At 67.4% G+C, this 56536-nt stretch carries 61 protein-coding genes and 1 pseudogene (1 of these 62 cut by a window edge); 9 read left to right on the top strand and 53 right to left on the bottom strand.

Annotated features, from left to right (window positions below; genetic code table 11):
- From EV652_RS41510 to EV652_RS41300, 43 genes and pseudogenes are all read right to left on the bottom strand, one after another.
- Positions 1 to 331: the 5' portion of an adenylate kinase gene (locus tag EV652_RS41510; RefSeq protein WP_132216230.1), read on the bottom strand. Its footprint begins 242 nt before the window's first position; only the first 331 of its 573 coding nucleotides appear in the window; the start codon lies at positions 329 to 331; its stop codon lies off the left edge, out of view.
- Positions 331 to 1632: a preprotein translocase subunit SecY gene (gene secY / locus EV652_RS41505; RefSeq protein ID WP_132216303.1), complete on the bottom strand. Its 1302-nt coding sequence runs from the start codon at positions 1630 to 1632 to the stop codon at positions 331 to 333. Before secY ends, EV652_RS41510 begins: the two co-directional genes overlap by 1 nt.
- Positions 1633 to 1764: 132 nt before the next feature.
- A complete protein-coding gene (rplO, locus tag EV652_RS41500; RefSeq protein WP_132216227.1) occupies positions 1765 to 2205 on the bottom strand; it encodes a 50S ribosomal protein L15 in 441 nt (146 codons plus the stop codon).
- 1 nt (position 2206) lies between these two features.
- The gene (gene rpmD, locus EV652_RS41495; protein WP_012923669.1) at positions 2207 to 2389 is read right to left on the bottom strand and encodes a 50S ribosomal protein L30; all 183 of its coding nucleotides are present in this window, start codon (positions 2387 to 2389) and stop codon (positions 2207 to 2209) included.
- Entirely contained in the window at positions 2389 to 2988 is a 600-nt protein-coding gene (gene rpsE, locus EV652_RS41490) for a 30S ribosomal protein S5 (protein WP_132216224.1), read from the bottom strand. Before rpsE ends, rpmD begins: the two co-directional genes overlap by 1 nt.
- Positions 2989 to 3024: 36 nt before the next feature.
- Positions 3025 to 3408 (bottom strand): 50S ribosomal protein L18, encoded by a 384-nt coding sequence (gene rplR, locus EV652_RS41485; RefSeq protein WP_132147629.1) that lies wholly within the window; start codon positions 3406 to 3408, stop codon positions 3025 to 3027.
- Between the two features lie 2 nt (positions 3409 to 3410).
- Positions 3411 to 3953 carry a 50S ribosomal protein L6 gene (gene rplF / locus EV652_RS41480; RefSeq protein ID WP_132216221.1) on the bottom strand — a complete coding sequence of 181 codons (543 nt, stop codon included), beginning with the start codon at positions 3951 to 3953 and terminating at the stop codon, positions 3411 to 3413.
- A gap of 25 nt (positions 3954 to 3978) precedes the next feature.
- Entirely contained in the window at positions 3979 to 4386 is a 408-nt protein-coding gene (rpsH, locus tag EV652_RS41475) for a 30S ribosomal protein S8 (RefSeq protein WP_132216218.1), read from the bottom strand.
- A gap of 91 nt (positions 4387 to 4477) precedes the next feature.
- On the bottom strand, positions 4478 to 4663 hold the full coding sequence (locus tag EV652_RS41470; protein ID WP_012923674.1) for a type Z 30S ribosomal protein S14: 186 nt from the start codon (positions 4661 to 4663) through the stop codon (positions 4478 to 4480).
- Between the two features lies 1 nt (position 4664).
- Positions 4665 to 5240 carry a 50S ribosomal protein L5 gene (gene rplE, locus EV652_RS41465; RefSeq protein ID WP_132216215.1) on the bottom strand — a complete coding sequence of 192 codons (576 nt, stop codon included), beginning with the start codon at positions 5238 to 5240 and terminating at the stop codon, positions 4665 to 4667.
- Positions 5240 to 5626 (bottom strand): 50S ribosomal protein L24, encoded by a 387-nt coding sequence (rplX, locus tag EV652_RS41460; RefSeq protein WP_132216212.1) that lies wholly within the window; start codon positions 5624 to 5626, stop codon positions 5240 to 5242. Before rplX ends, rplE begins: the two co-directional genes overlap by 1 nt.
- Position 5627: 1 nt before the next feature.
- Entirely contained in the window at positions 5628 to 5996 is a 369-nt protein-coding gene (gene rplN / locus EV652_RS41455) for a 50S ribosomal protein L14 (protein ID WP_012923677.1), read from the bottom strand.
- A gap of 103 nt (positions 5997 to 6099) precedes the next feature.
- On the bottom strand, positions 6100 to 6399 hold the full coding sequence (gene rpsQ, locus EV652_RS41450) for a 30S ribosomal protein S17 (protein WP_132216209.1): 300 nt from the start codon (positions 6397 to 6399) through the stop codon (positions 6100 to 6102).
- Positions 6396 to 6701 carry a 50S ribosomal protein L29 gene (gene rpmC, locus EV652_RS41445; protein ID WP_132216206.1) on the bottom strand — a complete coding sequence of 102 codons (306 nt, stop codon included), beginning with the start codon at positions 6699 to 6701 and terminating at the stop codon, positions 6396 to 6398. The genes rpsQ and rpmC overlap by 4 nt, the downstream gene beginning before the upstream one ends.
- The gene (gene rplP / locus EV652_RS41440; RefSeq protein ID WP_132216203.1) at positions 6701 to 7120 is read right to left on the bottom strand and encodes a 50S ribosomal protein L16; all 420 of its coding nucleotides are present in this window, start codon (positions 7118 to 7120) and stop codon (positions 6701 to 6703) included. Before rplP ends, rpmC begins: the two co-directional genes overlap by 1 nt.
- A 3-nt stretch (positions 7121 to 7123) precedes the next feature.
- Positions 7124 to 7969, bottom strand: coding sequence for a 30S ribosomal protein S3 (gene rpsC / locus EV652_RS41435; protein WP_132216200.1), 846 nt, complete (start codon positions 7967 to 7969; stop codon positions 7124 to 7126).
- A 101-nt stretch (positions 7970 to 8070) separates the two neighbouring features.
- Positions 8071 to 8538, bottom strand: a pseudogene (gene rplV / locus EV652_RS41430) (50S ribosomal protein L22); the annotation flags it as partial.
- Between the two features lie 50 nt (positions 8539 to 8588).
- Positions 8589 to 8870 (bottom strand): 30S ribosomal protein S19, encoded by a 282-nt coding sequence (gene rpsS, locus EV652_RS41425; protein WP_131361012.1) that lies wholly within the window; start codon positions 8868 to 8870, stop codon positions 8589 to 8591.
- Positions 8871 to 8884: 14 nt separating this feature from the next.
- Positions 8885 to 9718: a 50S ribosomal protein L2 gene (gene rplB, locus EV652_RS41420; protein ID WP_132216194.1), complete on the bottom strand. Its 834-nt coding sequence runs from the start codon at positions 9716 to 9718 to the stop codon at positions 8885 to 8887.
- Entirely contained in the window at positions 9718 to 10023 is a 306-nt protein-coding gene (gene rplW / locus EV652_RS41415) for a 50S ribosomal protein L23 (RefSeq protein ID WP_132216191.1), read from the bottom strand. The genes rplB and rplW overlap by 1 nt, the downstream gene beginning before the upstream one ends.
- Positions 10020 to 10712, bottom strand: a complete 693-nt coding sequence (gene rplD, locus EV652_RS41410) for a 50S ribosomal protein L4 (protein ID WP_132216188.1) — start codon at positions 10710 to 10712, stop codon at positions 10020 to 10022. The genes rplW and rplD overlap by 4 nt, the downstream gene beginning before the upstream one ends.
- On the bottom strand, positions 10709 to 11365 hold the full coding sequence (gene rplC, locus EV652_RS41405) for a 50S ribosomal protein L3 (protein WP_132216185.1): 657 nt from the start codon (positions 11363 to 11365) through the stop codon (positions 10709 to 10711). The genes rplD and rplC overlap by 4 nt, the downstream gene beginning before the upstream one ends.
- 16 nt (positions 11366 to 11381) lie before the next feature.
- A complete protein-coding gene (rpsJ, locus tag EV652_RS41400) occupies positions 11382 to 11690 on the bottom strand; it encodes a 30S ribosomal protein S10 (RefSeq protein WP_012923688.1) in 309 nt (102 codons plus the stop codon).
- Between the two features lie 359 nt (positions 11691 to 12049).
- Positions 12050 to 13243, bottom strand: coding sequence for an elongation factor Tu (tuf, locus tag EV652_RS41395; protein ID WP_132216182.1), 1194 nt, complete (start codon positions 13241 to 13243; stop codon positions 12050 to 12052).
- A 74-nt stretch (positions 13244 to 13317) separates the two neighbouring features.
- Positions 13318 to 15378 (bottom strand): elongation factor G, encoded by a 2061-nt coding sequence (gene fusA, locus EV652_RS41390; RefSeq protein ID WP_242002323.1) that lies wholly within the window; start codon positions 15376 to 15378, stop codon positions 13318 to 13320.
- Positions 15379 to 15500: 122 nt separating this feature from the next.
- Positions 15501 to 15971 (bottom strand): 30S ribosomal protein S7, encoded by a 471-nt coding sequence (gene rpsG, locus EV652_RS41385; protein ID WP_131361025.1) that lies wholly within the window; start codon positions 15969 to 15971, stop codon positions 15501 to 15503.
- Positions 15971 to 16345 (bottom strand): 30S ribosomal protein S12, encoded by a 375-nt coding sequence (rpsL, locus tag EV652_RS41380; RefSeq protein WP_012923692.1) that lies wholly within the window; start codon positions 16343 to 16345, stop codon positions 15971 to 15973. The genes rpsG and rpsL overlap by 1 nt, the downstream gene beginning before the upstream one ends.
- A 281-nt stretch (positions 16346 to 16626) precedes the next feature.
- Positions 16627 to 17391, bottom strand: coding sequence for a maleylpyruvate isomerase N-terminal domain-containing protein (locus tag EV652_RS41375; protein WP_132216176.1), 765 nt, complete (start codon positions 17389 to 17391; stop codon positions 16627 to 16629).
- Positions 17384 to 18709: a nuclear transport factor 2 family protein gene (locus EV652_RS41370; RefSeq protein ID WP_132216173.1), complete on the bottom strand. Its 1326-nt coding sequence runs from the start codon at positions 18707 to 18709 to the stop codon at positions 17384 to 17386. The genes EV652_RS41375 and EV652_RS41370 overlap by 8 nt, the downstream gene beginning before the upstream one ends.
- Positions 18710 to 18740: 31 nt before the next feature.
- Positions 18741 to 19151 carry a DUF1801 domain-containing protein gene (locus tag EV652_RS41365; RefSeq protein ID WP_132216170.1) on the bottom strand — a complete coding sequence of 137 codons (411 nt, stop codon included), beginning with the start codon at positions 19149 to 19151 and terminating at the stop codon, positions 18741 to 18743.
- Between the two features lie 93 nt (positions 19152 to 19244).
- A complete protein-coding gene (locus EV652_RS41360; RefSeq protein WP_132216167.1) occupies positions 19245 to 23105 on the bottom strand; it encodes a DNA-directed RNA polymerase subunit beta' in 3861 nt (1286 codons plus the stop codon).
- 68 nt (positions 23106 to 23173) lie between these two features.
- Positions 23174 to 26656 (bottom strand): DNA-directed RNA polymerase subunit beta, encoded by a 3483-nt coding sequence (gene rpoB, locus EV652_RS41355; RefSeq protein WP_132216164.1) that lies wholly within the window; start codon positions 26654 to 26656, stop codon positions 23174 to 23176.
- A gap of 262 nt (positions 26657 to 26918) precedes the next feature.
- On the bottom strand, positions 26919 to 27701 hold the full coding sequence (locus EV652_RS45640; protein WP_242002319.1) for a hypothetical protein: 783 nt from the start codon (positions 27699 to 27701) through the stop codon (positions 26919 to 26921).
- Entirely contained in the window at positions 27701 to 28201 is a 501-nt protein-coding gene (locus tag EV652_RS41345) for an Rv1363c family protein (RefSeq protein WP_132216161.1), read from the bottom strand. Before EV652_RS41345 ends, EV652_RS45640 begins: the two co-directional genes overlap by 1 nt.
- Positions 28198 to 29490 (bottom strand): MCE family protein, encoded by a 1293-nt coding sequence (locus tag EV652_RS41340; RefSeq protein WP_132216158.1) that lies wholly within the window; start codon positions 29488 to 29490, stop codon positions 28198 to 28200. Before EV652_RS41340 ends, EV652_RS41345 begins: the two co-directional genes overlap by 4 nt.
- Positions 29487 to 30698, bottom strand: coding sequence for an MCE family protein (locus tag EV652_RS41335; protein WP_132216156.1), 1212 nt, complete (start codon positions 30696 to 30698; stop codon positions 29487 to 29489). The genes EV652_RS41340 and EV652_RS41335 overlap by 4 nt, the downstream gene beginning before the upstream one ends.
- On the bottom strand, positions 30695 to 31882 hold the full coding sequence (locus EV652_RS41330; RefSeq protein WP_132216153.1) for an MCE family protein: 1188 nt from the start codon (positions 31880 to 31882) through the stop codon (positions 30695 to 30697). Before EV652_RS41330 ends, EV652_RS41335 begins: the two co-directional genes overlap by 4 nt.
- Complete coding sequence (locus EV652_RS41325; protein WP_132216150.1) at positions 31882 to 32895, bottom strand: MCE family protein; 1014 nt, start codon at positions 32893 to 32895, stop codon at positions 31882 to 31884. Before EV652_RS41325 ends, EV652_RS41330 begins: the two co-directional genes overlap by 1 nt.
- A gap of 160 nt (positions 32896 to 33055) precedes the next feature.
- The gene (locus EV652_RS41320) at positions 33056 to 34102 is read right to left on the bottom strand and encodes an MCE family protein (protein WP_132216147.1); all 1047 of its coding nucleotides are present in this window, start codon (positions 34100 to 34102) and stop codon (positions 33056 to 33058) included.
- 160 nt (positions 34103 to 34262) lie between these two features.
- Positions 34263 to 35591: an MCE family protein gene (locus tag EV652_RS41315; protein WP_132216144.1), complete on the bottom strand. Its 1329-nt coding sequence runs from the start codon at positions 35589 to 35591 to the stop codon at positions 34263 to 34265.
- A gap of 3 nt (positions 35592 to 35594) precedes the next feature.
- Positions 35595 to 36422, bottom strand: a complete 828-nt coding sequence (locus EV652_RS41310) for an MlaE family ABC transporter permease (RefSeq protein ID WP_132216141.1) — start codon at positions 36420 to 36422, stop codon at positions 35595 to 35597.
- Position 36423: 1 nt separating this feature from the next.
- The gene (locus tag EV652_RS41305; RefSeq protein WP_132216138.1) at positions 36424 to 37197 is read right to left on the bottom strand and encodes an MlaE family ABC transporter permease; all 774 of its coding nucleotides are present in this window, start codon (positions 37195 to 37197) and stop codon (positions 36424 to 36426) included.
- The gene (locus EV652_RS41300) at positions 37194 to 38141 is read right to left on the bottom strand and encodes an ABC transporter ATP-binding protein (RefSeq protein WP_132216136.1); all 948 of its coding nucleotides are present in this window, start codon (positions 38139 to 38141) and stop codon (positions 37194 to 37196) included. The genes EV652_RS41305 and EV652_RS41300 overlap by 4 nt, the downstream gene beginning before the upstream one ends.
- A 397-nt stretch (positions 38142 to 38538) precedes the next feature.
- Between EV652_RS41300 and EV652_RS41295 the strand changes: the two genes are divergently transcribed.
- Positions 38539 to 40002, top strand: coding sequence for a PhoX family protein (locus tag EV652_RS41295; RefSeq protein WP_132216133.1), 1464 nt, complete (start codon positions 38539 to 38541; stop codon positions 40000 to 40002).
- The gene (locus EV652_RS41290) at positions 39981 to 40496 is read left to right on the top strand and encodes a phosphatase PAP2 family protein (RefSeq protein WP_158441532.1); all 516 of its coding nucleotides are present in this window, start codon (positions 39981 to 39983) and stop codon (positions 40494 to 40496) included. The genes EV652_RS41295 and EV652_RS41290 overlap by 22 nt, the downstream gene beginning before the upstream one ends.
- A gap of 46 nt (positions 40497 to 40542) precedes the next feature.
- Here the strand turns inward: EV652_RS41290 and rplL are convergent, their stop codons facing one another.
- From rplL to EV652_RS41270, 4 genes are all read right to left on the bottom strand, one after another.
- Positions 40543 to 40929, bottom strand: a complete 387-nt coding sequence (rplL, locus tag EV652_RS41285) for a 50S ribosomal protein L7/L12 (RefSeq protein ID WP_132216127.1) — start codon at positions 40927 to 40929, stop codon at positions 40543 to 40545.
- A gap of 66 nt (positions 40930 to 40995) precedes the next feature.
- On the bottom strand, positions 40996 to 41619 hold the full coding sequence (gene rplJ, locus EV652_RS41280) for a 50S ribosomal protein L10 (RefSeq protein ID WP_132216124.1): 624 nt from the start codon (positions 41617 to 41619) through the stop codon (positions 40996 to 40998).
- A gap of 250 nt (positions 41620 to 41869) precedes the next feature.
- The gene (locus EV652_RS41275; RefSeq protein ID WP_132216121.1) at positions 41870 to 43051 is read right to left on the bottom strand and encodes an MFS transporter; all 1182 of its coding nucleotides are present in this window, start codon (positions 43049 to 43051) and stop codon (positions 41870 to 41872) included.
- Entirely contained in the window at positions 43048 to 43896 is an 849-nt protein-coding gene (locus EV652_RS41270) for an IclR family transcriptional regulator (protein ID WP_132216118.1), read from the bottom strand. The genes EV652_RS41275 and EV652_RS41270 overlap by 4 nt, the downstream gene beginning before the upstream one ends.
- A gap of 106 nt (positions 43897 to 44002) precedes the next feature.
- Between EV652_RS41270 and EV652_RS41265 the strand changes: the two genes are divergently transcribed.
- A complete protein-coding gene (locus tag EV652_RS41265) occupies positions 44003 to 44869 on the top strand; it encodes a fumarylacetoacetate hydrolase family protein (protein WP_132216115.1) in 867 nt (288 codons plus the stop codon).
- Positions 44870 to 45095: 226 nt separating this feature from the next.
- On the opposite strand, the gene EV652_RS41260 is transcribed toward EV652_RS41265, so the two are convergent.
- The 5 genes from EV652_RS41260 to EV652_RS41240 form a co-directional block, all read right to left on the bottom strand.
- Positions 45096 to 45536, bottom strand: coding sequence for a type II toxin-antitoxin system VapC family toxin (locus tag EV652_RS41260; RefSeq protein ID WP_132216112.1), 441 nt, complete (start codon positions 45534 to 45536; stop codon positions 45096 to 45098).
- Entirely contained in the window at positions 45526 to 45795 is a 270-nt protein-coding gene (locus EV652_RS41255; protein WP_132216109.1) for a prevent-host-death protein, read from the bottom strand. Before EV652_RS41255 ends, EV652_RS41260 begins: the two co-directional genes overlap by 11 nt.
- Before the next feature lie 62 nt (positions 45796 to 45857).
- Positions 45858 to 46262 carry a RidA family protein gene (locus tag EV652_RS41250; RefSeq protein WP_132216106.1) on the bottom strand — a complete coding sequence of 135 codons (405 nt, stop codon included), beginning with the start codon at positions 46260 to 46262 and terminating at the stop codon, positions 45858 to 45860.
- Positions 46263 to 46276: 14 nt separating this feature from the next.
- Positions 46277 to 47011: an IclR family transcriptional regulator gene (locus EV652_RS41245; protein WP_132216103.1), complete on the bottom strand. Its 735-nt coding sequence runs from the start codon at positions 47009 to 47011 to the stop codon at positions 46277 to 46279.
- Positions 47008 to 48018, bottom strand: coding sequence for a sugar kinase (locus EV652_RS41240; protein ID WP_132216100.1), 1011 nt, complete (start codon positions 48016 to 48018; stop codon positions 47008 to 47010). The genes EV652_RS41245 and EV652_RS41240 overlap by 4 nt, the downstream gene beginning before the upstream one ends.
- A gap of 144 nt (positions 48019 to 48162) precedes the next feature.
- On the opposite strand from EV652_RS41240, the gene EV652_RS41235 reads away from it, so the two are divergent.
- The 4 genes from EV652_RS41235 to EV652_RS41220 are packed head-to-tail and all read left to right on the top strand — an operon-like array spanning position 48163 to position 52976.
- The gene (locus EV652_RS41235; protein WP_132216097.1) at positions 48163 to 49473 is read left to right on the top strand and encodes a type III PLP-dependent enzyme domain-containing protein; all 1311 of its coding nucleotides are present in this window, start codon (positions 48163 to 48165) and stop codon (positions 49471 to 49473) included.
- Between the two features lies 1 nt (position 49474).
- Entirely contained in the window at positions 49475 to 51130 is a 1656-nt protein-coding gene (locus EV652_RS41230; RefSeq protein ID WP_132216094.1) for an N-acyl-D-amino-acid deacylase family protein, read from the top strand.
- Positions 51131 to 51141: 11 nt separating this feature from the next.
- Positions 51142 to 51780 (top strand): bifunctional 4-hydroxy-2-oxoglutarate aldolase/2-dehydro-3-deoxy-phosphogluconate aldolase, encoded by a 639-nt coding sequence (locus EV652_RS41225; RefSeq protein WP_132216091.1) that lies wholly within the window; start codon positions 51142 to 51144, stop codon positions 51778 to 51780.
- Positions 51777 to 52976 (top strand): mandelate racemase/muconate lactonizing enzyme family protein, encoded by a 1200-nt coding sequence (locus EV652_RS41220; protein WP_132216089.1) that lies wholly within the window; start codon positions 51777 to 51779, stop codon positions 52974 to 52976. The genes EV652_RS41225 and EV652_RS41220 overlap by 4 nt, the downstream gene beginning before the upstream one ends.
- Here EV652_RS41220 and srmL read toward each other — a convergent pair.
- The gene (srmL, locus tag EV652_RS41215; protein WP_132216086.1) at positions 52959 to 54077 is read right to left on the bottom strand and encodes a PheS-related mystery ligase SrmL; all 1119 of its coding nucleotides are present in this window, start codon (positions 54075 to 54077) and stop codon (positions 52959 to 52961) included. The two genes, EV652_RS41220 and srmL, sit on opposite strands and share 18 nt — an antisense overlap.
- 271 nt (positions 54078 to 54348) lie before the next feature.
- Here srmL and EV652_RS41210 point away from each other — a divergent pair, with 271 nt between their 5' ends.
- Entirely contained in the window at positions 54349 to 55392 is a 1044-nt protein-coding gene (locus EV652_RS41210; protein ID WP_132216083.1) for an alpha-hydroxy acid oxidase, read from the top strand.
- A gap of 287 nt (positions 55393 to 55679) precedes the next feature.
- On the top strand, positions 55680 to 56387 hold the full coding sequence (locus EV652_RS41205) for a methionyl-tRNA formyltransferase (RefSeq protein WP_132216080.1): 708 nt from the start codon (positions 55680 to 55682) through the stop codon (positions 56385 to 56387).
- Positions 56388 to 56536: the final 149 nt, after the last annotated feature.

Below are 56536 nucleotides of genomic sequence, written 5' to 3'. Positions count from 1 at the left end.
CCACCGCGTCCAGCCTGTGTCCGTGCTCGGCCAGGATGTCGTCCAGCGTGCCGACCTGGGCCAGCGTGCGCGGGTACCCGTCCAGCAGGAAGCCGTCGCCGGCGTCCGCCTCGGACAGCCGGTCACGCACCATCGCGTTGGTGACCTCGTCCGGCACGTAGTCACCGGCGTCCATGTAACGCTTCGCCTCGAGGCCGAGCGGCGTCTCGTCCTTGACGTTCGCACGGAAGATGTCGCCGGTGGACACGGCCGGGATATTCAGGCGTTCCGCAAGCACCTTTGCCTGCGTGCCCTTGCCCGCCCCGGGCGGACCCATCAGCAACATTCTCATCAGCGCAAGAACCCTTCGTAGTTACGCTGCTGCAACTGAGACTCGATCTGCTTCACCGTGTCGAGACCGACGCCGACCATGATCAGGATCGACGTACCACCGAACGGGAAGTTCTGGTTCGCGTTCAGGAGCACCAGCGCGATCAGCGGGATCATCGAGATCACCGCCAGATAGAGCGCGCCGGGCAGCGTGATGCGGGACAGCACGTAGCCCAGGTACTCCTCGGTCGGCCGTCCAGCCCGGATTCCGGGGATGAAGCCGCCGTACTTCTTCATGTTGTCCGCGACTTCCTTCGGGTTGAAGGTGATCGAGACGTAGAAGTACGTGAAGAAGATGATCAGGGCGACGTAGGAGATCATGTAGATCGGGTGGTCGCCTTTGACCAGATTGCCCTGGATCCACTGCGCCCAGGGCTTGTCCTGCTGGAACTGGCTGACCAGCACCGGCAGGTAGATCAGGCTGGAGGCGAAGATGACCGGGATGACGCCGGCCTGGTTCACCTTCAGCGGGATGTACGTCGAGGTGCCGCCGAACATCTTGCGGCCGACCATGCGCTTGGCGTACTGGACCGGGATCCGGCGCTGCGCCTGCTCGATGAAGATGACCGCGGCCATGATCACGAGACCGATCGCCAGCACCACCACGAAGGTGGGCAGGCCCTTCTCCTTGCGGATGCTCCACAGCTGGGAGGGGAAGGTGGCGACGATCTGGGTGAAGATCAGGATCGACATACCGTTACCGACACCGCGGTCGGTGATCAGCTCGCCGAGCCACATCACGACGCCCGTACCGGCCGTCATGGTCAGCACCATCACGACCACCGGGAACCAGCTGTCGTTGTGCAGCAGCGGCTCCTGGCAGCCCTGGAACAGCCGGCCCGGGGTCCGCGCCAGCGCGACGAACGCGGTGGCCTGCAGGACCGCCAGCCCGACGGTCAGGAACCGGGTGTACTGGGTGATCTTGGCCTGTCCTGCCTGGCCCTCCTTCTTCAGCGACTCCAACCGCGGGATGACCACGGTGAGCAGCTGCAGAATGATGCTGGCGGTGATGTAGGGCATGATGCCGAGCGCGAAGATCGCGAGCTGCAGCAGCGCACCGCCGGAGAACAGGTTGATCAGGTTGTAGAGGTTCGCGTTGGCGCCGCCCTGTGCGAGCTTGAGACAGGTGTCCAGCGACTTGACGTTGACACCTGGCGCCGGAACGACCGAACCGATCCGGAAGATCACGACGATGAAGAGCACGAACAAGATCTTCCGGCGCAGGTCCGGAGTCTTGAACGCGTTGGCAAAGGCGCCTAACACCCTGTCCTCCCACATGTTTCCTCTGCCCGGTCAGGGCAGGGGCCTAGCAAAGCAGCTTGGCAAGAGACGAACCAGGGCTCGTCCGAACTCCAGCGCACGATATCAAGCGCCGGCTCGCACGAGCCCTGGACATCACACCTCGGTGGTGGTCCCCCCGGCCGCCTGGATCTTCTCCTGGGCGGACTTGGAGAACTTGTGCACCGAAACCTGCAGTGCCACGGTCAGCTCGCCGTCACCCAGCACCTTCACCGGCTGACCGCTGCGTACCGCGCCCTTGGCGACCAGGTCGGTCACGCCGACCTCGCCACCTTCGGGGAACAGTTGTCCGAGCTTGTCCAGGTTAACGACCTGGAACTCCACCCGGTTCCTGCTCTTGAAGCCCTTCAGCTTCGGAAGCCGCATGTGCAGCGGCATCTGGCCACCCTCGAACCACTCGGGGATGTTGTTGCGGGCCTTGCTGCCCTTGGTACCGCGACCGGCGGTCTTGCCCTTGCTGCCCTCACCACGACCCACGCGGGTCTTGGCGGTCTTGGCGCCGGGCGCCGGACGCAGGTGGTGAACCTTGAGCGCCATGTCAGTCAACCTCTTCGACGGTGATGAGGTGGCGAACCGTGCGCACCATCCCGCGGATCTCCGGACGGTCGTCGTGAACGGCGACATCGCCGATCCGCTTCACGCCGAGGGTCCGCAGGGTGTCGCGCTGGTTCTGCTTGCCACCGATGCCGGAACGGGTCTGCGTCACCTTCAGGCGAGCCATCAGGACGACACCTCCGCCCGCGCCTTCAGCAGCGCCGCCGGGGCGACGTGCTCCACCGGCAGACCACGGCGCGCGGCCACGGCCTCCGGGGTCTCCAGGCTGCGCAGCGCCTCGACGGTGGCGTGAACCACGTTGATGGCGTTGGACGAACCCAGCGACTTGCTGAGGATGTCGTGGATCCCCGCGCACTCCAGTACGGCGCGCGCCGAGCCACCCGCGATCACACCGGTACCAGGAGCAGCCGGACGCAGCATCACAACGCCTGCGGCCTTCTCACCCTGGACCGGGTGCGGGATGGTGCCCTGGATCCTCGGCACCTTGAAGAATGCCTTCTTGGCCTCCTCGACACCCTTGGCGATCGCCGCGGGCACCTCCTTGGCCTTGCCGTAACCCACACCGACGGTGCCTTCACCGTCGCCGACGACCACGAGGGCGGTGAAGCTGAAGCGACGACCACCCTTCACGACCTTGGCGACACGGTTGATGGCTACCACGCGCTCGATGTAGGCGGTCTTGTCAGCTGCCTGACCGCGACCACCGTCGCGACCACGGCGCTCACCACCGGCGCCGCCTCCGCGACGCTGCTGGCCTCCGCTCATTTCGAACTACCTCTTCCTGTGTTTTGTGTCGCCATGTCAGAACCCGAGGCCGCCCTCGCGGGCGGCGTCGGCCAGGGCCGCGATACGGCCGTGGTACTTGTTCCCGGCCCGGTCGAAGACGACCGAGTCGATGCCGGCAGCCTTCGCGCGGTCGGCGATCAGGCCGCCGACCGTCTTGGCCTTGTCCGTCTTGTTCGCCTCCGCGCCACGCAGGTCGGCCTCCATGGTGGAGGCGGACGCCAGCGTCTTGCCGGCCACGTCGTCGATGACCTGTACGAACAGGTGCTTCGACGACTTGGTGACCACCAGCCGCGGCCGGTCGGCCGTGCCGTTGATCTTCTTCCGGACCCGGATCTGGCGACGCAGTCGCGACGCCGTCTTCTTGGCGGAGTGCTTGTGCGGACGCAGTCCGATCGCCATGGTTACTTACCAGCCTTTCCGACCTTGCGGCGCACCTGCTCGCCGGCGTACCGCACACCCTTGCCCTTGTACGGCTCGGGCTTGCGCAGCTTGCGGATGTTGGCGGCAACCTCGCCGACGGACTGCTTGTCGATTCCCTGCACCGAGAACTTGGTCGGCGTCTCCACCGCGAAGGTGATGCCGTCCGGCGCCTCCACCGTGATGGTGTGGCTGTAGCCGAGCGAGAACTCCAGCGTGCCCGGGCCCTTGGACAGGACGCGGTAGCCGACGCCGACGATCTCGAGCTTCTTCTCGTAGCCGTCCGTCACGCCGGTCACCAGGTTGGCGATCAGGGTGCGGGACAGGCCGTGCAGTTCCTTGCTCTTGCGCTGGTCGTCCGGGCGGACGACGGCGATCGTGCCGTCCTCGTCCCGGTTGACCACGATGGGCTCAGCCACGACGTGGGAGAGCTGACCCTTGGGACCCTTCACGGTGACCGTCTGGCCGTCGATCGTGACGTCGACGCCGGACGGGACCGTGATCGGGAGCTTACCGATGCGAGACATTAGTGGTCCTCCTTCCGGTTCTTCGTCACCAGACGTAGGCGAGGACTTCCCCGCCGACGCCCTTGTTCTTGGCCTGCCGGTCGGTCAGGAGCCCCTGGGACGTCGAGATGATCGCGACGCCCAGGCCACCGAGAACCTTGGGCAGATTGGTCGACTTCGCGTAGACCCGCAGGCCCGGCTTGCTGATCCGCCGGACGCCCGCGATGGAGCGCTCCCGGCTGGGGCCGAACTTGAGGTCGACGATCAGGGTCTTGCCGACGGCCCCCTCCTTGGGGTCCTCCACCTTGTAGGAGGAGATGTAGCCCTCCTGCTGGAGGATGTCGGCGATGCCCTGCTTGATCTTGCTGTACGGCATCGAGGTCGACTCGTGGTACGCCTGGTTGGCGTTGCGCAGACGCGTCAGCATGTCTGCGATCGGGTCGGTCATCGTCATGGCCTGGGGCCTCTTTCCCGCCGTGGTTTCGCCGGCCGGCGACCTACGGTGACTAGATGGTGAGTGGAGAAAAGATCGGAGGTGGAGACGGTCACCAGCTGGACTTGGTCACACCGGGCAGCTCGCCCCGGTGCGCCATCTCCCGCAGGCAGATCCGGCACAGGCCGAACTTGCGGAAGACCGCCTTCGGCCGGCCGCAACGCTGGCAGCGGGTGTAACCGCGCACCGCGAACTTCGGCTTCCGGGCCTGCTTGACCTTGAGTGCTGTCTTCGCCACGTCAGTTCTCCTTGAACGGGAAACCGAGCTGCCGCAGCAGGGCCCGGCCCTCGTCGTCGTTCTTCGCGGTGGTCACCACGGTGATGTCCATGCCCCGGACGCGATCGATCCGGTCCTGGTTGATCTCGTGGAACATGACCTGCTCGGTCAGACCGAAGGTGTAGTTCCCGGTGCCGTCGAACTGCTTCGGCGACAGACCGCGGAAGTCGCGGATCCGGGGCAGCGCGAGCGCCAGCAGCCGGTCCAGGAACTCCCACATCCGGTCGCCGCGCAGCGTCACGTGCGCGCCGATCGGCATACCCTCGCGCAGCTTGAACTGCGCGATCGACTTACGGGCCTTGGTCACCTGCGGCTTCTGGCCGGTGATCGCGGCCAGGTCCTTCACCGCGCCGTCGATCAGCTTCGAGTCGCGAGCCGCCTCGCCGACACCCATGTTCACCACGATCTTGGTGAGGCCGGGCACCTGCATGACGTTCTCGAACTGGAACTGCTCCTGCAGCTTGCCGACGATCTCCTCGCGGTACTTCGTCTTCAGCCGCGGCTGGACCTTGGTGGTCTCGGTCGCTGTCGCACTCATCAGATCTCCTCGCCGGTACGCCGCGCGATCCGGACGCTCCGGAAACCGGTGTACGTCGAGCCGTCGGGGCGCCGCTTCTGCACCTCGACGCGGTTGTAGCCGACGCGGGTGGTCACCTTCTGCTTCTTGCCGTCCTGCTCGACCTCGACCAGAAGCATCACGTTGGAGACGTGGATCGGGGCTTCCTGGGTGACGATGCCACCGGTGGTGCCGCCGCGCTGGGCCTGCTGCACCTTGGTGTGCTTCTTCACCCGGTTGACGCCCTCGACGATGATCTTCTCGTCGTCGGGGAAGACCTGGATGATCTTGCCCTCGAGGCCCTTGGACTTGCCGGCGACCACGCGGACGAGGTCACCCTTCTTCACGTGCAGCTTGTTCTGTGCCATCTCAGAGCACCTCCGGGGCGAGCGAGATGATCTTCATGAAGCGCTTCTCGCGCAGCTCCCGGCCGACCGGCCCGAAGATGCGGGTACCACGCGGCTCGCCGTCGGCCTTCAGGATCACCGCGGCGTTCTCGTCGAACCGGATGTAGGAGCCGTCCGGACGCCGGCGCTCCTTCACGGTCCGCACGACGACCGCCTTGACGACGTCACCCTTCTTCACACCACCGCCGGGGATCGCGTCCTTGACGGTGGCGACGATCGTGTCACCGACACCGGCGTAGCGCCGACCGGAGCCACCGAGCACGCGGATGCAAAGGATCTCCTTCGCACCCGTGTTGTCGGCGACCTTCAGTCGCGACTCCTGCTGGATCATCTGTTGATCTCCTGGTTGTCTCGCTGGTTCTCACTCACGTGAGCCTTGCGGAACGAATAATTTCGATTGGTTGCCGGTCAGTGCCGAAGCCCTGGGCCCGGAACTACTTGGCCTTCTCGAGGATCTCGACGACGCGCCAGCGCTTGGTCGCCGACAGCGGCCGGGTCTCCATCAGGAGGACGCGGTCGCCGATACCGGCGGCGTTCTGCTCGTCGTGCGCCTTGAGCTTGCTGGTGCGCCGGATGACCTTGCCGTACAGAGCGTGCTTGACCCTGTCCTCGACCTCGACGGTGACGGTCTTGTCCATCTTGTCGCTCAGCACCAGGCCCTCACGGGTCTTCCGGCGGCCTCGCGCCTGCGGGGTCGTGCTCACGGTGTCGTCCTTCGCTGCGTTCTCGGTCATGCCTTGCTCCCGGCCTTCTCGCTGTCGTCCGCGGTCTCGGCGTCGTCAGCCTCGACGGCGTCCTCGGCCGCGGCGGGCGCGGCGTCGACCTCTTCGGTGATGCCGAGCGCGCGCTCGGTCAGCACCGTGTAGATGCGGGCGATGTCCTTGCGGACGGCGCGCAGCCGGCCGTGGGACTCCAGCTGACCCGTGGCAGCCTGGAACCGGAGGTTGAACAGCTCCTCCTTGGCTTCACTGAGCTTCGCCAGCAGCTCGTCCCGACCCAGGTTCCGCAGCTCTGCGGCGGTTACGGTCGTAGCCATCAGTTCTCACCTGCCTCTCGGGTGATGAAGCGGCACTTCATCGGCAACTTGTGGATCGCGCGGCGCATGGCCTCGCGAGCGATGTCCTCCGGTACGCCGGACAGCTCGAACATCACGCGACCGGCCTTGACGTTGGCGATCCACCACTCCGGCGAACCCTTACCGGAACCCATCCGGGTCTCGGCCGGCTTCTTGGTCAGCGGGCGGTCGGGGTAGATGTTGATCCACACCTTGCCGCCACGCTTGATGTGCCGGGTCATCGCGATACGCGCGGACTCGATCTGCCGGTTGGTGACGTAGTGGCTCTCCAGCGCCTGGATGCCGAAGTCACCGAAGGCCAGCGTGGTACCACCCTTGGCAGCGCCGGAGCGCTTCGGGTGGTGCTGCTTGCGGTGCTTGACCTTGCGGGGGATGAGCATTGTTCAGCTCTCCGTTCCGGTCGTCTCGGCGGGCTTGTCGGCCGCAGCGGGCGCCTCGGCAGCCGGGGCCGCGTTGCGCTGCTCCCGACGGTCGTCCCGGCGGTCGCCACCACGGCCACCCCGGTCGCCGCGGTCACTGCGGCCACCGCGGTCGTCGCGGCGAGCCGGACGGCGCTGCTGGGTCGCGGCCCGGGCGGCGGCCTGCGCCTCCCGCTCGGCGCGCGAGCCGGCCACGTCACCCTTGTAGATCCAGACCTTCACGCCGATCCGGCCGAAGGTCGTGCGGGCCTCGTAGAAGCCGTAGTCGATGTCCGCGCGGAGCGTGTGCAGCGGCACCCGGCCCTCACGGTAGAACTCCGACCGCGACATCTCCGCGCCACCGAGCCGGCCGGAGCACTGGATCCGGATGCCCAGGGCGCCGCCACGCATGGTGGTCTGCATCGCCTTGCGCATCGCGCGGCGGAACGCCACGCGGCCGGACAGCTGCTCGGCCACGCCCTGCGCGACCAGCTGGGCGTCGACCTCGGCGTTCTTCACCTCGAGGATGTTCAGCTGCACCTGCTTGCCGGTGAGCTCCTCCAGGCTGCCCCGGATCCGGTCCGCCTCGGCGCCGCGGCGACCGATGACGATGCCCGGACGGGCGGTGTGGATGTCGACGCGGACGCGGTCACGGGTGCGCTCGATCTCCACGCGGGAGATACCGGCGCGCTCCATGCCCTTGCTCAGCAGGCGGCGGATCTTGACGTCCTCGCCCACGTAGTCCTTGTACAGCTTGTCGGCGTACCAGCGGCTCTTGTGATCGGTGCTGATGCCGAGACGGAACCCGTGCGGGTTTACCTTCTGTCCCACAGTCAGGACTCCTTCTTCTCAGCGGTGGCCTTCTTGGCAGCCGACTTCTTGGCGGTGGCCTTCTTGGCCGGCGCCTTGTCGGCGGTGGCCTTCTCAGCCGCGGCCTTCTTGGCCGGAGCCTTCTTGGCAGCCTTCTTGGTGTCCGCCTTCTTGGCCTCGGCCGGCGGCTCTTCCTCGACCCGCGGCGCGACCACGACGGTGATGTGGCTGGTCCGCTTGTCGATCCGGGTGGCCCGGCCCTGTGCACGCGGGCGGTGACGCTTCAGCGTCGGACCCTCGTCCACGAAGGCCTTCGCCACGACCAGGTCGGCCCGGCTCAGGTGCTCGGTGCCCTCGGCGTTCGCCGCAGCGCTGTCGACGACCTTGTACACGGTCGCGGCAGCGGCCTGCGGGGCGAACTTCAGAGTGGCGAGTGCGTCGTCGACGCCCAGACCGCGCACCAGGTCGACCACGCGGCGCGCCTTCATCGGCGTCACGCGGACGAAGCGCGCGACCGCGAAGGCCCCGGGCTCGTCGCCCAGCAGGCTCTCGCGACGGGCGCTGATCGCCCTACGCTCTTGAACGCTCATGATGTTCGAATCTCTCCGTAGGTTGCTTTCGCTTCGTCACTGACCAGGGGTCAGCGACGCCGTGACTTCCGGTCGTCCTTCTCGTGACCCTTGAACGTCCGGGTCGGAGCGAACTCGCCGAGCTTGTGCCCGACCATCGCATCCGTCACGAACACGGGCACGTGCTTGCGGCCGTCGTGCACCGCCAGCGTGTGACCGATCATGTCCGGCACGATCATCGATCGGCGGGACCAGGTCTTGATGACGTTCTTGGTGCCCTTCTCGTTCTGCACCTCCACCTTCTTCATCAGGTGGTGGTCGACGAACGGGCCCTTCTTCAGACTGCGTGGCATCTGGCCGGCTCCTATCAGCGCTTCTTGCCGGCCTTGCGGCGCCGGACGATCATGCGGTCGCTTTCCTTGCGGGTGCGGGTACGCCCCTCAGGCTTGCCCCACGGGGACACCGGGTGGCGTCCACCCGAGGTCTTGCCCTCACCACCACCGTGCGGGTGGTCGACCGGGTTCATCGCGACACCGCGAACGGTCGGGCGCTTGCCCTTCCAGCGCATCCGGCCCGCCTTGCCCCAGTTGATGTTCGACTGCTCGCCGTTGCCGACCTCACCGAGGGTGGCGCGGCAGCGCACGTCGACCATCCGGACCTCGCCGGACGGCATCCGCAGGGTGGCCATCCGGCCCTCCTTCGCGACCAGCTGAATGCTGGCACCGGCCGAGCGGCCCATCTTGGCGCCGCCACCCGGGCGCAGCTCGACGGCGTGCACCGTGGAGCCGACCGGGATGTTGCGCAGCGGCAGGTTGTTGCCGACCTTGATGTCGGCGGCCGGGCCGTTCTCGACGATCGTGCCCTGCTTCAGGTTCGCCGGCGCGAGGATGTAGCGCTTCTCGCCGTCGACGTAGTGCAGCAGCGCGATCCGCGCGGTGCGGTTCGGGTCGTACTCGATCTCGGCCACCTTCGCCGGGACGCCGTCCTTGTCGTACCGCTTGAAGTCGATCAGCCGGTACGCCCGCTTGTGACCGCCGCCCTGGTGCCGGGTGGTGATCTTGCCGGAGTTGTTCCGGCCGCCCTTCTTCGGGAGCGGACGCAGCAGCGACTTCTCCGGGGTCGAACGGGTGAGCTCGACGAAGTCGGCCACGCTCGAGCCACGGCGGCCCGGCGTCGTCGGCTTGTATTTGCGGATACCCATTACGACTGGCCTCCGAAGATGTCGATGCGGTCGTCACCCTTGAGGGTCACGATCGCCCGCTTGGTGTCCGGGCGCTTGCCCCAGCCGGACCGGGTCCGGCGGCGCTTGCCCTTGCGGTTGATGGTGTTGACGTCGCTGACCTTGACCTTGAACACCTTCTCGACCGCGAGCTTGATCTCGGTCTTGTTGGCGCTCGGCTCGACCTCGAACGTGTACTTCTGCTCGTCCAGCAGGCCGTAGCTCTTCTCGCTCACGACCGGCCGCAGCAGCACGTCGCGCGGATCCTTGTTGACTCCGTGGCTCATGCTTCTACCTCCTCGGCTTCGGTCGACGTCGCGACAGCCTTCACGGACTTGCCCTTCGGCGCGCCGGCGACGAACGCCTCGAGCGCACTCTGGGTGAACACGACCGCGTCGCTGACCAGTACGTCGTACGCGTTCAACTGGTCGGCGGCGATCAGATGCACGTGCTGCACGTTGCGCAGGCTCAGCCAGCTGAGCTCGTCGGCGCGCTCGACGACGACCAGGGCCTTACCCGGGTCGGTCACCTCGGACAGCACCTTGAGCGCGGTCTTGGTCGACGGCTTGTCACCGTCGATGAACTTCTCGACCACGAACACCTGGCCGTCGCGGGCCCGGTCCGAGAGCGCACCGCGGAGCGCGGCGGCGATCATCTTCTTCGGGGTCCGCTGGCTGTAGTCGCGCGGCGTCGGGCCGTGGACCACGCCACCGCCGGTGAACTGCGGCGCGCGGATCGAACCCTGCCGGGCGCGACCGGTGCCCTTCTGGCGGTACGGCTTGGCGCCACCACCGGACACCTCGCCCCGGCGCTTGACCTTGTGCGTGCCCTGACGGGCCGCGGCCAGCTGGGCCACCACGACCTGGTGGATCAACGGAATGTTGACCTGGACGTCGAACAGCTCGGCCGGAAGCTCGGCGGAGCCCTTCTTGCTGACCTTGTCGCCCTTCACGACGACGACGTCGACGGTGCTCACTTGGCAGCTCCCTTCGCGGCGTTGCGGATCAGCACGAGGCCGCCCTTCGGACCGGGGACGGCGCCCTTGAGCAGGATCAGGCCGCGCTCGGTGTCGATCGCGTGGACCGACACGTTCTGCGTGGTGACGTTCTCGTTGCCCATCCGGCCGGCCATCCGCAGGCCCTTGAAGACCCGGCCCGGGGTGGCGCAGCCGCCGATCGAACCCGGCGAGCGGTGCTTCTTGTGCACACCGTGGGTGGCGCGGAGGCCGTGGAAGCCGTGCCGCTTCATCACACCGGCGAAGCCCTTGCCCTTGCTGGTGGCGGAGACGTCGACCAGCTCACCAGCGGCGAACGCCTCGGCCTTGATCTCCTGGCCCAGCGTGTACTCGCTCGCGTCGGCGGTACGCAGCTCCAGCAGGTGGCGCCGCGGCGTCACCCCGGCCTTGTCGAAGTGGCCGCGCATGGGGCTGTTCACCTTGCGGGGGTCGATGTCGCCGAACGCGATCTGGACGCCGTCGTACCCGTGGCTGTCCGAGGTGCGAACCTCGGTCACGACGCACGGGCCGGCCTGGATCACGGTCACGGGGACGACGCGGTTGTTCTCGTCCCAGGTCTGGGTCATGCCGAGCTTGGTGCCCAGCAGACCGCGCGTGTTCTTTAGCTTGCTCATTGGTTGTTCGCGTCCCTCAGAGCTTGATCTCGATGTCGACACCGGCCGGCAGGTCGAGCCGCATCAGCGAGTCGACGGTCTTCGGCGTGGGGTCGATGATGTCGATGAGCCGCTTGTGGGTGCGCATCTCGAAGTGCTCGCGGCTGTCCTTGTACTTGTGCGGCGAGCGGATGACGCAGAACACGTTCTTTTCCGTCGGCAACGGCACCGGGCCAGCAACCTTCGCACCAGTACGCGTCACCGTGTCGACAATCTTGCGCGCCGAACTGTCGATGACCTCGTGGTCGTAGGCCTTCAGCCGGATGCGGATCTTTTGTCCCGCCATCGCTTCGCTTCGTCCTTCTCTATCGTCTTCGTTGCGTTGCTCCGACCCCCGAGGTCGGGTGTGTCGCGGACGCGGAACGCGCGCGACTCACCGCTTCATCGACCTGGAATGGTGATCGGGGCCCGGTCTCGGACCGGAACCTCGGCATGGTCTCCGGTCCGGCGCACCAGCCAGACCAGATGGTCTGGGGCGCGCCCCGGCGGCCTCGCCTGAGCAACCTGAATATTGTGCCCTAGATCGGCATCGAAACGCCAATCGGGTGGCCTCACGCCTGATCCGGCCCACCTGAGCGCCGGATCAGGCGCAAAGCAGAGGTCCGCGGGGGCTCAGGGTTGCGAGCCCTCGCGGACCTCGTGTGATCACTTGATGATCTTGGTGACCCGGCCGGCGCCGACGGTGCGGCCACCTTCGCGGATCGCGAACTTCAGACCCTCTTCCATGGCGATCGGCTGGATCAGCTCGACCGACATGTCGGTGTTGTCGCCCGGCATGACCATCTCGGTGCCCTCGGGCAGCGTGACGACGCCGGTGACGTCCGTGGTGCGGAAGTAGAACTGAGGCCGGTAGTTCTGGAAGAACGGCGTGTGACGGCCGCCCTCCTCCTTCGACAGGATGTAGACCGACGCGTCGAAGTTGGTGTGCGGGGTCGTGGTGCCCGGCTTGATGACGACCATGCCGCGCTCGACGTCCTCGCGCTTGGTGCCACGAAGCAGCAGACCGACGTTCTCACCGGCCTGGCCCTCGTCCAGCAGCTTGCGGAACATCTCGATACCGGTGACCGTGGTGGTCTGCTTCTCCGGACGGATGCCGACGATGTCGACGGTCTCGTTGATCTTGACGACACCGCGCTCGATCCGGCCGGTGATGACCGTGCCACGACCGGTGATGGTGAAGACGTCCTCCACCGGCATCAGGAACGGCTTGTCGACCTCGCGCTCCGGCTGCGGGATGTAGGAGTCGACCGCGTCCATCAGCTCGATGATCGACTCGCCCCACTTGGCGTCGCCCTGCAGCGCCGGGTGAGCGGCGACCCGGACGATCGGCGCGTTGTCGCCGTCGAACTCCTGCTCCGAGAGCAGTTCGCGGACCTCGAGCTCGACGAGCTCCAGGATCTCCTCGTCGTCGACCATGTCGCACTTGTTCAGCGCGACGACCATCGCCGGCACGCCGACCTGACGGGCGAGCAGCACGTGCTCACGCGTCTGCGGCATCGGGCCGTCGGTGGCGGCGACGACCAGGATCGCACCGTCCATCTGGGCCGCACCGGTGATCATGTTCTTGATGTAGTCCGCGTGACCCGGGCAGTCAACGTGGGCGTAGTGCCGGGCCTCGGTCTGGTACTCGACGTGCGCGATGGAGATGGTGATACCGCGCTGACGCTCTTCGGGCGCCTTGTCGATCTGATCGAAGGCCGACGCCTCGTTGAGGTTCGGGTACTTGTCGTGCAGCACCTTGGTGATCGCCGCGGTAAGAGTGGTCTTACCGTGGTCGATGTGACCGATGGTGCCGATGTTGACGTGCGGCTTAGTCCGCTCGAACTTCGCCTTCGCCACTGGGGCCCTCCTAGATAAATGTTGACTACGCCGTACGCCGACGCGCTTTGGGGGTGTTGGTCAGGAGCGAGAGACTACTCGCCCCGGGCCTTCTTGATGATCTCTTCCGCCACGTTCTTCGGAACCTCGGCGTAGGAATCGAACTGCATCGAGTAGGACGCGCGTCCCTGCGTCTTGGAACGCAGGTCACCGACATACCCGAACATCTCCGACAGCGGCACCAGGGCCTTCACGACCCGGCTGCCACCAGGACCCTCGTCCATCGACTGGATCTGGCCACGGCGGGAGTTGAGGTCGCCGATCACTTCACCCATGTAGTCCTCAGGGGTGGTGACCTCGACCGCGAACATCGGCTCCAGGATGACCGGAGTCGCCCGGCGGGCGGCATCCTTGAAGGCCATCGAACCGGCGATCTTGAACGCGAGCTCGGAGGAGTCGACGTCGTGGTAGGCGCCGTCTGTCAGCGTCACCTTGACGTCCACCATCGGGTAGCCGGCCAGGACGCCGAACTCCATCGCTTCCTGGGCACCCTCGTCGACCGACGGGATGTACTCCCGCGGGATCCGGCCACCGGTGACGGCGTTGACGAACTCGTAGCCGCCCTCGCCACCCGCCTCGACCGAAGTCGGCTCGATGTTGATGATCACACGCGCGAACTGACCCGAACCACCGGTCTGCTTCTTGTGCGTGTAGTCGACCTTCTCGACCTTCTTCTTGATCGTCTCGCGGTAGGCGACCTGCGGCTTGCCGACGTTCGCCTCGACCCGGAACTCACGCTTCATCCGGTCGACCAGCACCTCGAGGTGCAGCTCGCCCATGCCGGCGATGATGGTCTGGCCGGTGTCCTCGTCGGTCCGGACCTGGAAGGTCGGGTCCTCCTCGGCCAGCCGCTGGATCGCGACACCCAGCTTCTCCTGGTCGCTCTTCGACTTGGGCTCGATGGCGACCGAGATGACCGGGGCCGGGAACTGCATCGACTCCAGCACGACCGGGTGCGCCGCGTCGGCCAGCGTCTCACCGGTGGTGGTGTCCTTCAGACCCATCACGGCGACGATGTGGCCGGCGCCGATCGACGCGATCTCCTCACGCTTGTTCGCGTGCATCCGGTAGATCTTGCCGATCCGCTCCTTGCGGCCCTTGGTCGGGTTCAGCACCTGCGTACCGGTCTCGAGCTTGCCCGAGTAGACCCGGATGAAGGTCAGCTTGCCCAGGTGCGGGTCGGCCGCGATCTTGAACGCCAGCGCCGAGAACGGCTCGCTGTCGTCCGGCTTGCGCAGGACGACCTTCTCCGCGTCCTTGACGTCGTGGCCCTCGATGGCCGGGACGTCGATCGGGCTCGGCAGGTAGGCGTTGACCGCGTCGAGCAGCGGCTGGACGCCCTTGTTCTTGAACGCCGTACCGGTCAGCACCGGGGTCAGCTTGCTGGCCAGGGTGGCCCGGCGGACGGCGGCGACCAGCTGCTCCTGGGTCGGCTCCTCGCCCTCCAGGTACAGCTCCATGATCTCGTCGTCGGCCTCGGCCACGGTCTCGATCAGCTTGTCGCGCCACTCGGCGGCCAGGTCGGTGTGGCTGGCCGGGATCTCCTCGATCGTGTAGTCCTCACCGATCTTGGTCTCGCCGCGCCAGGTCAGCGCGCGCATCCCGATCAGGTCGACGACGCCGATGAAGTCGGCCTCGGCCCCGATCGGCAGCTGCATGACCAGCGGCACCGCGGCGAGGCGGTCCTTGATCATGTCGACGCAGCGCATGAACTCCGCACCGGTCCGGTCCAACTTGTTGACGAAGCAGATCCGCGGTACGCCGTACCGGTCCGCCTGACGCCAGACGGTCTCCGACTGCGGCTCCACGCCGGCGACACCGTCGAACACCGCGACGGCACCGTCGAGCACGCGCAGCGAGCGCTCCACCTCGACGGTGAAGTCGACGTGGCCCGGGGTGTCGATGATGTTGATGGTGTGGTCTTTCCAGATGCAGGTCGTCGCGGCGGACGTGATGGTGATGCCGCGCTCCTGCTCCTGCTCCATCCAGTCCATCGTGGCGGCGCCCTCGTGGACCTCACCGATCTTGTAAGTGATACCGGTGTAGAAGAGGATCCGCTCGGTCGTCGTCGTCTTGCCGGCGTCGATGTGAGCCATGATCCCGATGTTGCGGACCTTGGCCAGGTCGGTGGTGATTTGTACGGCCACCTCGGTGGTCTACCTCTCGATTCTGTACTGCGTCAAAGGGGTGAACGCTGGGGTCCGGATCGGACCCCGGATCACCAGCGGTAGTGGGCGAAAGCCTTGTTGGCTTCGGCCATCTTGTGCGTGTCCTCGCGGCGCTTGACCGAGGCACCCAGACCGTTCGACGCGTCCAGGATCTCGTTCATCAGGCGCTCGGACATGGTCTTCTCGCGACGGGCGCGGGAGTACGTCGTCAGCCAGCGCAGCGCCAGGGTGGTGGAGCGGCCCGGCTTGACCTCGATCGGCACCTGGTAGGTGGCGCCACCGACCCGGCGGCTCTTCACCTCGATGCTCGGCTTCACGTTGTCCAGCGCACGCTTGAGGGTGATGACCGGGTCGGTGCCGGTCTTGGTGCGGGTGCCCTCGAGCGCGGTGTAGACGATGCTCTGCGCGATCTGCTTCTTGCCGTCGACCAGGATCTTGGAGATCAACTGGGTGACGAGCGGCGAACTGTAGACCGGGTCGATGATGACCGGGCGCTTCGGGGCCGGGCCCTTGCGCGGCATTAGCTCTTCTCCTTCTTCGCGCCGTAACGGCTGCGGGCCTGCTTGCGGTTCTTCACACCCTGGGTGTCGAGCGACCCGCGGATGATCTTGTACCGGACACCCGGAAGGTCCTTCACACGACCGCCACGCACGAGCACGATCGAGTGCTCCTGCAGGTTGTGGCCGACGCCGGGAATGTACGCGGTGACCTCGATGCCGCTGGTCAGGCGGACACGCGCAACCTTGCGAAGAGCCGAGTTCGGCTTCTTCGGCGTGGTGGTGTAAACGCGCGTGCACACACCGCGACGCTGAGGGGAACCCTTCAGGGCGGGCGTCTTGTTCTTGGACACCTTGTCCTGGCGGCCCTTGCGGACCAGCTGCTGAATGGTGGGCACCGCGTAGGTCTCTTTCTGTCGTCCGGCTTTCTTCTGCTGCTGCTGTTGCCTGACCCCCGCGGTCGGGTGTGTCGCGTGCGCACGGGCGTACCGAAGCCGTAATCTTCCAGCTTGTCGGCAGGTGTCCCGTGCCACGCGCGCAGACCCGAACGACCGAGGGGCACGCATGACGGCCCAGGATGACCCGGGCACGATCGTTAAGACTAGCGGCTGCCTCAAGCACGGTCAAAATGAGTAACCGCTCGCCGCTGAGGTGCTTCCGCAGAGTCAGTCTACAGGGTCTACGGCGTGACTGTGCCGGCCAGGAAAGCGGCTGCCACCGCAGGGTCTCCCTCGACCGTCAGAACGCTGCCGGGCAAGCGTTTCCAGAGACAGAGATCGAGCTCGGCCGCCGTCCCCGAGACGACGGCTTCACCGGTCGCTTTGCCGCGCTCGACCTGCGGTCGATCCCCTTCTGCCACAGGCGTGAGCGTCCATTCGTCACCGGTGTCGGTGGCCCGTACGCCGACCTGCCGGGTGACCGCCGGCGCGAACCCGCGGGCCAGCATCCGGGGCAGGAACACCCCGAACACCTCGTCGACCCCGTCGGCCGCGACCTCCGCAGGTACGACGGTAAGACCACTGGCCGACCGTTGATCCGGACCGGCCTCGGCCTGGACGGCGTCCACGAGGTGGATCACCGTCTCATGCAGGCGCCGACGGGACCAGAATCCGGCGCGCTGTTCCACCGGTGCGAAGTTCCAGCACGGCTCGTCCGGGTCGACGGCCCGGATCGCGGCTGCCAGTGCAGCGGTCGTGCCGCCATACCAGTCGGCCCACGAGATCGTCGTACGCAGGACTTCGGGGACCCGCTGGCCGGTGCCGCTGAGCAGGATGGAAGCGGCCCAGCGCTGGCCGGAACCGATGTGCAGGGCCAGGTCGGCCACGGTCCAGCCGGGGCAGCCGGGCACCGCCGTGGATGGGTCGACGCGATCGAGAACGGCCGCGAACTCCGCGGCCGTCCGCTCGAACTCGGCCAGGTGATCGATGGGGTCTTCCTCAGACACGGAACTGGACTTCGGCGATCAATCCGTCGGTGACGCGGTAGACGGCGATCATCGGGGTCGGCTCGCCGGTGTCGAAGGCCTGGATGTGCTCGACCACCCACTCGCCGAGCATCAACTTCTGCACGACCTCGGTCTTGCACCGGCCGGCGTCGAAGCGTGGCCGGTAGTACTCACGCAGGAACCGGCGGCCCTTCAGCTCCGTGCCGTCGGCCAGCACGATCCGGGCGGTCGGCGAGTACATCGCCAGGAACCCCTCCAGATCGTGCGCGGCGTACGCCGAGTGCTCCCGGGCGACCGCACGGGAGGCCGGGGTGTCTGTGGTGGCAGCCGCGACCGTGGCGGCCGCGACGGTGGCGAGCGGCGTCGCCGCCGGAGCGACGGCAGGAGTGGGAGTGGGGTCGGCAGGAGCTGTAGGAGCCGTAGGAGTTGGGCGAGCCGTAGGAGCTGCAGGAGTGGCGGGCACCGGCCGGCTGGCGGGCTCGGCGGGTGCCTTGGTCTGCTTCACCGCCACAGCGGGCTTGGCTGCGGACGTCGTACGCCGGGTGGAGGATTTGGCCGGTGGAGGGGGAACGAGGAGTTTGTCCTGGCCGTCCGGCTCCTCGCCCAGGTGGGCGATCGCCCAGTCCAGAGCCTTGGTGACGGCGGCGCGTGATTCTTCGGTGTGGTCGAGCATGTCGAACCCGTGGTGCCCTTTCGGTACGTCGATGATGTCCAGCGCGGTGCCACCGGCGGAGACGAACTCCGCGACCGGACCGGCGAGCTCCTCGTGCTCGAGTCCGGCTCGGGTCAGCAGTACCGGCAGATCCTTGTGTTTGCCGATCACTTCGGCGGCATTAACCAGTTCTTCGACACCGGGCGGGGTGGCGAGCAGGGGGTAGGTCAGGGCGACACAACGCAGCCAGTCGGGGCGGCTGTCCAGCCACTCCCCCGCCAGCAGGCCGGCGCCGGAGAAGAACCACAGGGCGACCCGATCGGGGTCGACACGTGGATCGGATCGCAGCAGGCCGACCGCAGCCTCCACCTCGTCCGCGGCGGTGACCAACTGGTCGAAGCCGCGAATCAGGCTGTGGTCGACGACAGCAGCCACTGCGCCACGCCGGGCAGCAGCGGTTGCATACCCCTTGAACACCGGCCAGTCCCGCGGCGTCGCCGCGAGCTCGGCAGGTACGGGACCCCCGTGCACAAAAAGAATCGCGCCGGTCCGGGCCGTTCCGGCCGGGCGGTAGAAGTCGATCTCGCCGAGCCGGTCGACCCGCACGTCTGGTCCGTCCAAGACTCCCAGGACGAAAGGCCGCAGGTAGGCCGGGAGATCCGTCATGGACCAATCTTGGCGCATCACGCGGACACTTTCAGCCGCCACCCCGCGCGCCGTCCACACTCCGCTGTGCAAGCTCGGTCAGGACGGCGGAATCCACGTCGGACAAGCGTTTGACGTACAGGCATCCGACGCCGGTCGTGTGCGGACCGAGTCGCTCGAGCAGTTCGTCGTACCCCTCGAATCCCTCGGTCAGGTAGAGCGTCAGAGCCTGTTTGCGGGCAGCGAAGCCGAGCTGGAACCAGTCCAGCTCACGGCCACTCTCGTAGACCAGGTGACGGTCGCCGTAGCCGACGATGGCCGGGCCCCACAGGGCCGGCTCGAGGCCGGTCGCCGCGGTCAGCAGGTCGTTCAGTGCGCGGGCATCCTCGCCGCGTGGTCCGGCGAGGCCGGCCAGGTAGTCGTCGACGGACGCATCGGTCTTGACGGTCTTGTTTGCGGCCATAGCCCATCCTGCCTCGCGCAGGTGCCGGCTCCGGAATGCCGCGAGGGCGGCACCCCCTGAATGGGAGTGCCGCCCTCGGCGGAGTGACTCGAATCAGTTCTGGTACGAACCGAGGTCGAAGTCGTCGAGCGGGACCGACTGCCCGGTGGACGGGCCGAAGTCGTAGTCGTACGACTCGTAGCCGACCATCGAGTACATCGCGGCCTTCGCCTCCTCGGTGGGCTCCACCCGGATGTTGCGGTACCGGTCCATACCCGTACCGGCCGGGATCAGCTTGCCGATGATGACGTTCTCCTTCAGACCGACCAGCGAGTCGGACTTGCCGTGGATCGCGGCCTCGGTGAGGACGCGGGTCGTCTCCTGGAAGGAGGCGGCCGACAGCCACGACTCGGTGGCCAGCGAGGCCTTGGTGATACCCATCAGCACCGGACGACCCGAGGCCGGCGTACCGCCCTCGGCGACCACTCGGCGGTTCTCCGCCTCGAACATGATCCGGTCCGCGAGCTCACCCGGCAGCAGCTGGGCGTCGCCCGACTCGATCACCGTGACCCGGCGCAGCATCTGCCGGACGATGATCTCGATGTGCTTGTCGTGGATGGCCACACCCTGCGACCGGTACACCTCCTGGACCTCGTCCACCAGGTGCTCCTGCGCCTTGCGCACACCGAGGATCCGCAGTACCTCCTGCGGGTCCGGCGTACCCTGCGTCAGCTGCTGACCGACCTCGACGTGCTGACCTTCCTCGATCAGCAGGCGGCCACGCTTCGACACCGGGTAGGCGACCTCCTCGGCCCCGTCGTCCGGGGTGAGCACCAGCTTCCGGGTCTTGTCGGTGTCCTCGATCGAGATCCGGCCCGCGGCCTCCGAGATCGGCGCCTTGCCCTTGGGCTGGCGGGCCTCGAAGAGCTCGACCACACGCGGCAGACCGTGGGTGATGTCATCACCCGCGACACCACCGGTGTGGAAGGTACGCATGGTCAGCTGCGTACCCGGCTCACCGATGGACTGGGCCGCGATGATGCCGACCGCCTCGCCGATGTCGACCGGCTTGCCGGTCGCCAGCGACCGCCCGTAGCACTTCGCGCAGGTACCGGTCTTGGCGTCACAGGTCAGCACGGAGCGGACCTTGACCTCCTCGAGCCCGGCCTCGACCAGCTTGGCGATCGAGACGTCGCCCAGGTCGCTGCCGGCCGCCAGGACGACGTTGCCCTCCGGACCGATGGCGTCGGTGGCCAGCGTCCGTGCGTAGGCGCTGGTCTCGACGTTCTCCGCATGCACGACCTTGCCGTCCGGACCGGGCTCGCCGATCTTCTTCGGCAGGCCCCGCTCGGTACCGCAGTCCTCCTCGCGGATGATCACGTCCTGCGAGACGTCCACCAGACGACGGGTCAGGTACCCCGAGTCGGCGGTCCGCAGCGCGGTGTCGGCCAGACCCTTCCGGGCACCGTGGGTGGCGATGAAGTACTCGACCACCGACAGACCCTCGCGGAAGTTGGACTTGATCGGCCGGGCGATGATCTCACCCTTCGGGTTGGCCACCAGACCACGCATACCGGCGATCTGCCGGATCTGCATCATGTTGCCTCGGGCGCCCGAGTGGACCATCATCCAGATCGGGTTGGCCTTCTCGAAGTTCTCCTCCATCGCCTTGCCGACCTCGGCGTTGGCGCCGGTCCAGATCTCGATCAGCTCCTGCCGCCGCTCGGACGAGGTGATCAGACCTCGCTCGAACTGCTTCTGGACCTTCTCGGCCTGCGACTCGTACCGGGCCATGATCTCCGGCTTGGACGGCGGCGTGCTGAAGTCGTCGATCGACACGGTCACACCGGACCGGGTGGCCCAGCGGAAACCGAGGTCCTTCAGCGCGTCCAGGCAGTTGGCCACCTGGACCTTGGAGTACCGCTCGGCCAGGTCGTTGACGATCCCGCCCAGCTGCTTCTTGCCGACCTCGACGTCGACGAACGGGTAGTCCGCCGGCAGCGCCTCGTTGAACAGCGCCCGGCCCAGCGTGGTCTCCAGCGAGAATCCGCCGTCCTCCCGCTCGACCGCACCATCCGGTACGCCGGCCTCGTCGAGACGCAGCGTGATCTTCGCCTGCAGCGACAGCTCGTTGCGGTCGAAGGCCATCAGCGCCTCGGCCACCGAGCTGAACGCCCGGCCCTCGCCGAGCGCGCCTTCCTTCAGCATGGTCAGGAAGTAGATGCCGATGATCATGTCCTGGGTCGGCATCGTGACCGGACGGCCGTCGGCCGGCTTCAGGATGTTGTTCGTCGACAGCATCAGGATCCGGGCCTCGGCCTGCGCCTCGGCCGACAGCGGCAGGTGCACCGCCATCTGGTCACCGTCGAAGTCCGCGTTGAACGCGGAGCAGACGAGCGGGTGGATCTGGATCGCCTTGCCCTCGATGAGCTGCGGCTCGAACGCCTGGATACCCAGTCGGTGCAGGGTAGGCGCACGGTTCAGCAGCACCGGATGCTCGGTGATGACCTCTTCCAGCACGTCCCAGACCTGGGCGCGCTGGCGCTCGACCATCCGCTTGGCGGACTTGATGTTCTGCGCGTGGTTGAGGTCGACCAGCCGCTTCATCACGAACGGCTTGAACAGCTCCAGCGCCATCGCCTTCGGCAGACCGCACTGGTGCAGCTTCAGCTGCGGACCGACGACGATCACCGAACGACCGGAGTAGTCGACGCGCTTACCCAGCAGGTTCTGCCGGAAGCGGCCCTGCTTGCCCTTGAGCATGTCGGACAGCGACTTCAGCGGCCGGTTGCCCGGGCCGGTGACCGGACGGCCACGGCGGCCGTTGTCGAACAGCGCGTCGACGGCCTCCTGCAGCATCCGCTTCTCGTTGTTGACGATGATCTCCGGCGCGCCCAGGTCGAGCAGTCGCTTGAGCCGGTTGTTCCGGTTGATCACCCGGCGGTACAGGTCGTTCAGGTCCGAGGTGGCGAACCGGCCACCGTCGAGCTGAACCATCGGCCGCAGGTCCGGCGGGATGACCGGAACGCAGTCCAGCACCATGCCCATCGGGCTGTTGTTGGTGGCCAGGAACGCGGTGACGACCTTGAGCCGCTTCAGGGCGCGGGTCTTGCGCTGGCCCTTGCCGGTCTTGATCGTCTCGCGCAGGTTGTCCGCCTCGGCCTTCAGGTCGAAGGTCTCCAGCCGGCGCTGGATCGCGGCGGCACCCATGGCGCCCTCGAAGTACTTGCCGAACCGCTCCTTCATGGCGCGGTAGAGGATCTCGTCGCCTTCGAGGTCCTGGACCTTGAGGTTCTTGAACCGGGTCCAGACCTCGTCGAGGCGGTCGATCTCACGCTGCGCACGGTCGCGCAGCTGCTTGACCTCACGCTCGGCGCCTTCCTTGACCTTGCGCCGTACGTCGGCCTTGGCGCCCTCGGCCTCGAGCTGCGCCAGGTCCTCCTCGAGCTTCTTCAGCCGCGTCTCGATGTCGTTGTCGCGCCGGTTCTCGAGCTGCTTGCGCTCGACATCGGTGCGACCCTCCAGCGAGGAGAGGTCGCGGTGCCGCGACTCCTCGTCGACGTCGGTGATCATGTACGCCGCGAAGTAGATGACCTTCTCGAGGTCCTTCGGGGCGAGGTCGAGCAGGTAGCCGAGTCGCGACGGGACACCCTTGAAGTACCAGATGTGGGTGACCGGCGCGGCCAGCTCGATGTGGCCCATCCGCTCGCGGCGCACCTTGGAGCGGGTGACCTCGACGCCACACCGCTCGCAGATGATGCCCTTGAAGCGAACACGCTTGTACTTACCGCAGTAGCACTCCCAGTCCCGGGTGGGACCGAAGATCTTCTCGCAGAACAGTCCGTCACGCTCGGGCTTGAGCGTCCGGTAGTTGATCGTCTCGGGCTTCTTGACCTCGCCGTGCGACCACTGGCGGATCTCATCCGCGGTCGCCAGGCCGATCCGAAGCTCGTCGAAGAAGTTCACGTCGAGCACGATGTGTTATCTCCCGTTGCTAAATATGGTCTGAGTGAGTTGGTTGTTGATCTCAAGCGGCAACCCGCTCAGACCTCCTCGACACTGTTCGGCTCGCGCCGGGACAGGTCGATGCCCAGTTCCTCCGCGGCACGGAAGACGTCCTCCTCGCTGTCGCGCATCTCGACCCGGCTTCCGTCGGACGAGAGCACCTCCACGTTCAGACACAGGGACTGCATTTCCTTGACCAGAACCTTGAAGGACTCCGGGATACCCGGCTCCGGGATGTTCTCGCCCTTGACGATCGCCTCGTACACCTTGACCCGGCCGACCACGTCGTCGGACTTGATCGTCAGCAGTTCCTGCAGCGCGAAGGCGGCACCGTAGGCCTCCAGGGCCCACACCTCCATCTCGCCGAACCGCTGACCGCCGAACTGGGCCTTACCGCCCAGCGGCTGCTGGGTGATCATCGAGTACGGACCGGTCGACCGTGCGTGGATCTTGTCGTCGACCAGGTGGTGCAGCTTCAGCATGTACATGTAGCCGACACCGACCGGCTCCGGGAACGGCTCACCCGAACGACCGTCGAAGAGCCGGGCCTTGCCGGTCCCGTCGACCATCCGGACGCCGTCACGGTTCGGCAGCGTGGAGCTGAGGAGGCCGGTGACCTCCTCCTCCTTGGCGCCGTCGAAGACCGGGGTGGCGACGTTCGTGAACGGCTCGGCTTCGCCGGCGCCGATCTTGATCAGTCGCTGCGCCCACTCTTCCTTGTTGCTCGGGTCCACCTTCCAGCCGCGGCTGGCAACCCAGCCGAGGTGGGTCTCGAGCACCTGACCGACGTTCATCCGGCCGGGCACGCCCAGCGGGTTCAGGATGATGTCGACCTGGGTGCCGTCCTCGAGGAACGGCATGTCCTCGACCGGCAGGATCTTCGAGATGACGCCCTTGTTGCCGTGCCGGCCGGCCAGCTTGTCGCCGACCGAGATCTTCCGCTTCTGGGCGACGTACACGCGGACCAGCTGGTTCACGCCCGGCGGCAGTTCGTCGCCGTTGTCGCGGTCGAAGACGCGGACACCGATGACGGTGCCGTTCTCGCCGTGCGGCACTTTCAGCGAGGTGTCGCGGACCTCACGGGCCTTCTCACCGAAGATCGCGCGCAGCAGCCGCTCTTCCGGCGTCAGCTCGGTCTCACCCTTGGGGGTGACCTTGCCGACCAGGATGTCGCCGGTGGTGACCTCGGCGCCGATCCGGATGATGCCCCGCTCGTCCAGGTCGGCCAGCATCTCGTCGGAGACGTTCGGGATGTCCCGGGTGATCTCCTCCGGACCCAGCTTGGTGTCGCGAGCGTCGACCTCGTGCTCCTCGATGTGGATCGAGGTCAGCAGGTCCTGCTGGACCACGCGCTGGCTGAGGATGATCGCGTCCTCGTAGTTGTGGCCCTCCCACGGCATGAACGCGACCAGCAGGTTGCGGCCGAGTGCCATCTCGCCCTCGTCGGTGCACGGACCGTCGGCGAGCGGGCTGTTCACCTCGACCCGCTGCCCCGCGTCGACCAGCGGGCGCTGGTTGATGCAGGTGCCCTGGTTCGACCGGCGGAACTTCGCCAGCCGGTAGGTCTGGTACGTGCCGTCGTCGGCGGCGACCTCGATCAGATCGGCCGAGACCTCCTTGACCACACCGGCCTTGTCGGCCACCAGCACGTCACCGGCGTCGACCGCACCGCGGTACTCCATCCCGGTGCCGACCAGCGGCGCGTCGGCGGTGATCAGCGGAACCGCCTGCCGCTGCATGTTCGAGCCCATCAACGCGCGGTTGGCGTCGTCGTGCTCGAGGAACGGGATCATCGCGGTCGCCACCGACACCATCTGGCGCGGCGAGACATCCATGTAGTCGACGTCGTCGACCAGCACGAGCTCGACCTCACCGTGGCGCCGGCGAACCAGCACGCGGTCCTCGGCGAACCGGTTGTCGTCGGTCAGCGCCGCGTTGGCCTGGGCGATGACGAACCGGTCCTCCTCGTCCGCGGTCAGGTAGTCCACCTGGTCGGTGACCTGGCCGTCGACGACCTTGCGGTACGGCGTCTCGACGAAGCCGAACGGGTTCACCCGGCCGTACGTCGCGAGCGAGCCGATCAGGCCGATGTTCGGGCCTTCCGGGGTCTCGATCGGGCACATCCGGCCGTAGTGGGACGGGTGCACGTCGCGGACCTCGAAGCCGGCCCGCTCCCGGCTCAGACCACCCGGGCCAAGGGCCGACAGGCGGCGCTTGTGGGTCAGACCCGCGATCGGGTTGGTCTGGTCCATGAACTGCGACAGCTGGGAGGTGCCGAAGAACTCCTTCAGCGCCGCCACCACCGGACGGATGTTGATCAGGGTCTGCGGCGTGATCGCCTCGACGTCCTGGGTCGTCATCCGCTCCCGGACCACCCGCTCCATCCGGGCCAGGCCGGTGCGCAGCTGGTTCTGGATCAGCTCACCGACGGTCCGCAGACGGCGGTTGCCGAAGTGGTCGATGTCGTCCTCTTCGACCACGATCTCGCCCTGCGGCGCGTCCAGCTCGGTCTTGCCCTCGTGCAGCGCGACCAGGTACTTGATCGTCGCGACGATGTCGTTGATCGTCAGGACGGCCGTGTCGTGGGCCTCGTCGCGGCCCAGCTTCTTGTTGATCTTGTACCGGCCGACCTTGGCCAGGTCGTAGCGCTTGCCGTTGAAGTAGTAGTTGTCCAGCAGCGCCTGCGCGGCCTCCCGCGTCGGCGGCTCACCCGGCCGCAGCTTGCGGTAGATGTCCAGCAGCGCGTCGTCCTGCCCGGAGGTGTGGTCCTTCTCCAGGGTGAGCCGGATCGACTCGTAGTCGCCGAACTCCTCCAGGATCTGCGCGTCGGTCCAGCCGAGCGCCTTCAGCAGCACGGTGACGTTCTGCTTGCGCTTGCGGTCCAACCGGACGCCGACCATGTCGCGCTTGTCGACCTCGAACTCCAGCCACGCACCGCGCGACGGGATGATCTTGGCGGTGAAGATGTCCTTGTCCGACGTCTTGTCCGGCGTGCGCTCGAAGTACACACCGGGTGAACGGACCAGCTGGGACACGACGACCCGCTCGGTCCCGTTGATCACGAAGGTGCCCTTGCGCGTCATCAACGGGAAGTCGCCCATGAAGACGGTCTGGCTCTTGATCTCACCGGTTTCGTTGTTCATGAACTCGGCCGTGACGAACAGCGGCGCGGAGTAGGTGACATCCCGCTCCTTGCACTCGTCGACCGTGTTCTTCGGAGGCTCGAAGCGATGGTCGCGGAACGACAGCGACATGGTGCCGCTGAAGTCCTCGATCGGGGAGATCTCCTCGAAAATCTCTTCCAGGCCGCTGGGGCCGGACAGGTCCGACCGTCCCTCGGCCTCGGCGGCGGCCACACGGGCCTGCCACGTTTCGTTACCGACCAACCAGTCGAAACTGTCCACCTGCAGCGCAAGCAGATCCGGAACCTCGAGAGGCTCGGAGATCTTTGCGAAGGAGATGCGGCGGGAGCCGGAAACGTCGGAAATGCTGTCGGACTGGGGGTTGCGCGAGGCGACCAAGGGGCGTCCTTCCACGGGCTCGCAGAAATCACTTCGGTGCTGGGAGCGCACGCCGAACCGCCCTAGTCAAGTCAAGACCAGAACCAGGGTGGTGGGAAAAGGCAGCGCAAAGCAATAGGCTACCCGATCAGGGCAAGCCTGTCCAATGGGGTCCGATACTATGCCTTCGGACCACCCACTCAGTCAAGGATCAACCCGGGTTCTCGAGCGGGAAGACTACCCGCGAGCCACCCAGGACATCCCGTCCGGAGTCACAAGAAGACTACAGTCCGGCGATCTCCTGGACCAGCCATTGATCGCCGTTTCGGACCATCGTGAACCGGGTCCGGTTCAGATCGACCCGGGGCTTACCCTCTGTGATCGTGCTGGTGGTGGTCTGGTTGACGAAGATGATCAGCGTGACCCGGTCGGCGTCGCCGTCGCGCACCCCGACCTCGCGCACCTCGGCCCGGACCGTCGCCTTGGTCTTGGTGGCCAGCTCGCCGGCCACCTTCGCGGTCTCGTCGAACTTGGCCGCGAACTCCGGGGTCATCGTCGCGCGGGCGGCGGTGAAGCTTTTGTCCAGGTCACGGTAGTCGTAGCTGAGCGTGGTCTCGGCCGCCTTCCGCCCGGCCGCCGCGGCCTGGTCGCGGGCGTCCTCGGCCTGCTTGCCCTGCCACGCCTTCACGCCGAGTACGACGGCGAAGGTCAGCACCAGGACGACCAGGACACCGAGCAGTGCGGACAACACACGGCCCAGCGAACCGCTCTTTCTGTCACTTTCCGTAGCTACTTGAGTCTTGGCGGGGGCCTGCTCGGGGGCCTTCGAGGGCTCTGATGTGGCCGGGGTCACGTCCTCGGCCGACTCGGCAGAGGCCTTCGTTGTCACTTCGGCCGGGGTTTCGCCGGCCTCGATCTCGGCCGGGTTCTCGTCGATCTCGGCCGGGCTGTCGTCGATCTCAGTCGCGGTCTCGTCGATCCCGGGCGGCGGCGGGGCGGCCGTCGTACCGGTGGAGGTACGGCGCTGGCCGGCGATGCGGGGGCGGTTGCGGGAACGGTCCGGCATCAGCCCACCGCCTGCAGGTCGGCGGTCAGCCAGCGGTCCTTCTCGCGAACCAGGTCCAGCTTGATCCGGTAGCGGCGCTGCACCCCCTCGGTCGAGGCGGTGTTCGTCACCACCGCGTCCACGATCACCAGGACCTGGGCGGAGTCCTTGTCGTTCGAGACCACCGCGGCCTCCTTCACATCGCCCTTGGAGGTCGCCTTGTTGGTCTGCACCTCGGCCTTCACCACGTTCAGACCGGCCTGGAACTCCTCCTTGAACTGTCCGGTGGAGTCGTCCAGCACCCGCCTGGTGTCGGCGTCCCAGGTCTTGTAGTCGTACGTCGTGAAGTCGAGGGCCAACTGCCTTCCCGCCTTCATCGCGCCCTCCCGCTCGGCCTTGTCCTCGCTCTGCCGGTGCAGTGCGACGACCGAAAGGGTGGCGCCGGCCAGCGCGACCACGAGCAGGACGCTCAGCGCCCACGCCAGGATCACTGGGCCCCGCAGGGAATTACGAGAAGTCACTTGCCGGTCACCGGTCCGAGGATGAGGGCTTTCCAGGAGTCGCTGCCGAGCAGGTCGGCCTGGCCGCCGGTCGAGCCGAGAACCATCTCCGGCATCCCGCCGGATCCGCCCGCGGTGCCGGTGGCCGGGTCGTACCCGATGCCGTACCCGGTCCGGTTCAGGTCCTCACGGGACGACGGGCTCGGCTTGTTCTGTGCGCCGCGGACGGTGACACCGGTCGACGGGTTCGCGGTACAGCCCGCCTTGGAATTGGCCGCCTTGTCGGTGGTGTCCTGCGGGATCCGCTTGTCGGTCCCGCCGTACCCGGGCCGGCAGGCGGGCGGGTCGAGCCCGAGCACGAGGCCGAAGTGCGCGTCGTAGTGCCCGGAGCTCTTGTCCTTGGCCGGTACGACGTACCCGCCCATCGACACCGCCGGATACACGACCAGCAGTTGCTCGACGGCGTCCAGGCGGACCGCGGTCAACTCGCTCACCGTCAGCAGGTTACCGAGCAGCACCGCGATGTCCGCACGGTTCTCCGAGATCAGGGCGGTCACCTGCTCGGAGGCGCCGGATCCCTGGTCGATCACCTGGCGGATCTCCGCGTCCGAGCTGACCAGGGTGTCGGACAGCAGGGCGAGGTTCTTCGCCCAGGTCTTGATCGCGTCGCCGCTGGCGACCTGGGTGGCCAGCACGGTGTCGCCGTCGTTGATCAGCTTGATCGTCTGCAGGATGTTCGCGTCCGCGTCGTCGATCAGCTTGCCGGAGCTGTCGATGATCCGCTGCAGGTCGGTCCCCCGGCCCTTCAGCGCCGTCCCGAGCTCGCGGACCGTGGTCCGCAGGCTTTCCTTGTCGACCGAGTTCACCAACTGGTCGAGGTTCAGCAGCAGCTCGGTGGTGTCGATCGGGATCGCGGTGTCCTCGCGAGCGATCCGCGAGTTGTCCTGCAGGTACGGGCCGTCGTCGCGGCGCGGCTGCAGGTCGACGTACTGCTCGCCGATCGCGGACCGGTTCGCGACCACCGCGATCAGATCGTTGGGGATCTTCACGCCCTTGTCGATGTCGAGGTTCACGTCGACGCCGTCGGACAGCAGCTTGAGCTCGCCGACCCGGCCGACCGGCTGGCCGCGGTACGTGACCTCGGCACCGGAGAAGATGCCGCCGGACTCGGCGAAGCTGGCGCTGACCGTGTAGTCGTCGTCGAACAGCAGCTTGTCGATCTGGGCGTACTTGCCGCCCACATAGGCGACACCGACCACGGTGATCAGCAGGAACACCATCAACTGGATCCGGACCGTTCTGGTGATCACTTCGCCACCCCCGGCATCAGGACCTTGGCCAGTTCGGGGTCGAAGCCCGAGCGGTTCAGCTTCGGCGTACAGACCGGCAGTCCGAGGATCGTCGTGCAGGTGGTCGCCGTACCGGTTGGAACCGGCAGCGACGGCAGGCCGGTCGGGTTGTGCACCGGGACGCTCAGCCGCGGCACCGTGATGGAGGTCGGGCCGGCGGTCGGCAGGGTGATTCCCAGCAGGCCCTGCAGGGCTTTCTGGGTGTTCACGTCCAGGGTGATGCCGAGGTTGGTGAAATCGCCCTGGACGGCCTTGGCGGCCGCGTCCGGGAACGGATAGGTGAACAGCAGCTCGAGCGACTTCGGCAGGTTCTCCCCCGCCTCGGCCAGCTTGGTCAGGATCGGGTACAGCGACTGCAGGTTCGCCACCAGGTCCTTCTGCGACGCGGTGATCACCCGGGTGGCCGTGTTGCCCAGGGTCGCCAGCGCCTGCAGCGTCTTCACCAGGGCCGCGCGCTGCTTGTCCAGGGTCGCGATCGACTTCGGCAGCGAGTCGATCGCGGTCGCCAGGGTCGCCTTCTGCGCGTTCAGCTTCTTGGCCAGCGCGTCGACCGCGGCGATCGCGGTGATGATCCGTTCCTTGTTCTGGTCCAGGGTGCCGACGAAGGTGTTCAGCTGGGTGAGCACGCTGCGGATGGCCGGCTCGTTACCGGTCATCGCCTTGTTCAGCTCCTGCGTGATGATCTGCAGCTGGGCCACGCCGCCACCGTTCAGCAGCAGCGACAACGCGGACAGGACTTCCTCGACCTCGACGTTGCTGGTGGTCCGCGACAACGGGATGATCTCGCCGTTGTCCAGCTTCCCGCGCGGCTGCTCCGACCCGCTCGGCGCCGCCAGCGACACGAACTTCTCACCCAGCAGGCTGGTCTGCCGGATCGTCGCCCGCTCGTTGTCCGGCAGCTCCAGGCTCTTCGGCAACTTGATCCGGACCTTGGCGACGTACCCGTCCAGCCAGACCTTCTCGACCGTGCCGACGGTGACGTCGTCCACCTTCACCGACGACTTCGGCACCAGGTCCAGTACGTCGGCGAACTCGACGGTGACCGTGTACGACGGCCCCTTGATCTTGGCACCACCCGGCAACGGCAGCGAGTACACGCTGAAGTCGCACCCGGTCAGCAACATGGCCAGGCCGAGCACTCCGGCCATGATCGTCGTACGGCGCCTCATCGGACCAGCCCTCCGAGTGTCGGGTCGACCGGGTCCGGGCTGTTCAACGGCGCCTTGGGCTGCGGGGCCCAGGGCGTGCCGGCGGGACCGCCGCTGGCCGGAGCGCCACCGGTGAGCTGGCTCAGCAGCGGCAGCTTCGCCAAGGCGTCGAAGACGGGCTTGAGCGCCGTACAGGTCGTCATCGGCTGGTTCGCCTGCCGCAGGAGTGAGCAGATGAACGTCGCCGGGTCGTCCAGCTGGGCTACGTTGAGCCGCTGGTCCAGCGTCCCGAACTGCGGGTTGTACACGCGGGCCAGGTTGCCCAGGCCGAGCGGCGCGGTGTCGAGAACCTCGGCCAGCGCGGCCTTCTCCTTGACCAGGATCTGCGACAGGTCGGTGGCACTGGAGATCGTCGTCTTCAACAGCGCCCGGTTGTCCTTGACGAACGTGGCGACCTCGCCGAGCGCCGTCGCCAGCAGGGACAGCGCCTTGGCCAGATCCTGGCGCTCACCGGCCAAGGTGGTCGAGGTGGCGGCGAAGTTCGTGTTGAACTGGCGGACCAACTGGTCGTTCGCGGCCAGCGCCGACACGAACGTCTGCAGCTGCCGGATCGTCGCGAACAGGCTCTGCGAGTTCCCGGCCAGCGTCCCGGTCAGCTTGGACACGTCGGTGATGGTCTGGTTCAGCTTGGCGCCCTGGCCGTTGAGGTTCTTCGCCGAGACGTCGAGCAGCCGCGACAGCGCGCCCTGGTCGTTCGCACCCTTCGGTCCGAGCGCGACGGACAGGTCGTTCAGGCTCTGGTAGATCTGGTCCAGCTCCAGCGGTACGGCGGTCCGGTCGATCGGGATCTCCGCCCCGTCGGCCATCACGTCGCCCTTGGAGTACACCGGGGTGAGCTGGACGTACCGGTCGGCCACGATCGACGGCGCCGCGATCACCGCCTTCGCGGTAGCCGGCACCTTGTGCTTGGCCTCCCACCAGAACGTCACCCGCACGGTCCGGCCGGCCGGGGTGACACTTTCCACCTCACCGACCTTGATGCCGAGGATCCGGACGTCGGAGCCGGGGTAGACCGACACCGCCCGCGGGAAGTACGCCGTGGCGCTCACCCGGTCGGGCTTCGGCCAGAGCGAGATCACGCTGACCGCGAGGATCACCAGGACCACCGCGATCGCGATCAGCCGGGACAAGGACGCGACCTTCATCAGCCGCCACCTCCCAGGATCGGCGCCAACCCAGGTATCGGGACCGCCGGCGCGGGGATCTCCGGGACGGGCACGAGGTTCTGCAGGTAGACGTCGAACCACGGGCCGGTGCCCAGGGTGTTGGTGAAGACACGGACGAACGGCGCCAGTCCCTTGATGCTGGCGTCCAGGTCGTTCTGGTTCTTCAGCAGCACCGCCAGGACGGCGTTCACCTTCTGCAGCGTCGGCGCCAGGTCCTTACGGTTCTCCCGGACCAGCGCGGTGATCTGGGCGGACAGCTTCTGCGTCGACACCAGCAACTGGTGGATCAGCGCCCGCCGGGCTTGCACGGCCTGGAAGACGGTGTTGCCGTCCTTCATCAGCTTGATCAGCTGCTGGTTGCGGTCGGCAAGGACCTTGGTGACCACGTTCGAGTGCTGCAGCAGCAGTTTCAGCTGCTCGTCGCGCTTGGCCACGTTGCGGGACAGCCGGGACAACCCCGTCAGCGAGGCCTGCACCTCTTCGGGCGTGTTCTGGAACGTCGTCGAGAGTGTGTCCAGGGCCTTCGCCAGCTGGCCGGTGTCGATCCGCTCGGTGGTGTTCGCGAGATCGCTGAAGGCATCCACGACGTCGTACGCCGAGATGGTCCGGGCCAGCGGGATCTCGGAACCGGCCTTGAGCTGACCGGAGCCGGCCGGGTTCAGCTTGAGGTACTTCTGCCCGAGCAGGGTCTTGATCTTCATCTCGGCGCCGGTCTGGTCGCCGAGCTTCACGCCCTTGTCCACCACGAAGTCGACCCGCACATGGGTGCCCTCGAGCTCGACCTCGCGGACCTGTCCGACCCGGACGCCGGCCACCCGGATCTCGTCGTTCGGCTTCAGCCCGCCGGCCTCGGAGAACTGCGCGGAGTACTTCGTCCCGCCACCGATCAGCGGCAGGTCCTGCGCCTTGAACGCGGCCAGCATGATCAGCCCGAGCACCGTCAGCCCGACGACACCGACGGTCACCTGGTTCTGCTCCCGGAACGGCTTCACGGAGTGACCCCCCTTGGATGTTGGTGCGTAGCTCCGGTGTCCAGGTGGGTGCATCGCAAGGCGGAGGAGGGGCTCGATGCGGGTTTCATCGTGCCCCGACGACAACGCAGGGAGGTGCCCGCCTGGGCGCCGGAGATGCGTGCCGAACATCCAAGGGGGGTCACTTTACGCACCTCGCCGAGTTGTTGTCGTAGGCAACTGAGACGCGGGTTCCGGTCGGCAGGGTGACGTTGCCGTCGAAGTTGCACAGGAAGAAGTTGAACCAGGAGCCGTACGACGCCGTCCGGGTCATCGTGTTCAGCTTCTCCGGCATGGTCTGCAGCGTCTTCACCCAGATCGCCTGGGTGTCGTCGAGGGTGGACGCGACGGTGCGGAGCCGGGCCAGGTCGGACTTGAGTGGCACCCGGGTCTGCTGCAGCAGGCCGGCCGTCTTGTTGTTCAGCGAGTTGATCGAGCCAACCGAGTTCAGGATCGGGTTGATGTCCTGACTGAGCCCGGTGATGAACTGCTGCAGGTTCACCAGCAGCTGGGAGAAGTTCTGCTGCCGCTGGGAGACGATCTGCAGCGTCGAGGTCAGGTTGGTGATCAGGTCGCCGATCACCTGGTCCGCATCGGCCAGGGTCGTGGTCAGCGATGCGGTCTTGGCCAGCAGCGACTCGATCGTGCCGCCCTCGCCCTGCAGCACCTTGATCACCTCGAAGGCGAACTGATTCACGTCCGCCGGGGTGAGCGCGGTGAACAGCGGCTTGAACCCGTTGAACAGCACCGACAGGTCCAGCGCGGGCGCGGTCCGCTCCTTCGGGATCACGCCGTTCGCCTTCAGCCGCTCGCCGCCGCCGACGCCGTCGGTCAGCGCGATGTAGCGGTTGCCGACCAGGTTCCGGTACCGCAGCGTCGCCTTCGTGGACTCGTCGAGGACCTGGTCGGAGTCGACGCTGAACGTCACCATCGCCAGCCCGCCCTGACCGGCATCGGTCTGGGAGAGCGCGATCTTGTCGACCTGGCCGACCTTCACTCCGGCGATCCGGATGTCGTCGCCCTTGTTCAGCCCGACCGCGTCGGTGAACACCGCCTTGTACTTCGTCGTCGCGTTGAAGCTGATGTTCCCGATCGTCACCGCCAGCAGCGCGGTCGCGACCGTGGTCACCACCACGAAGATCGCGAGCCGCACGGTGTCGAGCGAGGTCTTCTTGTCGAGGAGCTTCACAAGGTGACCCCCCTCGGATGTTGGTGCGTAGCTCCGGTGTCCAGGTGGGTGCATCGCAAGGCGGAGGAGGGGCTCGATGCGGGTTTCATCGTGCCCCGACGACAACGCAGCGAGGTGCCCGCCTGGGCGCCGGAGATGCGTGCCAAATATTCGAGGGGGGTCACCTCAGGTTCACCTGCCCTCCGCGGAGCAGCGGGCCGACCATCAGGGTGGTCAGGTCCGGTACGTCGGACGGCGCGACACCCATCTCGGGGCCGACGACCGAGTCGATCACCTTCTGCTCGGCCGGCGTACCGACGCCCTGGGTGTCCATGGCGAAGCCCGGCATGGCCCGGTTCAACTGGAGGTTCAGGGGGAATCGCTCGTTCTTGTTGTGGTCGCCGATCACGCCGTCCTCACCGGTGATGTACGGCGCCGGGTTCTCCTGGGTGTACGGACCCGGCTTGGCCCCCGGGTGACTGTAGTTCTTCCCGACACAGGTCGGCCCACGGTGGTCCTTGTAGGCGGGCAGTTCGTTCGGCTCGTACGGCGTCGGCTGGTTGGTGATCAACTCGAGGTTGATGTTCAGCCGGCCGTCCCGGAACGTGTCGTTCAGGATCGGCGCGGTATCCGTCATCACCTTGAGGAAGCACGGGTACTCCGGGGAGTACCGCTCCAGCAGGTCCAGCACCGGCCGGCTCACCTCGCCGAGCCGGATGACCCGGTCGTCGTTCTCCTTGAGGAAGGTGTTCGTCGTACTGGACAGGTTCTGGACGTCGACGAAGAACTTCTGCAGCTGGACCTGCTTCTCCACCACGGTGTTGCCGGTGATGGTCAGGTTGCGCAGCGCCCGGACCAGGTCGGGCGTCGCGTCGCCGTACAGCTGGGAGACCTGGGTGAGCTTGGTCAGCGCGGCCATCAGCTTCGGGACGTTCGGGTTCAGCTTCTTCAGGTACGCGTCCAGCTGGGTCAGCGTGCCGGCGATCTCGGTGCCGCGGCCCTCGAGGGCGGTGGCCAGCGTGTTCAGGGTGGCGTTCAGGTCGGCCGGGTCGACCGCCTGCAGCAGCGGCAGCGCGTCGTTCAGCACCTTCTCGATCTCGATGCCGACCGCGGTCTTGTCCCGCGAGATCACGTCACCAGCCTTGATGTGCGGGCCCTGTTGACCGGTCGGCGGGACCAGGGCGACGTACTTCTCGCCGAACAGCGTCTTCGGCAGGATCCGGGCGCTGACCGCGCTGGAGATCTCGGCCACCTGCTCCGGCTTCAGCGACAGCTCGACGGTCGCCTCGTCGCCGTCGGTGGAGACGTCGCGGACCTCGCCGACGATGATGCCGCGCAGCTTCACATCCGCGTGCTTGTTCAACTGCAGGCCGATATGGCTGGTCTTCAGCTCCACCTCGACCGTCTTGGTGAAGACCTTGGCGTAGAAGGCGTAGGTCAGCCAGAGCAGGAAGCAGAGCACGCCGATGAACGCGACGCCGAGGATCTTGTGAGGTACACGTCTGGTCATGCGCTACCCCGCCAGCCTGACTGTGGTCGTCGTACCCCAGATCGCCATCGACAGCAGTAGGTCGACGACGTTGATGACGACGATGGAGGTCCGGACCGCGCGACCCACCGCGACGCCCACACCGGCCGGGCCGCCGGTCGCGTGGTAGCCGTGGTAGCAGTGCACCAGGATGACCAGGACGGAGAAGACGAGCACCTTCCCGAACGACCACAGCACGTCCCCGGGTGGCAGGAAGAGATGGAAGTAGTGGTCGTACGTCCCCGTACTCTGCCCGTAGAACATGGTCACGGTGAGCCGGGTGGCGAAGTACGACGCGAGCAGGCCGACGACGTACAGCGGGATGACCGCGACCAGGCCGGCGATGATCCGGGTGGTGACCAGGAACGGCAGCGACGGGATCGCCATCACCTCGAGGGCGTCGATCTCCTCGCTGATCCGCATCGCGCCGAGTTGGGCGGTGAACCCGCAGCCGACCGTCGCGGCCAGCGCGATCCCGGCGATCAGCGGCCCGATCTCGCGGGTGTTGATGTACGCCGAGACGAAGCCGGCGAAGGCCGACGTACCGATCTGGTTCAGCGCCGAGTAGCCCTGCAGGCCCACCTCGGTGCCGGTGAAGAAGGCGAGGAAGGTGATCACGCCGACGGTGCCGCCGATCACCGCGAGCGCGCCGGTGCCGAGCGTCACCTCGGCCAGCAGCCGCAGGATCTCCTTGCGGTACCGGGTGATCGACTTGCCGGACCAGGCCAGCGCCTTGATGTAGAAGGACAGCTGCTCACCCAAACGATCGAGTGAGTGCAGCGGCTTCTTGACCAGAACGTCGAGGGCCGACACGTCAGGCCCCCTTCGGCGGAACGAGCTGGAAGTAGATCGCCGTCATCGAGAAGTTCGCGACGAACAGCAGCATGAAGGTGATGACGACGGACTGGTTCACCGCGTCGCCAACCCCCTTCGGCCCGCCGCCCGCGTTCATCCCCTTGTACGACGCCACCACCGCGGCGATGAATCCGAACACCAGCGCCTTCGCCTGTCCCTGCCACAGGTCGGGCAGATGGGCGAGCGCGGTGAACGAGGCTATATAACTGCCTGGTGTCCCGTCCTGCAGGACGACGTTGAAGACATAGCCGCCCATCACGCCGACCACGCTGACGAACCCGTTCAGGAAGAACGCGACCAGCATCGTGGCCAGCACCCGCGGCACCACCAGCCGCTGGATCGGGTCGATGCCGAGCACCATCATCGCGTCCAGTTCCTCGCGGATCTTGCGCGCGCCAAGGTCGGCACAGATCGCCGAACCACCGGCGCCGGCGATCAGCAGCGCGGTCGCGATCGGCGACGCCTCCCGGACCACGGCCAGCACGGCGGCCGAGCCGGTGAAGGCCTGGGCGCCGAACTGCTTGATCAGGCCGCCGACCTGCAGCGCGATCACCGCGCCGAACGGGATGGCGACCAGCGCGGTCGGGATGATCGTCACGCTGGCGACGAACCAGGCCTGCTGGAGGAACTCCCTCAGCTGGAACGGTCGCCGGACCGAGGCCCGGGCGGTGTCGAGGGCGAAGGAGAACAGTGAGCCCGCGTGCTTCAGTGGGGCGGTCGCGGAAACTGTCACGTAACCCCCACCACGTCAGCGGCGAAGGACCCCGGCGGCGGGGTGACGCCGTTCTCCCGGCACCACTCGCCGGGCGGCCGCTGGGTCGGCCGGATCACGCCGCTGCTCGGCAACTGCTGCACCGGGATCGGCGGCAGCGGCGGAAGCTCCTGGTCCGCCTCACGGGCCAGTTCGTCGGCGTCCTTCTCCTCGGACATGCCGATCGGGCCGACCCGCTGCGCGTTCAGGAACTGGCGGACCACCGGTTCCTCGCTGGACAGCAGCATCTCCCGCGGGCCGAACATCGCCAGGTGCCGGTGATAGAGCAGCCCGATGTTGTCCGGCACCGTCCGCGCGGTGTTGATGTCGTGGGTGACGATCAGGCAGGTGGCCTGGGTCATCTCGTTCAGGTCGATGATCAGCTGGTTCAGGAACGCCGTACGCACCGGGTCCAGCCCCGAGTCGGGCTCGTCGAACAGCAGGATCTCGGGCTCCAGCACGAGCGCGCGGGCCAGGCCGGCCCGCTTGCGCATCCCGCCGGAGATCTCGCCGGGCAGCTTCCGCTCCGCGCCGACCAGGCCGACCATCTCCATCTTCTCCATCACGATGGAGCGGATCTCGGACTCGGACTTCTTGGTGTGCTCGCGCAGCGGGAAGGCGACGTTGTCGTAGAGGTTCATCGAGCCGAACATCGCGCCGTCCTGGAACAGCACCCCGAACAGCTTGCGGATCTCGTACAGCGACCGCTCGCTGCAGGTGGCGATATCGGTGCCCTCGATGTGGACGTGACCCTTGTCCGGCTTGAGCAGGCCGATCAGCGTCTTCAGGAATACGGACTTCCCGGTGCCGGAAGGGCCGAGCATCACGCAGATCTCGCCGGCGGGCAGCGTCAGGGACACGTCGCCCCAGATCAGCTGGCTTCCGAAGGACTTGGTGAGACCTTCGACGCGGACTTCTACGCCCACCTGGCCCTCCTGATCGGTCTTCCTCACGGGATGTCTGACGGACCCCGACCGACGACGTTCTGCCGTTCCAACGACGGGGCGGTTGCCTAGGTTACGCACGAGTACGGTTTTGTGTAACCCCCGCATGTCAAGTGACGGTGACCAATGCGTCACGCTCCGGTCACGCCGGTCACGCTGTGCTGACGCCGATCACGGTGTGCTGATCGGCACGCGGCTCCGGGTGATCCTAGCGGCTGCCCAGGTCCGGGAACGGCGCCCCCACCGCCGACCACCGCCGAACTGGTATCGCAGCGCAAACGACTCGACACACACCGCGACCCTTCGGCCGAGATCTGTCCGGAAACCGGGCCGAAAGCTAGCGTCGATCAAGGGTTTCCGCAGGCCGAGGAGGGGACGAATGAGCATCGAACGACGAACATTCCTCAGAGGAAGCGCGGCGGTCGCGGGCGGCATGCTCGCCGGCGGGCCGTTCCAGGGTTTCGTGGCCCGCGAGGCGGTGGCGGCTCCGCAGGGCAGCGCGCCGTTCCGGGCGCTGCGGGCGATCCCGGACCAGCGTGACGGCAAGGTCCGGCTGCACCTGCCGGAAGGCTTCAAGTACCGGTCCTTCCACGACACGGAGTTCCCGGTCGTCCTGGACGACGGCACCAACCTGCCCGGGCGGCACGACGGCATGGGCGCGTTCCAGCGGCGCAACGGCAACATCGTGCTCGTCCGCAACCACGAGGTGAACAACCCGGGCGCGCCCTTCGGACCAGGTACGCCGTACGACGCGATGGCGCAGAGCGGGACGACGACGGTCGAGGTGACCCGGTTCGGCCAGGTGGTCAACGCCTACACCAGCCTGAACGGCACGATGATGAACTGCAGCGGCGGAGTCATGCCGTGGGGCAGCTGGATCACCTGCGAGGAAACGGTGAACGGGCCCGACGTCGGCCCCGACTTCACCGGGGCGCCGAACATCGCGCTGACCAAACCGCACGGTTTCATCTTCGAGGTCCCGGCCCGCGGCCAGTCCGACCGCGAGCCGATCACCCACGCCGGCCGGTTCGCGCACGAGGCCGTCTCGTTCGACCCGCACGACGGGTACCTCTACCTGACCGAGGACAACTTCGCGTTCCCGTCCGGCTTCTTCCGCTACCGCCCGCCCCGGAACCCGATGAAGCGCGGGCGGATCGAGGACGGCGGCCGGCTGCAGATGCTCGCGGTCAAAGGCCGTCCGAACCTGAACCTCGCGGCCGAGCAGCCACGACGGGCGACGTACGACGTGACGTGGGTCGACATCGACGACCCGGCGCCGAAGTTCCCCTACATCCCGGGGCAGACCGCGCCGACGACGAACGACCAGGCGCTCGTGTACGTCGGTGACCAGGGTCGCGCGCAAGGTGCGGCGTACTTCTCCCGGCTGGAAGGCCAGGTGTACGACGACAACGTCGTGTACTTCTGCTCGACGCAGGGCGGCGGCGCGGCGGAGACCGGGCCGGACTCGGTCGGTGGTTACGGCAACGGCTTCGGCCAGGTCTGGGCGTATCACACCCGGGCCCGGAAGCTGCAGCTGATCTATCAGTCGCCGAACCGGGCGACGCTGGACTTCCCGGACAACGTGACGACCAGCAAGCGCGGAACCCTGGTGCTCTGCGAGGACAACACCCAGGACAACTACCTGCGCGGCCTGTCCCGGGGTGGTCAACTGTGGGACATCGCGCTGAACCGGCTCACCAGCAGCACCGGGGTGGACAGGTCAGGCGACGAGTTCGCCGGTTCCACGTTCAGCCCGGACGGGCACACGCTGTTCGTCAACATCCAGGCCAGTCGCGGGATGTCGTTCGCCATCTGGGGACCGTGGCACCGCATCGGCGTCTGACGGGTGAGCGGGACATCCTGATCTGGCTGCACGTCGAGGACGCAACGGCTGCCCAGCTCATCAGCGACCTCACCGAACTGGGGCCGCTCGGCGCCGTTGCGCTCGTCGTGCTGGCGGCGCTGCTCTTACTGCGCCGGTGGGCAGACGCGGCGTTCTTCGTGGCCGGAGCCGGTGTCGTCTGGGCGGTGAATCCGCTGCTCAAGGAGCTCGTCGGCCGATCGCGGCCGGACGTCTGGCCGTTGCCGCCGGACGTGTCCGAGTACAGCTTTCCGAGTGGTCATGCGGCGAACACGGCGGCCCTGGTCGGTGCGCTGGTGCTGATCCTGCATCGGCGGCTGCCGGCTGTGCTGCTCGGCGCGGCGGTACTGCTGGTGGTGGGATGGTCGCAACTGGCACTCGGACGGCACTACCCGACCGACGTGCTGGCCGGGTGGCTGTGGGCGCTGGCCTGGGTCGGCGTGCTCCGGAACGTGACGAAGGGCGGCCCTGGATAGGACCGCCCTTCGGCGAACTGCTTGTTGTGCGGCTAGGCCGCACGGGTCACTTCAGGGTGACGGTGGCGCCGGCGCCCTCGAGGGCCTCCTTGGCCTTCTCCGCGGCAGCCTTGTCGACCTTCTCCAGGATCGGCTTCGGGGCCGCCTCGACCAGGTCCTTGGCCTCCTTCAGACCAAGGCTGGTGAGACCGCGCACCTCCTTGATGACCTGGATCTTCTTCTCGCCGGCCGACTCGAGGACGACGTCGAACTCGTCCTGCTCGACGGCCTCTTCGGCGGCAGCGGCCGGGGCGCCCGCGGCAGCGGCAACGGCAACCGGGGCGGCGGCGGTGACGCCGAACTCCTCCTCGAATGCCTTAACGAACTCCGACAGCTCCAGCAGGGTCAGTTCCTTGAACTGGCCGAGGAGCTCTTCGGTGCTGAGCTTCGCCATGGTGGCGGTCCTTCCGTAAATGTGTTGCTGGGTGATCACTGAATGGGTGTTGCGTGGGTGACTGCGTCAGCTCTCGGCCGGCGCGGTCTCCTCGGTGCTCGCCTCGGCAGGTGCCTCGACCGTGTCCTGCACGGCCGGCGCCTCGTCCGCCCCTTGATCCTGCGCTGGGGCGGCCTCGGCCGGCAGCTTGTCCTGCAGCGCCGCGAACAGGCGCGCGGCCTGCGACAGCGGAGCAGCGAACAGCGACACCGCTTGCTGCGGAGCCGCCTTCATCGCACCTGCGAGCTTCGCGAGGAGGACCTCACGCGACTCCAGGTCAGCGAGCTTGTTGATCTCGTCAGAGCCGAGTGCCTTGCCTTCCAGCACTCCACCCTTGATGACGAGAAGGGGATTCGCCTTGGCGAAGTCACGCAGGCCCTTGGCCGCAACCACCGGGTCGCCCTTGATGAACGCGATGGCCGACGGACCCTGCAGCAGCGAGTCGAACGACTCGACGCCGGCGTCCTTGGCCGCGATCTTGGTCAGCGTGTTCTTCACCACGGCGTAGTTCACGTCGTCACCGAGCGCAGTGCGCAGTTCCCGCAGTTGCGCCACGGTGAGTCCGCGGTACTCGGTCAGCACGGCGCCGTTCGAGCTCCGGAAGTTCTCCGTGAGCTCTGCGACGTCGGCGGCCTTGTCCGGCCTCGCCATGGGGTCTCCTTCCGCCCTGCGTACACAGGGTTTGGCTTGATCACCGGAGACTGGCGGCCGACCCCACTCAAAAGAAAGCGCCCCTGCGCAGGCGCAAGGGCGTGAACATACTTCTGTCACACTATCCAAGTCACCTGCGCGGGCCGCCCACTCAAATGTGGGACCTTCAGCTACTCAGGGAGCAGCGACCAGCGGTCTTCGGCAGAGTTCATTGTGCCTGACCGTGACGCGGGAACCAAATCGGTTCCGATCAGCCTGGCCGATCCGGGGTCGGATGCGGCGGGATCCACCGGTGCATCGCGGCCGCGGCGGCCCAGCCGGTCGCGGCCATGATCACGATCGCCGGCGCCAGCCCGAGTACGGCGGTCGCCCCCGCCAGCAACAACGGCCCAGCACCGTTCCCGGTGTCGGCGAACAACCTGAATGCCCCCAGGAACTGAGCCCGGCCGACCGGTGGAGACGCATCGGCCCCCAAAGTCATGATCACCCCGGCCCCGAGCCCGTTCCCGACGCCCATCAGCATCGCGACCGCCGTCAACGTGACGGTCGAGTGGGTCAGAGGCAGCAGCAGGTGCGCCAGCCCGAGGACGAACATCGACGGTACGGCGACCCACTTGCGACCAAGGCGGTCCATCACCGACCCGGCCGGATAGAACAGCAGCATGTCGACCGCGCCGGACAACCCGAAGATGATGCTGGTGGTCTGCGGATCGAGCCCGATGTGCAGCGCCCACAGCGGAATCACCACCTGCCGCGACGCCCTGACCGCTCCGACCAGCAGCGCGCCCACACCGAGGGTCCGCAAGACCGGCATGTGTTCCCGGATCACGGTCCACGTCGACTGTGCGGCAACCGGCCGGCTTCCGCGCGTACGTCGTACCGACTCGATGTCAGGCAGGCTCACCAGCACGCCGCAGGCCAGGACCGCGGCGACCAGGTGGACCCAGTAGGCGCCGTCGGTGCCGAGGAACCTCATTGCGAACGCGCCGAGGAACGGGCCGATGAAGGAGCCGATCCGCTGCACGCCGCCGAGCGTGGACAGCGCGCGAGCCCGCATCTCGACCGGCACGGCCTCGCTCAGGTAGGCCTGCCGGGCAAGGCCCCACACCGCTCCGGCCACTCCGGTGGCGGCGATCGCGATCGCGAGACCCCAGGCCGTCGGGACGAGCAGGCAGGCGACCAGGGCCAGCGCGACCAGCCCGGTCGCGAGGATCATCGCGCTGCGTTCACCGATCTTGCTGGTGAGCGCGCCGGCCGGGATGTCGCCGATGACCTGACCGAGTCCGGCCGCCGCGACGACGAGTCCGGCTGCGGCGACCGAGGCACCGAGGTGGGTGGCGGACACGGCCACGACCGGCGCGATCGCGCCCTGGCCGATGCCGTAGAGGAGGGCCGGGAGATATACGGACGGGGCGATCCGCCAGAGGTTCATCGGGTCGACCCGGCCGGCGCGGCGGCTCGCGCCGTACAGCGGTCTCGTTCGGCGGGGGTCGCGCCCAGCAACTCGGACACCGACCACGCGGCCGGGACGATCCGCTCGCCGAACTCCTCCAGCCGTTCCTCCGGCATCCGCATCTCCGGCCCGGAGATCGACAAACAGCCGATGGCCTGTCCGGAGAAGTCGAAGACCGGTGCCGCGACAGACCTGATCCCCGGCGTGCGTTCCGCCATCGACTTGGCGAAGCCCTTCGTCCGGATCTCGGCAAGCTGAGCGGCCAGTACGACGGGATCCGTGATGGTCTGCGGAAGCACCTGCCTGAGTGGAGCGGACAGCACCTCGGCCTGCCGTTCCCACGGCGAGAACGCGAGCAACACCTTGCCCGGAGCACCGAGCGGCAACGGCACCGGAATGCCGAACTCCGTGTAGGTACGACGCAATTGATGGCGACTCTCGATCTGGTCCAGTACGACGCGTTGCCCGCTGGGCAGCAACTCGTGCACGGCCGCGGTCTCCTCGGTATCGTCGCGGAGCGCGCGCAACACCGGCATCGCGGCGTCGCGCAGGCCGGCCGGGATCCCGCCGCTGTGAGCCAGCTGGGCGACCAATGGACCGATCGCGTAGCGGCGGTGCGCCGTCTGGCGGATCAACCCGTTCTCCTGCATCGCCAGCAGGAGCCGATGCACGGTGCTGGTGGACAGACCGGTGGCGCGGGCCAGATCGCTGATGCCGAGGTCGGGAGTGCGGGCGTCGAAACACCGCAGGATCGCCACTGCCCGGTCGATCGACTGCACCGCCCCTCGAGGGGGAGCCTCAGCCGGCACCGGGTCTTCCTGCATACCGAAAGAATATCCCACGATACGGGAAATGGACGCCCGCTCTCACTTGCTGGACACCGCGGCACCTAGGCTGACCGCAGGTCTTGCCGATCACGTTGGGAGCACCATGTCCGGTTCGGTCCAGCTGGGTTCCGTGAAGGTTGCTGGCAGCAACGAAGAGCCGGTGGTGCTCGACCCGGACCGGGGCGTGGTGCCGGTCCGCGAGCTCGTGCCGGGCTTCGACGGCGACCTCCTGTCACTCCTCGGTCGGACCTCGCTGAGCGAGCTGGCTCTTGCTGCGAGTTCCGCGCCGGTGGACGTGTTCCGCGACCCGGCCGACGTCGCGTTCACGGCGCCGTACCGGCATCCGCGGAAGCTTTGGGGGATCGGGCTCAACTACCTCGAGCACGCCGGCGACCTGTCCGAGAACGTGCCGACCGAGCCGGCCTCGTTCATGAAGGGCGATCACACGATCATCGGGCCGGGCGATCCGATCCCGGTGCCGTCGCAGAGCACCCGGACGACGGCCGAGGCCGAGCTCGGGCTGGTGATCGGGCGGGAGTGCTACCAGGTCGAGGAGGACGAGGCGCTCGACTACGTGTACGGCGTGGTGCCGGTGCTGGACCAGACGGCCGAGGACATCCTGGAACGCAACCCGCGGTTCCTGACCCGGTCGAAGAACTTTCCCGGGTTCTTCTCGTTCGGACCGACGATCACCGGGCTGGACGCCGTACTCGCGCACTGGGGTTCGCTCGACGCCGTTGAGGTGTCGACGGTGCTCAACGGCTCCGTGCACCGGAGCAACACGGTGTCGAACATGGCCTTCAGCCCGGCGTTCCTGGTCAGCTTCCACAGCAAGGTGATGCCGCTCTTCCCTGGCGACATCATCTCCACCGGTACGCCGGGAGCCGTCCACATCAACCCCGGCGACGTGGCGGAGTGCCGCATCCCCGGCGTCGGCGTACTGACCAACCCGGTGACCGCCGGCCAATGACCATCACCGAGTCCTGGCGGCAGATCGATCGCTGGCAGGCTCAGTACGCTCCGGCCACTCACGACGTACTCGCGCCACCCGCTAGTCCACGCCCTCCACACCAGCACCGGCCTCAACGGGTGGTACCCCTACCTCACCACCCACAACGAACTCTGGTGGGACCAAGGCCCGGACAAGAGATCACTCAACAACGAACCCCTCGCCCGGGCACCCGGCGCCTGACCATCTAACGGTTGGCCGGCCGGGTGACCGGAACGACGGCGAGGAGGTCCTCCAGGCCCTTGAAGTCGTCCGGGCTGGTGGTGAACAGGGGCAATTCCTCGGCCACCGCGATGCTGGCGATCATCAGGTCGGCGATGCGGCGCCGCGGTGTCCGGCCCGCGGCGACGACGGCGGCACAGATCCTGCCGTAGATCCGGGCGGCGTCGGCATCGAACGGGATCGGGTCGAACTCGTTCTCGACTCGCTGAAGGATGTCCATCCTCCGTGCCCGCTCAGCATGCTCGTCGTACGTCTCGTCGGTGCGCACCTGGTGTGGCCCCGCCGAGAGCTCGGCCAGGGTGATGGCAGTGATGGCCATCTCGGCCGGCAGCTCCGCGGGGTCGATCGACCTCCGCAGGATCACGATGTTCGTGTCGAGCAGGCCCCGCTCGTACTCACCGGGCATAAGGGTCGTCCGGCTCCTGGTCGACGAGAGCGTCCTGATCGGCAGGGTAATCGTCCAGCGAGACCTCCGGCGCAGTCCTGGACATGGCGGCGAACTCGGCCCGCGGGACGAACCGGCGCCGCCTGCGCAGCGGAACCAGCTCGCCGATGCGGTGACCGTCCCGCGTGACGATGAAGATCTGGCCGCCCTGGACGGCGTCCATGATCTCCCTGGATCGCATGCGCAGATCGCGCTGGGTGATCTCCGGCAGTCCGCTCATAGAGCCATGGTAACCCCGCCGTGGCACCCGGTGCTACCGGGTAGCACAGCAGGTCGGGAGGGTCAGCTCAGGACGGCGAGGGCGTCGATTTCTACCAGCATGTCTTCGCGGGGGAGGCCGGTGAAGACGGTGGTGCGGGAGGGCAGGACGCCGCTCGGCGTGCGGGTGGAGACGAACTCGGCGTACGCCTCGTTCATGGCGGCGAAGTGGTCGCGGGTGGTGAGGTAGACGCGCATCATCACCACGTCGTCGAAGCTGCCGCCGCCGGCCGTCAGGATCGCCTCGACGTTCTGCAGGACGCGGGTGGTCTGGCCCTTCACGTCATCGGTGAAGACGAACTCGCCGGTGGCCGGGTCGACGGACCCCTGGCCGGACACCTGCAGGATGTTGCCCTTGCGGACACCCTGCGAGTACACCGGCAGCGGCGCGGGGGCGTCGGTGGTGGAGACGGCGGTCTTGTCGGACATCAGGGTCATACCTCTCAGTTGTAGTCAGTACTGATCGCTTTGGTGCTGGCGAGCAGGTCGGGCAGGAGCTCGAGCACCTGCTCGTAGTTCAGCAGTACGTCGGGCACCGAGACGGACACGGCCCCGACGATCCGGCCGTCGTGGTCGGTGACCGGTGCGCCGATGCAGTTGATGAAGGACTCGTGCTCCGCCCGGTCCTGCGCCCACCCCTGAGCCCGGACTTCGTCCAGTTCGTCGCGCAAGGCATCGGACTCGGTGATCGTCTGCGGTGTGAACGCGCGGTAGTCGATCGACGCCAGCAACGCCTCCCGCTCCCGCGTCGGCTGAGCCGCCAGCAACACCTTGCCCACCGCGGTGCAGTGCAGGGCAGCCGGTACGCCGACCTGCGAGTACATCCGCACCGACCGCACACTGTCGAGCTTGTCGATGTAGATCACCTCACCGTTCTCCCACGCCGCGAGATGCACGGTCTGCCCGGTCTTCTGGTTCAGCTGTCGCAGGTGCGGTGCAGCAACCGCTCGTACGACGTGCTGTTCGCGAGCCGCATCCGCCAGCGAGAACAGCCGCGACCCCAACCGGTAGCGATGCGACTCGTCACGCCGTACGAACCTATCTGCCTCCATGGTCCGCAGCAGCCGCAGCACAGTTGTCTTGTGTACGTCGAGCTCCGTCGCAAGTTGATCCAGCGACCTGTCCCCCTCACCCAAGCTGGCAAGGATCTGCAACGCCCTGGCAAGGCTCTGACTCATGGCAGCTTCACACCGGCCGGACCGACCTGTGTGGCGGCCCACTCCTCGTCAGAGCAGTTCAACAGGGTCTGACGGACAGCAGGGTCCAGCGGGGCCGCGTGATCCTCCGGCACGGCCAGCACCGCAGCAGCACCCAGGTGCCCCAGCCGCAACCTCTGCTCCATCGGCAACCCCTGCAACGTCCCAGCAAGGAACCCGGCCGCGAAGGCGTCACCAGCGCCTACCGGCTCGACCACCTCGACAGTGAGCGCCGGGACCTCGGTACGACGACCATCCGGCTCGAGCACGAGGGCAGTATGCGCGTCGTTCTTCATCACCAGCGTGGAGCGGGGACCAAGCCGTTCACGCAGCTCAGCGGGGTCACTGGTCCCCGCGAAGACCTGAGCCTCGTCAGCCCCGATCAGTACGACGTCAGCCGCCCGCAGCAACCGCCAGAGTGGCTCCGGGTCCTTGTCGCGCCACAGCGCCGGGCGCCAGTTGAGGTCGACACTCAGCTTGAAGCCGTAGGTGTCGCGCAGAGCAGCCAGCCGCTCGAGCATCTCGGCAGCCGTGGCGGAAATGGCGGCGGTGATACCGGTCGTGTGCACGACCTCTGCACTCTGTAGGCGTGTGCGGACCGCAGGCTGCTCCAGGAAAGCCGGGTCCATGGCCGAGGCGGCTGAGCCGGAGCGGTAGTAGTGCATCCGCGAGCGGCCATCCATCGAGTGCTTCACATACAGGCCGGTCGGCCGATCCGGGTCGTCCTCGACACCCCCGACCTCGACGCCACGTTCCTGCAGGTCACGCAGTACGTGCCGACCGAACCCGTCGTCACCGAGCCGCGAGATCCAACTGGTCGCGATCCCCAAGGCAGCCAGCCCACCGGCCACGTTGCACTCGGCGCCGCCCACCGACCGCCGGAACGACTCCACATCCTCCAGCGGACCACCCGCGTCCCCGGCGAACATGATCATCGCCTCACCGAGGCAGACCGCGGTCGGGCCCGTCTCACCAACGGGGTCGGACATCGGCACTCCTCGGCGGGCAAGTGATGGGATGGGGGTGGAACACGTCTCGTTGACGCGGGTTCCGGCGCGATGCTACAACCGTGGAGTCAGAATACGCAATCACCATTGCGTATTCTGCAATCTCAGCCAACAGCAGAGGATCCGATGCCAGCCTCCTACGATGCAGACGCCCTCACCGCTCTTGCCGACCAGCAGGTGAGCTGGCAGGACAAGGCACTACCGCCGGCGTTCTGGGGCCGGACCGTCGCCGAGGTGCTGGCGGACAAGCCCCGGCTCTCCCAGCTGCCCACTCCCCTGCTGACCCTGTCCGCACCCGGCCTGCGGCACAACGTGGACACCCTGGCCCGCTGGTGCGCCAAGCACGGCGTCGAGCTGGCACCACACGGCAAGACCACGATGGCCCCTGCCCTCTGGGCCATGCAGCTCGAGGCCGGCTCCTGGGCGATCACCCTCGCGAACGGCTTCCAGCTCGGCGTCGCCCGCGCATACGGCGTCAGCCGAGTGCTGATCGCCAACGCGGTCGTCTCCCCGCTGCAACTGCGCTGGATCGCCGATGAGCTCGCGTCCGACCCTTCGTTCGAGGTCCTGGTCTGGGCCGACTCGGTCCGAACCGTCGAGATCATGGAGGCGGCCCGGTCGGCGTACGTCGGACCGGACGCCCGGCCCCTCGACGTACTGGTGGAGGTCGGCGGACTCGACGGCCGGACCGGTGCCCGTGACGCCGAGACCGCACTGGCCGTCGGCCAGGCGATCGCCGACGCATCCACACTGCGGCTCGCAGGGGTCGCCGGGTACGAAGGTGCCATCGGCCACGGCGTCGACGAGTCCGACCTGGAGACTGTCCGGGCGTACCTCCGCGAGCTGGGCGGGATCCACACTCGTCTGCGGGAGAAGGGCTTGTACGACGCGGACGTCGTACCGGTGGTGAGCGCTGGAGGCAGTCAGTACTTCGATGATGTCGCCCGAGTGCTGGCTCCACTCGGTGAGGACGGCGCGCGCGTGGTGCTCCGATCGGGTGCGTACATCACGCATGACGACGGCATGTATCGCCGGCTCTCGCCGCTCGGTGAGACGCCGCGGACGGACGGGGACCGACTGGTTTCCGCGATGCACGGGTGGGTCCGGATCACCTCGCAACCCGAGCCGGGACTGGCGATCTTCGACGCGGGCCGACGCGATCTGCCGTTCGACCAGGATCTGCCCGAGCCGCAGCTGATCCGTCCGCGCACGGAAGGCGAGCCGGTGCTGAAGGCGGACGGGATGACCGTCGCCAAGCTGAACGACCAGCACGGGTACCTGCAGTTCGACGGCGACCCGGTTGTCATCGGCGACGAGCTCAGAGTCGGTCTTTCGCACCCGTGTACGGCGTTCGACAAGTGGGGACTGATCCCGGTCGTCGACGACCCGGACGCTGCCGACCCTGTCGTCGTCGACCTGGTCAGGACCTTCTTCTGACATGGCCGACCTGCTGATCAAGGGCGCGACCGTACTGGACGGCTCCGGCGCTCCCGGCGTTCTCGCCGACGTGGCCGTCGACGGTGCGCGCATTGTGGCTATCGGCAACAACCTGCCGGCCGGCCGCCGTACGATCGATGCCGATGGCCTGGCGCTGTCGCCCGGCTTCATCGACATGCACGCGCATTCCGACCTGCAGATCCTGGCGAATCCGGACCACGCGGCCAAGGTCAGCCAGGGCGTCACCCTGGAGGTGCTCGGCCAGGACGGCCTGTCGTTCGCACCGATCGACGACCCGACCCGATCCGTGGTCCGGCGCCAGATCGCGGGCTGGAACGGCGAACCGGACGACTTCGACTTCTCCTGGTCCACGGTCGGCGGGTACCTCGACCGACTTGACCAGGGCATCGCGTGCAACGCGGCGTACCTGGTCCCGCAGGGCACACTGCGGATGATGGTCGTCGGCACCGAGAACCGCCCGGCCACCCGCGCCGAACTGGATGAGATGAAACGGCTGCTCGCCGACGGCCTGCAGCAGGGCGCCGTCGGCATGAGCAGTGGCCTCACCTACACCCCCGGCATGTTCGCGACCACCGACGAACTGGTCGAGTTGTGCACGGTGCTGGCCTCCTACGGCGGTTACTACAGCCCTCACCAACGGTCGTACGGCGAAGGCGCCTTGGACGCGTACGGCGAGATGGTCGAGGTCGCCCGTCGATCCGGCTGCGCCCTGCACCTCACCCACGCGGTGATGAACTTCGAGCCGAACCGCGGCCGCGGCACCGACCTGGTGGCGATGATCGACAAGGCCGTTGCGAACGGGGTCGACGTCACCACCGACACGTATCCGTATTTGCCTGGGGCAACGACACTGGCGGCGATCCTGCCGAGCTGGACGGCCGAGGGTGGGCCGGACGCGCAACTGGAGCGACTCCAGGACCCCGCGTCACGTGAGCGCATCGCTCACGAGATGGAGTACGTCGGCTCGGACGGCTGCCACGGTTGCGTGACGGACTGGAACACCATCGAGATCGGCGGCGTGAAGAACGCGCAGCTCAACAGTGCTGTGGGCAGGACGGTGGCCGCGATCGCCGGTGAGACCGGCGCGGCTCCGGCCAACGTGTTCTTCGACCTGCTGATCCGCGACAACCTGGCGACGTCGATCCTGCAGCACGTCGGGCACGAGGAGAACGTCCGGACGATCATGCGGCACTCGAGCCACACCGGCGGCTCGGACGCGATCCTGGTCGGGGCGAAACCGCATCCGCGCTCGTGGGGGACGTTCCCGCGCTATCTCGGCCAGTACGTCCGTGAGCTCGGCGTACTCGAACTCGCCGACTGCATCCATCACCTCACCGGCCGCCCGGCCCGGCGACTGCGGCTGACGGATCGCGGGCTGATCCGAAAGGGGTACTACGCCGACCTCGTCCTGTTCGACCCGGCCGGCGTGCGCGACACTGCGACGTTCGACGAGCCGCGGCAACAGGCCGAGGGCATCCCCTACGTCTTCGTCAACGGCGAACCGGTGATCGACGAAGGCCACCGTACCGACACTCTCCCCGGCCGCGCCGTCCGTCGTACCGATGCAGTCCCTGGCGGTGCCGTCCGTCGCACCGATGCAGTCCCTGGCGGCGCTGACCGTCGTACCGAATCCTGAGAGGACTCCCGATGAGCACCACCCTGGATCTGCTCCGCACCGACCGCGTCCTGACCGTGGTCCGGGCGCCGGAGATCTCCGACGCTCGCGACCTGTGTGCGGCCTTGGTTGCCGGCGGCATCCATGTCGTGGAGCTGACCTACACCACGCCCAACCTCCCCAAGCACCTCGAACGCGCCGCATCCACCGCTGCCGAGACCGGCGCGGTGGTGGGAGCCGGCACCGTGCAGACCGGTGCCCACGCGAAGCAGGCGATCGACGCGGGGGCACAGTTCCTCGTCACGCCGGGCCAAGGTCCCGAGGCGGCCGCGATCGCCGAAGCCGCTCGCGCCGCCGGGATCCCCGTCGTACTCGGCGCGTTCACCCCGTCCGAGGTCATGACCGCCCTCGCCCTGGGCTCCGACGCGGTGAAGATCTTCCCGGCGCACCAACTCGGCCCGAAGTACTTCAAGGACCTCAACGGCCCGTTCCCCGGCGTACCCCTGATCCCGTCCGGTGGCGTCAACGCCGGCAACGCCCGCGACTTCCTCGCCGCCGGCGCCCTCGCCGTCAGCGCCGGCACCGACGTCGTCTCCCCGGCCGATGTGGCGGCGGGGAACTGGCAGGACATCACCGCCAAGGCGGCCACCTTCTGCAAGGCCCTGCAGTGAGGATCACCGCGGTCGAGACAGTTCGCCCGCGGATCCAGTCGAACCTGTGCTTCGTCCGGCTGCACACCGACACCGGGCTGACCGGTCTCGGTGAGTCCTTCTTCGGCGCACCCGCCGTGGAAACTCACATCCACGAGACGGTCGCACCTCTCCTGCTCGGCTTGGAGGATCCCGCACCACAACGGGTGGCGACACTGCTCACGCCGTACGTCGGTTTTCAGGGCGGTGGCGCCGAACTCCGCGGCAACGGCGCAATCGACATCGCCTTGTGGGACCTGATCGGCAAGGCCACCGGCCTGCCGTTGGCGCGGCTGCTGGGTGGACCGGTCCGGGATCGCATCCGGACCTACAACACCTGCGCGGGTGGGCGCTACGTCAGCACCACGACCCGGCAGAACTCCTCGAACTGGGGCCTGCCCGCCGATGGTGGCGAGTACGAGGACCTGTACGCCTTCCTGCACCACCCCGCCCGGCTCGCCCGCGAACTGTGGGACGAGGGCACGCGCGGAATGAAGATCTGGCCGTTCGACCAGGCCGCCGAGGAGAGCAACGGGACCGACATCTCGCCCCGGGCGCTCGCCGCCGGCCTGGACATCGTCGCGGCGATCCGCGCCGAGGTCGGGTTCGAGATGGACCTGATGATCGAGTTGCACGGTCTGTGGACCCGGACCGCGGCCGCCAAGATCGCCCGGGCGCTGACGGAGTTCCGCCCGTACTGGATCGAGGACCCACTCCGCCCCGACGCCGCCGACGCACTCGGCTTCCTGCGCGCGGAGATCGACGTACCGATCGCCACCGGCGAGACCTGTATCGGTCGCCGCGGCTTCCTTCCGCTCTTCCAACGCGGCGCGGTCGACGTCGCCACCCTGGACATCGGCTGGACCGGTGGCATCACCGAAGCCGCCAAGATCGCCTCCCTGGCCGACACCTACTCAGTCCCGATCGCCCCGCACGACTGCACCGGCCCGGTCTCCCTGGCCGTCGCCACCCACGTGGTCTGCAGCCAACCCAACGGCCTCATCCAGGAGACCGCCCGCTCGTTCATCCGGACCTGGTACGCCGACCTGGTCGAAGGCCTCCCAGAGCTGGTCCCGGGCGAGGTCGTCCTCCCCACCACTCCAGGCCACGGAGTCCGCCTCCGCGACAACCTGGTGCCGGACGACCTCGCCACCTCCCGGCTATCCGATCAGCTCTAGCATCGGGCCTTCGTGGAGGGCTCGGTAGACCTTGTCGCGTAGAGCGTTCGCCTCTGCGTCGGTGAGGGTTCGGTCCACCGGTCTGAGGACCAGTCTGACCAGTACGTTCCGCTGACCTGGGGTCAGTTGGAGGCGTTCACGAGCAGCCGGCGGCAGGTCGTCGTACGGCGTCTCGCCGAGGACCTCAAGGGACTCCGCGGCGTCAGCGTCGGCGCCGAGTGCGTTGCGGACCTTGTCGCCGAGCACCTCGGGTGACACGTCGGCGGACGCGTCAACGACGACGGAGAGGTCGCGGCGGACCGGTGGCATGGAGGAGACGGGCTTGTACGGCGCCAGGTCGAGCATCTGATCCGCTACCCGGGGATCGGTTGATCTGAGCAAGCGGATATCGCGGATGCCCTTGCGCAGCATGAGGAGGCGGTCCAGCCCCGGTCCCATGGCCAGACCGGTCCAGCTGGCGTCCAGACCGGCTCGTTGGAGGACGTGTGGCGCCGCAACACCGCACTCACCGATCTCGATCCACTGGTCATCGAGTAGTACGTCGATCTGGCGGCCGTGGATCGTGTAGGGGTGGACTGCGGGCACGGTCCGGTACGTCTGGCCCGGCAGCACGGTGTCGACGAGCCGGGCGATCATGTCTTCCAGCTCGGGCTCTCCGAGTGTGACGTTGCGGCTGATACGCCACAGGTCGAGCTGATGCGGCGTACCGGTGTGCTGCCAGTCGACGGAGTCACGGCGGTAGCAGATGCCTGCACAGATCATCAGTACGTCGGACGCCGAGGAGCCGGCCAGCTCACGCAATGCCGGTGGGATCATCGCGGACGTGTGACTGCGCAGTACTTCGCCTTCTGACGCGTAGCGGGTGTAGCGGGCCTCCCGGGTCACCGCGTCACCGGCGTACCCGAGGTTGTCGTAGTTGTCGGCGAGTGTGACCACGGGATGGTCGCGCCTGGTCCAGATCTCGGTGTACGGCCAGGTATGGCCCAGCGCCGTACGGATGGAGTCGACGATCAGCTGGATGGCATGAGGTCCCTGGGCCGGATCGGTGAGGTCGCGCAAGGACAGGGCGTCGTGCAGTTCAACACGGGTGAGGACAGACATGGGTTTCGCTCCAAGGTGACGGTCTCGACGGGGGTCCACCCCGGTCGGCCACGGTCACCTCAGGAGAGAGCGCAGCAGCAGCTCACCCCGTCGGCACCGTCGTGCCGGCCGGGGCGCAGAAATCGCCGCCCGTACTGCGTCATGCCATCCACTCTACCTGCCACGTCCGGCACTGCCCGACGGAATTTCCTCGGCACTCGGTCGGCATTCTTCCGGCATTCCTCCGGAATTCCTTGTCCCGAGCGCCGAATCGGGTGCAACGATGGGCCGCATGCGATGGATCGACACACTTGAAGCCGCAGCCGCCGAGAAGCTGCCCGAAGCCGTGCACCGGTATTACCGGCAGGGCGCGGCCGGCGGGGTCAGTGTGGGCGAGGCCGTCGCGGCCTGGTCCTCGTACCGCTTCCGGCCGCGTGTGCTGAACGACGTGTCCACGGTCGAGTTGGGTACGACGGTGCTCGGTACGCCGGTCGACGTACCGGTGCTGGTGGCGCCGTCGACCCTGCACCGGATGGCGGATCCGGACGGCGAGCTCGCGATGGCGACCGGTGTGGCCGCGGCGAACTCGCTGATCGGCCTGTCCAGCAACGCCGGTACGACGTTCGCCGACGTCGGGGCGAGCGGTGTGCCGTGGTGGTTGCAGATCTACGTCGTGCGGAATCGCGAGATCACCGAGCGCATGCTGGACGCGGCCGTCGAGGGCGGCGCGCGGGCTGTCGTCCTGACCGTCGATACACCAGTGGTCGGCCGCAAGGAGGACACCGGGGAGACCGTGTGGGATCTCGTCCAACCCAGCCAGTTCCTGGCGAATCTGCCCGACGGTGATTGGACCGACGAGGACTTGGCAAAGGCGGATGACCTGAGTCCGGACGTGATCGGCTGGCTCGCCGAGCGCACCGGGCTGCCGGTGGTGGTGAAGGGTGTGCTGCGCGGCGACGACGCAAAACGCTGCGCGGACGCGGGCGCCGCCGGCGTGATCGTGTCTAACCATGGCGGCCGCCAACTCGACGCGTCCATCCCGACCGCACAGGCGCTGCCGGAGGTCGCGGAGGCGCTCGCGGGCACGAGTACCGAGATCTACGTCGACGGCGGCATCCGCCGCGGCGAACACATCCTGGCCGCCCTGGCCCTAGGCGCCCGAGCCGTCTTCGTCGGCCGCCCAGCCCTCTGGGCCCTCACCGTCGACGGCTCCGCCGGAGTCACCCGCCTGCTCACCGACCTGGGCACCGAGCTCGACCACTGCCTCCGCCTCGTCGGCTGCCCTCGCACCACCGACCTGACCCCCGACCTGGTAACCCAGCACCACCCCCACTAGCTCCGACCACACGCACTCGCAGGATCGCGTGGTGGGTAAGGGAGCCGAGACGACTTGGTGCCGTGGGTGGGGTGGAGTGACCGGGGTGGCTCGTACGGTGGGGTGGCGGAGAGCGGGTTGGAGGGTGTGAGAGGGGCGTGGGTGTGGAGCCGTTGCGGATTGTTTCGTTGAATGCCTATCCGGCTGGCTACCAGCTGGTTCATGACTTTGCGGAGCGGAACGGGCACGAGATCGTGCTGGTGGTGACGCTGCCGCACTCCACTCGGTACGGCTAGTCGGTCCGGCCGATGGTTCTGGATCTGCCGGAGCGAACCACTGCACTGATCACCAGCAAGTTGCGGACCGTCGCGGCCCCGGTGATCGAGACGCTGCGACCGGACGTGATCATCTCGGCGGCGTTCCCACGACTGATCCCGGCGGAGATCCTCGAGATGCCGAAGTACGGCGCGATCAACTGTCACCCGTCCCCGTTGCCGGCCGGGCGCGGGCCGACGCCCCAACGGCTGATCTACGAGGGTGACGAGCGGGTCGGCGCGAGCGTGCACCGGACCGCCGCCGAGTTCGACACCGGTGCGCTCCTCGCGCAACGGATCGCGCCGCTGCCGGACGATCTCAACGGCACGGGCATCATGCACACCTGGCGCGCCCTGCTCACCGAATGCCTCGACGAGGCCGTCCCCCGTCTCCTCGCCGGCGACCCCGGCGAGGCACAAGACCCGGCCGAGGCGACCGAGGCACCGTTCTTCACCGAGGCGGAGTACGTGCTCGACCTCACCGAACCGTCCTCAGTGGTACGGCGGAAGGCCGCGGCGCTGAACGTGACGTCGCCCGGAGCCAGGGTGCAGCTGGGCGGTACGACGTACGTGATCAGCCGGACGGACGTCGTACCGACGGAAACGACCGCGGCGCCGGGCAGCGTGCTGGAAGAACACGAGGACGGTTGGACCGTGCAGACCGGCGACCTCCCCCTCCGCCTGACCCGGCACTCCCCTTAACTCCACCCCGTCACCAAGGCGGGGCCCGTATGCATGCGAAAGGGCCCCGGTCCGGGCGGGTTCACGTGGTCGTCGCAACACCTCGATTTGAGGAGTTGCGACGGCCATGTCGTTTTTGGAGGATTCCGAGCGTCACGGTGATGCGTTGG

It is taken from the genome of Kribbella steppae, from assembly GCF_004342025.1.
Taxonomy (GTDB): domain Bacteria; phylum Actinomycetota; class Actinomycetes; order Propionibacteriales; family Kribbellaceae; genus Kribbella; species Kribbella steppae.
Note: the sequence above shows the minus strand (reverse complement) of the source record. Positions and strands in the feature narration are given on the sequence as shown.

Coding starts and splice junctions, on each gene's coding strand:
- EV652_RS41255 (WP_132216109.1), bottom strand. CDS start 45,795: ATGAGCGGACTGCCGGAGATCACCCAGCGCGATCTGCGCATGCGATCC.
- rpsH (WP_132216218.1), bottom strand. CDS start 4,386: ATGACGATGACCGACCCGATCGCAGACATGCTGACGCGTCTGCGCAAC.
- EV652_RS41230 (WP_132216094.1), top strand. CDS start 49,475: ATGGCCGACCTGCTGATCAAGGGCGCGACCGTACTGGACGGCTCCGGC.
- EV652_RS41315 (WP_132216144.1), bottom strand. CDS start 35,591: ATGACCAGACGTGTACCTCACAAGATCCTCGGCGTCGCGTTCATCGGC.
- rplC (WP_132216185.1), bottom strand. CDS start 11,365: ATGAGCAAGCTAAAGAACACGCGCGGTCTGCTGGGCACCAAGCTCGGC.
- EV652_RS41330 (WP_132216153.1), bottom strand. CDS start 31,882: ATGAAGGTCGCGTCCTTGTCCCGGCTGATCGCGATCGCGGTGGTCCTG.
- rplO (WP_132216227.1), bottom strand. CDS start 2,205: ATGGCGCTCAAGGTTCACCACCTGCGTCCGGCGCCCGGCGCCAAGACC.
- rplF (WP_132216221.1), bottom strand. CDS start 3,953: ATGTCTCGCATCGGTAAGCTCCCGATCACGGTCCCGTCCGGCGTCGAC.
- rpsG (WP_131361025.1), bottom strand. CDS start 15,971: ATGCCGCGCAAGGGCCCGGCCCCGAAGCGCCCGGTCATCATCGACCCG.
- fusA (WP_242002323.1), bottom strand. CDS start 15,378: ATGGCTCACATCGACGCCGGCAAGACGACGACGACCGAGCGGATCCTC.
- rplB (WP_132216194.1), bottom strand. CDS start 9,718: ATGGGTATCCGCAAATACAAGCCGACGACGCCGGGCCGCCGTGGCTCG.
- rplJ (WP_132216124.1), bottom strand. CDS start 41,619: ATGGCGAGGCCGGACAAGGCCGCCGACGTCGCAGAGCTCACGGAGAAC.
- EV652_RS41225 (WP_132216091.1), top strand. CDS start 51,142: ATGAGCACCACCCTGGATCTGCTCCGCACCGACCGCGTCCTGACCGTG.
- rplN (WP_012923677.1), bottom strand. CDS start 5,996: ATGATCCAGCAGGAGTCGCGACTGAAGGTCGCCGACAACACGGGTGCG.
- srmL (WP_132216086.1), bottom strand. CDS start 54,077: ATGTCTGTCCTCACCCGTGTTGAACTGCACGACGCCCTGTCCTTGCGC.
- EV652_RS41275 (WP_132216121.1), bottom strand. CDS start 43,051: ATGAACCTCTGGCGGATCGCCCCGTCCGTATATCTCCCGGCCCTCCTC.
- EV652_RS41265 (WP_132216115.1), top strand. CDS start 44,003: ATGTCCGGTTCGGTCCAGCTGGGTTCCGTGAAGGTTGCTGGCAGCAAC.
- EV652_RS41250 (WP_132216106.1), bottom strand. CDS start 46,262: ATGTCCGACAAGACCGCCGTCTCCACCACCGACGCCCCCGCGCCGCTG.
- EV652_RS41365 (WP_132216170.1), bottom strand. CDS start 19,151: ATGGCCGCAAACAAGACCGTCAAGACCGATGCGTCCGTCGACGACTAC.
- EV652_RS41270 (WP_132216118.1), bottom strand. CDS start 43,896: ATGCAGGAAGACCCGGTGCCGGCTGAGGCTCCCCCTCGAGGGGCGGTG.
- rpsQ (WP_132216209.1), bottom strand. CDS start 6,399: ATGACCGAGAACGCAGCGAAGGACGACACCGTGAGCACGACCCCGCAG.
- EV652_RS41235 (WP_132216097.1), top strand. CDS start 48,163: ATGCCAGCCTCCTACGATGCAGACGCCCTCACCGCTCTTGCCGACCAG.
- EV652_RS45640 (WP_242002319.1), bottom strand. CDS start 27,701: ATGCCGGACCGTTCCCGCAACCGCCCCCGCATCGCCGGCCAGCGCCGT.
- EV652_RS41210 (WP_132216083.1), top strand. CDS start 54,349: ATGCGATGGATCGACACACTTGAAGCCGCAGCCGCCGAGAAGCTGCCC.
- rplP (WP_132216203.1), bottom strand. CDS start 7,120: ATGCTCATCCCCCGCAAGGTCAAGCACCGCAAGCAGCACCACCCGAAG.
- EV652_RS41335 (WP_132216156.1), bottom strand. CDS start 30,698: ATGAGGCGCCGTACGACGATCATGGCCGGAGTGCTCGGCCTGGCCATG.
- EV652_RS41240 (WP_132216100.1), bottom strand. CDS start 48,018: ATGTCCGACCCCGTTGGTGAGACGGGCCCGACCGCGGTCTGCCTCGGT.
- rpmC (WP_132216206.1), bottom strand. CDS start 6,701: ATGGCTACGACCGTAACCGCCGCAGAGCTGCGGAACCTGGGTCGGGAC.
- EV652_RS41370 (WP_132216173.1), bottom strand. CDS start 18,709: ATGACGGATCTCCCGGCCTACCTGCGGCCTTTCGTCCTGGGAGTCTTG.
- rplR (WP_132147629.1), bottom strand. CDS start 3,408: ATGGCGATCGGACTGCGTCCGCACAAGCACTCCGCCAAGAAGACGGCG.
- EV652_RS41295 (WP_132216133.1), top strand. CDS start 38,539: ATGAGCATCGAACGACGAACATTCCTCAGAGGAAGCGCGGCGGTCGCG.
- rpsE (WP_132216224.1), bottom strand. CDS start 2,988: ATGAGCGGAGGCCAGCAGCGTCGCGGAGGCGGCGCCGGTGGTGAGCGC.
- rpmD (WP_012923669.1), bottom strand. CDS start 2,389: ATGGCTCGCCTGAAGGTGACGCAGACCCGTTCCGGCATCGGTGGCAAG.
- EV652_RS41245 (WP_132216103.1), bottom strand. CDS start 47,011: ATGAGTCAGAGCCTTGCCAGGGCGTTGCAGATCCTTGCCAGCTTGGGT.
- EV652_RS41205 (WP_132216080.1), top strand. CDS start 55,680: ATGGTTCTGGATCTGCCGGAGCGAACCACTGCACTGATCACCAGCAAG.
- EV652_RS41260 (WP_132216112.1), bottom strand. CDS start 45,536: ATGCCCGGTGAGTACGAGCGGGGCCTGCTCGACACGAACATCGTGATC.
- rpsJ (WP_012923688.1), bottom strand. CDS start 11,690: ATGGCGGGACAAAAGATCCGCATCCGGCTGAAGGCCTACGACCACGAG.
- rplX (WP_132216212.1), bottom strand. CDS start 5,626: ATGGCACAGAACAAGCTGCACGTGAAGAAGGGTGACCTCGTCCGCGTG.
- rplW (WP_132216191.1), bottom strand. CDS start 10,023: ATGAGCCACGGAGTCAACAAGGATCCGCGCGACGTGCTGCTGCGGCCG.
- rpsS (WP_131361012.1), bottom strand. CDS start 8,870: ATGCCACGCAGTCTGAAGAAGGGCCCGTTCGTCGACCACCACCTGATG.
- rplE (WP_132216215.1), bottom strand. CDS start 5,240: ATGAGTGCGACAGCGACCGAGACCACCAAGGTCCAGCCGCGGCTGAAG.
- rplL (WP_132216127.1), bottom strand. CDS start 40,929: ATGGCGAAGCTCAGCACCGAAGAGCTCCTCGGCCAGTTCAAGGAACTG.